Genomic DNA, 57,671 nt, shown 5'->3' with positions numbered 1-57,671 from the left:
TAATCCATTTGGCCAACTCGCGAATCTCATCCTGATCAAACTGCCCGGTATCCAGACGCTGCGTCAGGTCACCGCTGCCCTCGGCGTTAATCCGAATAAAACGGTTAATATTTCGCAGCTGCTGGACAACCCGAAGGGAGCTTCTCCTGTGCAACAGCCGAATGCTTAAAATTCCATATCCGGCAGTAATGAGTCCGGCCAGCGCTGCCCCCGTTCCGACAGAGACAAGCGGCAGCAGGACGTACATGCCCACGACCATCAAAAATGTGAATAGTACCGCAAGCCCGCTATGGAGCCGGTTTTGTCGGTAAGAAATACTGCGAAGCCGGTATACTTCCTCCAAATCTCCTTCGCACATCATGCCCCATACATCCGGACAATGAGGAAGCTGGAAGGTTACCCCTTTCCCAATTACGGGAATATGGCGATAATCCGAATAGCCTGGAAACTCTACATACAGATTGCTTCCGTTGCGAATTGTATTCGCGACCCCAGGATGGAGCTCCCCTGTAGACGGGTCGGTGAATATCAGCTCCAGTTCAGTATGTTCTGTGACCGTTACGGTGCCCCACGCGGTCGTAATACCGTCCTTAAGGTTCTCGCCATGAGTAAAGGTTCGATCCTCGAACCGGCTTCTGGATAATGCCGTACCCGGTTGGATATCGGTCTGCAAGCCCGGCTTGGCCATAAAAATATAGTTGTCCCCCGAATCCGGATAGATATGACCGGATTCGCGCTGGATTAAATCGCCGATGACGTCATTGGGGACCCGTCCGCAAAGCGTTCCCCATCGTTTCCCGTCGCAGGAGAGCGGCAGCAGGAACATCAGTGTCATTTTGTCATGGAAGGCAGAAGATCGCGGCCCAAGCGCCAAAGTAACCGGGTCGGCATACGGTCCGTACAAACATTTTTGCCCTTCCGGGGGCGCCTCCGTATATATGAGCCCCCTGCCAATCTCGGACGAATGATTTGCACGCTCACCGCAAGTTGTGTGAACTATTCTTCCACTCGTGTCCAACATGAACAGTTCTGTAAAATCGCCTGCTCTCGTATAGGTCTCTCTGAACAGCGGCTCCAGCCCGACATTCAAACCATCAAGCCTATCTCCCGCTCGTTGCAACTGCACGAGCTGTGAGGCAAGGCGTTCCAGATGTCCCCAGCAGTCATCCGCCCATGATTGGAGCAGTGCCTTACGAGTCTGGGCAATGCCTTCAAAGCTCTCTTCGACATCCTCCTTCATACCGGAATTAAGCCGATAGGACCACCATAGCGGCATCCCCGTCCTCCATCCTAACCAATCAAACATGACATCCCCCTCCATCGACCTATATCTATATGTATCTTTTTACCTGTATGAAAGTTATTTTAACATATAAAGAAAATTTATTTAACATCGATGTAAGGTTACAACAAATAAATATTTTATCAAACTGATAAAAGGATCGAATATATGTCAGGCAAAGCCAGCGTATGAAAAAAAGGGCTGTCCCGAAAGTCAATTTGTGATTTTTCTAGCCTCACTTAAAACCGAATTTCATCGAAAAAAAGGACCTCAACCTCCACTTTATAGTGGAATTTGAGGTCCTTTTCGCTTAAAAATTGGGATGTTCCCCTACCGTGCGAACACTTTTGGGACAGCCCCTCCGTCATTTTTAATGAGAGGTTTTCTTACAGATACTAACGTACTGGGTATGAGTTTGCAAATCTTAAGCGTGAAGAAGCGTTTCAAGTTCTTCCAGATTCAAATTCGTCCACCCGACATAGCTGCTGCCGTCAGCCGAACCAACCTCAACAACCGGCACATGGCGTACTCCGTATTTAACTTCCAGCACATCTCTCAGCACATCATTGCCGTCTACGCTAATATTTTCATAAGCAATATTATGATTGCTGAGCAAATCTTTTACGCCTGCACAGTAATGACAACCTGTTTTGCTCCATAGAACAACTTTTTTAGTTGCTGACATGTTCTAGCCTCCTGGATTTTGTGTAACGGTTTTCCGGAACAGTCAGTCCCAAATTTCCTCTTAATGTATCGTCTTCATATTCCGTGCGAAAAATGCCGCGCTCCTGCAAAATCGGAACAACCAGCCGCGTGAAATCCTGCAACCCGTTAGGCGTGCCCGGATGGATAATGAAGCCGTCGGCTCCCTTTTCCTCATACCATTGCTGGATCAAATCCGCAACTTTCTCCGGCGTGCCGATGAATTTGCTTCTTGACGCAACCGAATTCAGCGCTACCTGGCGAAGCGTTAGTCCCTGCTCCAGCGCAGCCTGCTTGATCTTGTCGGTCGTACTGCGGAAGCTGTTGTTGCCCAAATCGCCCAGGTCCGGGAACGGCTCATCAAGCGGATATTGGGAGAAATCATGGTGCTCAAAGAAGCGGCCCAAATAATCGATTGCATTCTCGATAGAGATGAGGCTTACCATCTCCTGATATTTGCGCTCGGCCTCCTCCTCGGTCTCACCAACAATTACTCCGATCCCCGGCATAATGACAATATTATCCTCCGAGCGGCCTTGGGCGGCTGCGCGCGCTTTGACATCCGCGTAGAACGCCTGTGCCAATTCCAACGTCTCATGTCCAGTGAACACAGCATCGGCGGACTTGGCTGCGAGATTCCGACCGGCGTCGGAGGAGCCAGCCTGGAAGACGACCGGCTGCCCTTGCCGGGATCTGGCAATGTTCAGAGGTCCCTGCACGGAGAAAAATTCCCCACTGTGGTTCAGGCGATGCAGCTTCTCGGGATCAAAGAATTGTCCGCTCTCCTTGTCGCGTACGAAAGCATCATCTTCCCACGAGTCCCACAGCCCGCGTGCGACTTCCAGGTATTCCTCAGCAATCCGATAGCGCTCGGGGTGCGCAGGATGCTCAGCTTTGCTGAAGTTGGAGGCAGACCCTTCAAGTGGGGAGGTTACGACGTTCCAGCCCGACCTGCCCCGGCTGATATGATCGATTGAGGCAAATTGGCGGGCTACTGTGAACGGTTCGCTGTAAGAAGTGGAAAGCGTGCCAACCAGACCGATTTTGGATGTAACGGCGCCGATGGCCGATAATATTGTAATGGGCTCAAATCGGTTCAGAAAATGAGGAATCGATTTCTCCGTAATATACAGACCGTCTGCGATAAACACCAAATCAAATTTACCTTCTTCAGCAGTCAAAGCCTGCTGTTTGTAATAATCGATGTTGATGCTGGCATCAGCTATCGCATCAGGGTGACGCCACGCTGACATATTGCCTCCGACACCTTGAATAATTACACCCAATTTCAACTGTTTACGGTTTGCCATCTTACTTCCTCCTCTATTGGCATTATGCTTAAACTTGCACTTGAAGGGTTAGAAGGTTGCCTGCAGCTAAAGCACTTGCTTCAGCAACGGATGATCCAGCAACTGAAGCTTGTAGCTTTTGACCAGTGTGTTGCCGCTGTAGAATTCCTTGTCTTGCGCACGTTCGAAGCCAAGTCGCTCATACAATTTTACAGCTGACTCCATCATATCGGAGGTATGCAAGTAGAGCAGCGATGCCCCAAGCTCGAGCGAACGTCTTGCGCTCTCCTTGATGAGCAGCGTCGCAACTCCCTTCCCTCTCGCCTGGGGCGATACGGAAAGGAAACGAATAATGGGACTGTCGATGTGCAAATCGGCTCTCCCGTATGCCGCTTCGGAAGATAGAAACAGTTGTACACTTCCTATAATTTCTCCGTCCAGTTCGGCAATAAGCCTTGCTTTCGGATTGCCCTCGCGCACGGATAAGCGAATGGATTCCTTATATTGCTCCCAGCTTTGCTCGGGGAGCTTTTGTTCATACTGCTGATACGCCTCCAGCACTACCCGCAGCACGGCCTCTTTATCGGCCTCTTCGGCTTCGCGAATCGTAATAGCAGAAGGTTGTGCCACGATCATCACCTCGTTGTTGTCAATGAATGAAAACGGGATACCGCAAATTTGCTGATATCCAAGCTTGTAGAACCCTTGTTGACAAGATCGGCCAATATTTCGCCGACCACACTGGAAAACTTGAACCCGTGCCCGGAAAACCCACCCGCCAGCAGCACATTCGGATACTGCGGATGCCGGTCGATTATAAAATCATCATCCGGTGTAAACTCATACTTGCACACCGCTCCTCGAAGCAGCGTGCCCGCCGCCTGCGGCATATAAGCTTCTAATGCAGCACGCAAATCGCCCTCATCTTCAGGCAGACTGCCAAATGGCTTGAGCGGCTGCCCAGGCAGCCATCCCTCTCCGGTGTCATGCCTTCCGATCTTCAGTCCCGCTCCTCCGATACTTGGAAAGCCATAATAGCCGCCATACGGACTATTCAGCGTGAAGCCGGGGAAACGGTCGGCATCAAAGGCCGAAGTAGAGGGTTCGAACCAGCCAACCACTTTCCGCACCGGACGAATCGGCAAGTCGATAAAGCCTTTCAGTGTGCTAAACCAAGCACCCGCGCTGAGGATAGCATGATCAGCATAGAATGTGCGCCCATCCTTGATCCTCACAGCCGCGAACCTCTCATTGACCTCGATATGCTCGACCTCAGCATAGGTGAGCAATTCTGCTCCCTCGGCCAGCGCGGCTTGTCTATACGATCTTACGCACTGCTCGCTGTACAGGTAACCGGCACGCGGCTCATACAACCCTTTGAAATCATCCGTTAGCTGAATAACAGGCCAACGCTTGTTGATTTCATCCGCATTCAAATATTCAATGCCAAGATCCAAGTCTTGGGCGTCTTCCACACGCTGCTGGTAGGAATAAATACTTTCTGCGGAAAGGTTCAGCACCCCCGACTGGACAAGCAGTTCTGTCCTGGTCAACTCCTCCAACTCACGCCAAAGCTCATGCGCGCGCAGCGCCATCGCAATATAGGCCGGCCCGCCATGATACGCATGTCGGATGAGACGAGGCTCTCCGTGATGGCTGCCCTCCTGATGGGGAGGATCAAAGGCATCAATAAGCAGCGTACGAAGCCCGCTTCGCGCCAGATGATAGCCGGCGCTCATTCCCATAGAACCAGCCCCTACAACAATCACATCATAGCTGCCGCCGTTGCTCATACGACGACCGTCTCTCCCTTGCGCAGCAGTTCTTCAGACTTCAGCGCATCCAGAGCAAGCTGAGCCAGAAATCTGGCGCTGTATGGCAACGCATCCTCATTTAACGTAAAGCCCGGATGATGCCATTCCTGCGTCCCGGACGTACCCATAAAAACAAACAGACCCGGCGCCTGCTGCTGATAAAATGCAAAGTCTTCCCCGGCAGAGGATGGTACAGGCTCCACAACCTCAAGCCCCGCGGAGGAAGCCGCCTGCTTGCCCAGATTGGCAAGCAACGAATCATTCAACACCGGAGGCGGGCCTTGTATCCAGTTAAGCTGCGCCGTCGTATCCAAGGCGGAGGCAACGCCGTCGATGACCTGTGCGAACCGCTCCCTCACCCGCTTGCGAACGCGCTCGTCGAATGTGCGCAACGTCCCCTCCATAACCGCCTTGTCAGGGATAACATTCCAGGAATTCCCGCTATGAATCTTTGTCACACTGACAACAGCACTATCAAGCGGACTGACATTGCGGCTGACAACCGATTGCAGCGCCGTGACGATGTGAGCCGCAGCCACAATCGGGTCAATGCCTGCATCCGGAACAGCCGCATGCGTGCCAATGCCGTCTACCTGGATTTTGAAGCCGTCAGCCGCTGCCATTAGCGGACCGGACTTGATTCCCACCGTTCCGACAGGCAAATCAGGCTTGTTGTGCAGTCCGAATACAGCCTGCACGCCCTCCAAAGCGCCGCTTCTAATGACCTGCTGCGCACCTGTTGCCTTCTCCTCGGCCGGCTGAAAGATAAGCCGTACCTTTCCTTGAAGCTCTGCTTCCCGCTCCTTGAGCAACAACGCTGCGCCAAGCAGGGAAGCGGTATGAAAATCATGTCCGCAGGCATGCATCTTGCCCTCGTATACAGAAACAAACGGCAAGCCCGTCGCTTCCTGAACAGGAAGCGCATCGATATCCGCGCGGAGCGCAATAATCGGACCATCCGTCTCCTCGCTTCCCACCTCAGCTACAAGTCCCGTTCTCAGCGAATACGGGGCAATGCGGATTCCTGCTTCCGAAAGCCACCGCCGGATTGCCGCCGTCGTCTCATACTCCTCATTGGACAATTCAGGGTGCTGATGCAGCTCGCGGCGGATATCCACCAGTCTGGGCTCAAGTTCTAGCGATGCGGCTTTCAGCTCAGCATTTCCCATCTGCAGTTTCCTCCTCTACCGTTTTTCAGCGACCTCCGCAAAGGCCTCTTTCAACAGCTTAAATGAATTTATCCGCTTGTCAAAGATTTTAATCGGCGTAGTTACGATAATTTCTTCTACTTCGTATTGCTCCTGCAGTTCCAGCAGTTTCCGGCGCACTGTTTCCTTCGAGCCCTTGACCAGCTCAGGCACCTTTTCTTCAATTGTAAAGCTTTCATTAGTCTGGTTGCCGAACTCATTGGCATGCTCGATACTGGCAACCGTTATCGTTCTGCCGCTCGCGAGATGAATTTTCACCAGCTTCTGATGACTTGCCAGCTCCTGGGCTTCCTCATCAGTGTCGGCTACGATTACCGCTACAGCCAAAATCGGTGTCGGCGCTTCGCTTCTGACTGGATTGAAACGCTCTTTATAGACGGTGAACGCCTGGCGGGCCACTTCCTGGTCCGTATTGATAAATTGCGAGAACACGTATGGATAGCCAAGCTCGGCGGCAATCTCGGCGCTGCCTACGCTTGTGCCGAGTACAAATACCGGGGCCGGAACCGCAGGCAATGGAGCTGCGCGCAGCCCATGCAGCGGATGATCCTCAGGCAAATTATGATCCAGAATAAGCTGAAGCTCCTTCAACTTTTCCAACAAATCCTGCGCTTCGGCAACGCCGCGTTGCAGCGCCCTCGTCGAGCGCGGCAGACCTCCCGGCGCCCGGCCTACCCCAAGGTCGATCCGACCCGGAGCAAGAGCAGCCAGCACATTGAAATTCTCGGCTACCTTGTATGGGCTGTAGTGCTGGAGCATAACTCCGCCGGAACCTAGACGAATATGCTTCGTATGCGCCAGCAAATACGCAAGCAGCACTTCCGGAGAAGAGCCTGCCACATGTTCCGTATCATGATGTTCAGATACCCAAAACCGGTTGTAGCCAAGCTCCTCGGCCAGTTGTGCAAGCTGCAGTGAATGACGAAGCGCCTCCTCGGCGCTCTCTCCTGCAAATATCGGGCTTTGATCCAAAATGCTCAATTTAAGTCCCATAATGCTCGCTCCCCTTCCGGCAGCATGTATGCGTGCCGACTCTGTAATAATCATGTACTTCTATTATGAATCAAATGGAATAGCTCCACTCCTGAATGCTCCGTTTGAGAAATTGCCGGGTCCGCTCTTCCTTAGGTGTGCCAAACAGCTGATGCGGCGGACCTTCCTCGACCACGACACCGTCATCCATGAACACGACATGGCTAGCGACATCCCGGGCGAAGGCCATTTCATGGGTTACAATAATCATCGTGATGCCTTCACCCGCAATTTTGCGGATAACCGCCAACACCTCGCCGACCAGCTCAGGATCGAGGGCAGAGGTTGGTTCATCGAACAAAATAATCTCCGGGTTCAGCGCCAGCGCCCGGGCAATTCCGACCCGCTGCTGCTGGCCGCCCGAAAGGCGGCTCGGATATTCATTCAGCTTGTTGCCAAGTCCCACCTTCTCCAGCGCCTGTACCGCAAGCTCGCGAGCTTTTTGCTTCGGCAATTTCTGAACGATGACCAGGCCCTCCATCACATTTTCAAGCGCTGTCTTATGCTTGAATAAATTATAGTTCTGGAACACCATAGCCGTCTTTTGGCGTAAAGTATGAATATCCTGCTTGGAAGCGCGCTTGCAATCGACCTTGAACTGGTGAATGGCAACCTCGCCGTCATTCGGCCGCTCCAGATAATTGATGCAGCGCAGCAACGTTGTCTTGCCCGAGCCGCTAGGCCCGAGAATAGCGACGACATCACCCTGTTCCACGGTCAGATCAATCCCCTTCAGCACTTCCTGCTTGCCGAAGCTCTTCTTGATGCCAGTCAGTTTAATCATGCTACCCCTCCTCGGTTGTACACATTAATGCGCTTCTCTAGTATAGAAACACCCTTTTCAATTAACACCGTAATGCCCCAATACAGAAGAGCGGCAGCAATAAAAGCCTCGAAATATTTCCAGTTGGTTGTCGCCACGATATTGGCTTTCGCGAAAATCTCAACCGCAGTCACCGTAAAGGCAAGCGATGAGCCGTGCAGCATTCCGATCAGCGAGTTTGACAGGTTCGGCAGGCTGACTGCAAAGGCTTGTGGAAGTACGATGCGCCAAAGCGCCTGCGGAGTTTTCATGCCGATTGCATAAGCAGCCTCCAGTTGGCCTTTGTCAACGGCCAAAATACCTGAACGAATGACTTCGGACAGATAAGCCCCGGCAGTAATGGAAAAAGATATCAGAACAAAAACCAAAATCGGAATCGATGCCGACGTAAATGTCCAGCCAAAAGCGCCAGATATGGCATCTATAAGCGCCGGAAGCCCAAAATAAATTAGAAACAGATGCATAAGCATCGGTGTCCCGCGAATGAAAGTAACATAAAATGCCGCAATATGCTGCAGCACAGGAATCTTGTAAATGCGAAGCAATGCAATGATAGAGCCGATTACAAAACCGACTCCCACGGATACTACTGTAATAAACAGCGTCATCGGCAATGCGGAAAGCAACGCAACAAAAGAAGTCCATATAAAGCCCGGATCAAGTTTCATGCCTGCTCTCCCCCTTTCTTAAACTGCGGCAGCAACAGGCGCGGCAGTTGACGCTTTCTTGATGGCGTACTGGCCAGCTCCGGCTGATATCTTAACATTCGACGCTCAGCAAGCTGGAACAGCCGCTCCAGAATGACGCTGACGACGAAATAAATCAATGAAAGCGAAATATACACTTCAATGAAATGCTGGGTTGTCAAGCCCAGCGTCTGTGATTTTCCAGTCATCTCCATCGCTCCCAATGTAAAAGCAAGCGATGTGTCTTTCAGATTGGCAATTACAACATTCGCAAATACCGGCAACGATATCGCTACCGCCTGTGGCAGAACAATTCGGGTAAAGGCTTCGAAACCCGACATCCCGATGGCATAAGCCGCTTCCACCTGCCCCCGATCGACCGCGCCGACTGCGGCGCGGATAGCTTCGGAGATAAATGCCCCGCTATGCAGGGCATAAGTGAAAATAACGAAGGCCAGTACAGGTACTTTGGAGACGTCAATCGATATCCCTTTCAACAGCTCAGGCAGCCCGTAATAAATCAGAAACAACTGAATCAGAATCGGCGTCCCCCGGAAAAAAGATACATAGATCACAGACAGACGCTTGAGCACCGGAATATTATACATCCGTGGAAGGGCGACAATCAGGCCGACCACGAGCCCCAACACCACTGAAGCCGCAACGATAAACAATGTGATTTGCAAATAACCCAGCAGCTTTGGAATAAAATCCAGAATGTAAACGAACTCGAATCTTCTTCCCATTACGTTCTCGCCCCCCTTCCATAAGACCTAAAGTGTGTTGCTATCGAATACTTTGCTTATTTGCTTGCTTCATTTATTCCTTTGGTAAAGTCTTGTCCCAACCATTCAATGCTCAGCTTGGCCAAGGTACCGTCTTCCTTGATGGACTTGACCGCCTCATCAATCTTGTCGGCCAACTCCTGGCTATCCTTGCGCAGTACGAACAATACATCGGATTGGATCAGCGGTTCGCCGACCGTCTTCAGCGCCTGCTTGCCATCGGCATCCAAGTAAAACCGCAGTGCAAAATCTGTTGTTATTGTCGCATCTACCCGCTTGCTCTTGATCAAATTCACAAGATCATTGGCAGCGCCGCTGGAGTAGACAATTTCAAACGGATCGTTATTCTTCTTGTTATATTCCTGCAGGAAGAACGCCTGGTTGCTTGTAGCGCTTGTGTAAACTTTTTTACCCTTCAAGTCCTGGATGGATTGAATGGTGTCATTATCCTTGTCGACTGCAACCTTCGTTAAGAAGATGCTATATGGCTCTTTGGTGAAAAGATACTTCGCTTCGCGATCGGGATTCTTTTCCATTTGATGCGCTACAAAGTCAATTTTGTTGGTTTCCAAACCGAGCAGCAAGCTGGAGAATTCCATCGTCTTCAACTCGAATTCATATTCTGGCAGACGCTTGTCAATTTCCTTGACCAGTTCTACGTCAAAGCCGGTCAACTTTCCATTCTCGTCGATAAAGCAGACATTCGGGAATTTTGTGCCTGTTCCGACAATGATTTTCTTCACCTGTTTCGCTGGCTCTGATCCGCCCGTGGAGCCTGTGTCTGTCTTGCCGCCACCAGATCCATTACTAGAGCCACACCCTGAAATCACTAAAAATAATGCCAATATTCCTGCGATAACTGATGCTTTTTTCATATCATTTCCTCCTGTGGGTTGACTCCCTTATTTATAACATATAATTCCCAGTTGAATACTAAGAATTAGAGTATAATGAACTTAATTTACCATTCATTCTTTAAATTGTCAATCAATATTTTCCGAAAATATTTGTCCGCTATTCCGTGCTTGCCGTAAGCCGTACATGCAAGATTAAGGAGGTTGCGTATGGCTTTTAAAACTCATTTTAAACCCATAAGCTTAATTGGAATTTGGCCATGTAAAAAGTCTAGCACCACGTTATGAAGATGGTCAATGCTCTAACAATCATCGTTTTCTATTCATGGATTGAATCCTTTTATCCAAACATGGATTTCGTTTCTAAATTTTCTTACTCAACTCCAGCAGCAGCCGTGTCAGTCCGGGCTGTTCCCCCTTCAAGGCGATCAGATTGGTGCGCAGCGTCTGAATACCCAGTGATTTTACGGGCACAGGAACAAGCAAGCCGGACTTCACTTCTTCCCTTACGCACAGTTTCGGAAGGAAGCCGATGCCCATCCCCGCCTGTACAAGCTTCTTGGCAGTCTCCTGATTGTCAACCTCATAATCAATGACAGGCGGACGGTCCAAAGTCTCGAACATCCGGTGCAGCCTCATCCAGTCAATAGAACCGCATTCAAAGAATACGAGCGGCTCCTGCCTGACATCTTCCATACTGACGTCGGTTTTGGTTGCAAAAGGATGTTCGGCATTTGCATACAAGCCGATCTCGTCCTCATAGAACAAAAAGGAATCGAGCAACGGATGCGTAATATTGCGTACCAATCCGATGTCAATATCCTTGTCCTGCACAAGCTTGACCACCGTTTCACTGGGCGCTGTAACGAGCTTGAACCGAAGATCCGGATAATGCTGCTTTAAAGAAGGTACGATAATTGGAAGAATATAATTAGAAACGGAGACCGTGCAGCCGATTCGAAGTTCCTGCATCGTCTTCTGATATTTGATTTGCTGTTTGCCCTTCTTGTAGGACTGCAAAATTTGCTGGGCATACGGCAGGAACAGCTTGCCTTTCTCCGTTAGCGTGAACTGCTTGCCCATCCTCTCAAACAGCTTCGCGTCCAACTCGCGCTCAAGAGATTGAATTCTTGCCGTGACCGAAGGCTGTGACAGGAAAAGCGCATCGGCTGCCTTGTTAAAGCTGTTAAAATGGATGACGTGTACAAAGGCTTCAATGTTATCAATATTCATTGCTGCTCCTCCGTTCGTTTTCATATATAGAAGAAGCTCCCGCCCTACTTTCCAGCGACAGCCCCTGTTGTAAAAAGAGAGGCGTAGCAAAACAAGATTGCTCGCCTCCGTTTGTCCGGTCGACATTCAACGGTTTAAAAGCATATTAATTTCATAGGAATAGTATTATTATTACTATACACCATTTTTAAAATATGTGAAGTATTTTTCAGCATAACCTTGCAAAAAACCTTAATAAAGCGGAACACGGCCGCCGTTTCCGATAACAGGACGCTGGGGATATGGATACGTATAGCCGCCCTGCGAGATGTCATATCCCGAATTGAAATAGGCCGGATTCGGTGCAATATGGCGATTATAGCCGGGGTAGATATCGTATGCGGCAGCATTTAGAGCCCGGGTCTGATTTTGCTTGCAGCCTGCAGGCGGTCCAATAAACACGGATTGCTTGATCGGGGCAAGCGTTTCCTCTACCTCTTTTTCATTCAGGCAGTAGGAGTGAGCCAGCACATTGGCGGGGGTCAGGCGCAAAATATCGGAGCCCAGTATAACCTCCGGGACAGGAGCGTCAAATATCGCAAGCAGATGCGTATGATCCGTTGTAGCTACCTCATAATGCCACCAGCCTTGGGGCACATTGGCCACCTGCCCAGGCCGAATGGAATAACTGAGCAATTCATTCGTAAACGGGTTAATAAGAGAGACGACCGCAGCGCCGGAAATGCAATATACGAGTTCCGAGGCATTCTGATGGTAATGCGGTTCAATAACATTGCCTTCGCTTAGAAATATATCGAGCAACGAGGTATTGCCCAGCGTATTTAACTGCTTGATCGACAATTCATTGATATAGTTTCGATCATCTTTTTTATACAGCGGATTGTTGCTCAAATCATAGTTAAACCGCACGGACGGCGATGTGTAATCCATATAAGAAGTTGCCATGCTTTTAGCCCTGCCCTTCAATTGAATTATAGGTATCAACCTATGGTTATGGGCTATTGTATGCGGCAAATCGCCGTCAAGTGAAGCGGATATCCTTTTAAGATGAGCTTGATGCTTGCTTTCTCGGGAATAATGCTTTCAGCAGCGGCGGCGTGACCAGCGTTGTGGCAATTATCATCAGGATGATTGATGTGAAATATTCGGGCAGCAGCAGACCGCTCTGCAATCCGGTGGCGGCAATGATCAGGGCAACCTCTCCCCTGGACACCATGCCGGCCCCGATCACCAGAGAAGAACGAGCCCCAAACCCGGTCAATCTGGCTCCAAGTCCGCCCCCGACAAGCTTGGTAATGATCGCTACAATTGTAATTAGAATCACGAAACCAATCTGGCTGCCAATTCCAACAAAGGTTACATTCAGTCCGATGCTGACAAAAAAGACGGGAACAAACACCGCATATGCGATCGGCTCTATCTTGCTTTCCACGGTATGCTTGTACGCGGTTTGCCCAACTGCGATTCCCGCTGCGAACGCCCCGATAATCCCCGCCATATTCAGCCATTCGGCAAAATAAGCAAACCCAAAGCATACGATCAGCGCTGTACTTGCGACAGCCTCTGTCACTCGCAGCGGTGCGAGCCACTTCATCAGCCTCGGGACAATCAGCCAGCCTGCGATTATAATAACGACGAAGAAAATAAGCTTTTTGCCGATCAGCAAGCCCAGTGAAATATCGCCGCCAGTGCCCATCAGACTCATCAACACGGCTAACAGAACGACAACCAGTACATCGTCTACTACAGCAGCACCCAGAATGGTTGTCCCTTCCCGGGAACCGAGCTGGTTCATTTCCTTCAACACTTGAACGGATATGCTTACGGATGTCGCACAGAATATAATGCCGAAGAACAAAGCGTGATGCTGGTCAAAGCCAAAGCCAATCGCACTGCTGTAACCCCCGACGAATGGTAAAATAATACCGCCTATCGCAACGGCAAATGCAGACTTCCAGTTCTGCTTCAGTTGCTCCAGATCGGTTTCAAGGCCTGCAATAAACATGAGCAGCAGCACGCCAATTTCAGCAAATTGATAGATGAAACTTCCCTCCTGCACCCAGCCGAGCACCGCCGGACCAAGTACGATCCCGATTAACAGCTTGCCCAGCACCGCTGGCTGACCGAGACGAACCGCCAAATCTCCCGCCAGCTTCGTGGACAACAAAATCAACATCAGATACCAAATAAATTCCATCCGCTCTCTCCTCTTCATTGGACATGCACGACCACAAAGCTTCTCTCACGAGCACGGAAAACACCCGAAAAAGACAAAGAGAAGCCCGCTGTGACAGGCTCCTCCAAAATGAAATCGTATTAAATTTTCCGTTCCTTCATTAATAAGCATTATAAAACATTTTGACTATCCTTGTAAATGTACATTTAGCAAACTGCCGCTTATTCCGCTTGTCCTGCAGGACCTGACCTGCTGCCTTTCCAATTGCCTCTGCCGCGGGCAAAGGTTCGATAGACCAAGAGGATGAATGCAAGCAGGAACACCAACAGCGGGAGCGGGAACAGCAGCCCGGCAAAGCTGAAATTTCCAGCATATCTGAGCATCATCACAATCTGAATCGCATACGCAAGATAAAAAAGCGCGCCTGCAAGGACAGCCGGACCAGAAGGGTCGGCACCAATAGCCAGCCATTGCGTTACTGCTGATACGGCCCCCGCAATCCATATGCTGATTGCCATCAGCTTGATCGGAGAAGTTGCGAAAATCCCTCCGGAAAAACTATTGCGCGAGCCGCCAATCAGTCCGGTCAATCCGTCAGGAAACATCCTGGAAGCGATCAATCCCCTGCCCAGCCGGTTTGAGACTTGCATCCCTTGCCGCTTGAATACGATGCCCAAATGATAGTTTTCCAGCGCTTCACCGCTCACCGCTTGATGACCGCCGGCATCCATGTACATTTCCCTTCCGCACACAACGCAGGGACCGAAAGCGCCGCCTTCCTGCCCACTGCCAACGGAAAACACGACAATCAGATTAAAGAAGGCGGACAATCGTTCATAAGCCCGCTTCATCCAGTGATAAGGCTGTACGGACAAAAAACCGCCCTTCTCTTGGAACGCCAGCCCAAGCCTCTCCAGCCCATCCGCCTCCAGCACAGTATCTGCATCAAGGAAGACCAGCACCTCCCCTTTGGCAGCATGGGCTCCGCGCCAGCATGCCCAGCTTTTGTCTGCCCAGCCTTCCGGCGATTCCCCAGCGGTCACCACGGATGCGCCCGAGGCTGCTGCAATAATGGCAGTCTCATCTTCGGCGGCGTCGACAACGACAATCATTTCCGCAGGACGCAGCGTCTGCTTCGCAAGCGAGGACAACAGCGCCCCGATTTTGTCGGGCGCATTCCGGGCGGGTATCACAACCGACATTGCGGGCAACGTCAACATATAATCCTTCCCCATGCCGCTCTGCTGCCCAATCTGCACAGGATAACGTTCCGGCGGCTTGAGAAGACGCATGGAGAGCAGCAGCATCCAGCCGCACAGCCAACCGGCGATTATCCAGAATGTTGCAATCACTATCATAATCCCCTCCTTTTGCAAAAAAGATGAATAATTGGCCTTGTTAGCATTGTACACACCTTTTTATGTCTTCAAACTTAATACGCCAATGAATCGCTCAGTCCTGCCTGCAAGCAAAGATAATCGTAAAAAAGGTTGTCCCTTATCCGCCGCATGTTACTTCACGGCTTCAAATGAACAACCCCACCATACTAATTTCCAAAATCCGTTACTTGCTTTTATAGACTGGAATCTTGTTGCTGGCAATCATTTCTCCGAACGGGCTGATAAAAGCCGGATCTTCGTTTTTATCCGACTTTCCAAGCGGGAGCTTAGGAAACAGCAGTTCCGCTGTCCGGTATGCTTCCTCCAGATGCGGATAACCGGATAGAATAAAGGTTTCAATGCCAAGGTCCGCATACTCCTTCATCCGGGCCGCCACATTGTCCGGACTGCCTACAAGAGCGGTGCCCGCTCCCCCCCGGACAAGGCCGATGCCTGCCCACAGATTAGGGCTGATTTCCAACTTGGACCGATCTCCCTTATGAAGCTCCGACATCCGTCTTTGCCCTTCGGAATCCATTCTGGCAAAAATCTGCTGGGCCGAGGCAATCGTCTCCTCATCCAGGTGGGCAATCAGTTCATCTGCAGCTTGCCATGCTTCCTCTTCCGTCTCTCGGACGATGACATGCAGCCGAATTCCAAATTTCAGCGTGCGGCCTTTTTGTGCGGCGAGCTTGCGCATGCGCTCGATTTTCTGCTCCACCTGGCTTGGCGGTTCGCCCCAGGTCAAGTAGACATCGATATGGTCAGCTGCAACGTCCATGGCCGCGTCCGATGATCCCCCAAAATAAAGCGGCGGATACGGCTTCTGAATAGTCGGATAGAGTACGGTTCCGCCTTCCACTTGGAGATGCTTGCCTGAGTAGTCCACTTGTTCTCCTGACAGTTCTCTGCGCCATATGGTTAAAAACTCGTCCGTCAGCTCATAACGTTCATCATGGTTCAGGAACAAGCCATCTCCGGCCAGTTCCACCGGGTCGCCCCCGGTAACTACGTTAATGAGCAGTCTGCCCTTGGAAAACCGGTCCAGCGTGGCCGTCATCCTTGCCGAAATCGTCGGGGTAGTGAGACCCGGTCGAACTGCGACCAGAAATTTTAATTTTTCCGTCACCGGTACAAGTGTTGAGGCTACAATCCAGGCATCTTCACAGGACTTCCCTGTCGGCAGCAATACCCCGCTGAATCCCAATTCATCAGCCGCCTGGGCGATTTGCTTGCAATAGTTGTAGCTGACCGCCCGCGCGCCTTCCCTTGTTCCCAAATATCGCCCGTCCCCATGGGTCGGGATGAACCAAAACAGCTCCATGCGATTTCCCTCTCTTCTCTCCGAGTTCCTTTTGGAACCGTATATGTCATATTATTTCACGGCTATCGGACCACTCTTGCTTGTATCCTTCAGCAGCTTCCAGATCGGATCAATTAGGCGTTCTTTGTCAAATTCGACATATTGGTTGGCAAAAGCCCGCACCGGATCACCCGCATAGAAGCGTTCATACAACTCATGCCGGGATCCTAGCGGACTGCCGACCAAATCCCAGGCAAGTTTGAGCAGTTGCACTTTCTTCTCCGCGCTAACCGATGCCCCTTCAAAGTAGAGATGCATCAGCTTAGAAATCGGCCCGTAGAAGTCCTCTATGCCGGAAGGCGCCTGAACGAATCCGCCCCCTCCCACCTGCTGCAAAATCTCGATTGCCCGCGGGTAAAACTTGGTGCCAATATTGCGGGCGGTATGGATATAAGACAGCTCTGGAACGTATACGCCCGATTCATCGTGTTTGCCCTGTGTCTCGGAAGCGATAATCAATGCTTTAATAATATCAATTTGTCCGATAAGCTCGCCCAGCTTCTCCTGAATATGAAGAAAGCCGGTCACGCCAATCGACTCCGAAATCGCCATGGAAACGCCTGTGACAAATTCCAGTTTAGCCACGAACCGGACGACATTCTGGTGAAAGGCGAGAGCATTGGCTGTTTTATTCGCCCGCAGCGCAAGCACCTTCTCCGAGTCCCCGTACAGCAGCACTCTCTCCCACGGGATCAGCACATCATCAAAGAACAGAACGGCATCCATCTCATCATATTTGGAACTAAGCGGATGGTTGTGCTCGCTGCCGTCAGCAAAGGACTCGCGACACACAATATGCAATCCGGGCGAATTCGCCGGTACGATCAGCACATGTGCGTGCTTGGCGTCCTTGGCATCGAACTTCAGGAATGAGAAGATCACAAAATCATGTGTATAAGGCGCCCCTGTCGCAATCATTTTCGCCCCTCTAACGACGATGCCTTCTTCCGTCTCCCTCACTACATGCAGGAAGCGCTCGGCGATACGGCTGTCACTCAGGTTGCTGGAACGATCGATTTGCGGATCGATAATGGCAGTTGTCAAAAATAGATCATTGTCTCTGGCATTTTCGTAATAGGAGGTAATTTTGCTTTCAAAATGCGGGTCGAGCGCTTTGAGCTGTCCCCGTGCCGCATACCAGCCTGTAATAATCGATCTGGCATAGTCCGAGAGCCGGCTCATCATGCCATGCGTTTCATTGGACCAATAGCTGAACGATTTACTTCGGCGGGCAAGCTGTTCCTGCGTATATGGAACAAGAAAGGAACTATGAGCATAACTGTCACGGCCCTCAACTTTAAATCCAACTGTATCTCTTAATCCTGGGTCATCCAACGTATCGAACAGTCCCCGAATGGTCTCCAGCGTCCCTTTGAAGGCCGAGTGTTCTGCAATGTGCTCTACCTTTTTCCCTTCGAGCCATACGCTGCGCCCGTCATTCAAACTGCGGAGAAACTTTTCTCCTCTCAAAATGTGTTGAACCTCCCTCATAAAATCAAATCAATTAATTCCGATTGATTTTATATAATTTATTTATTATCATAGCTATTAATCTACCGGATGCAACAATCAATATTTCATATTTTGCCGTATAACCAACAGAGCCTAGTCTATTTGTCTGAATACCTGAACATAATCATACGTTACGTTTTTAGGTGTAGGCGGATGTAAGAGAGAGTTTTTACCTTTGTTTTGTTGTTTATCCGACATTATTATCTCATATGATGTTTACTAGGAGGGAATCAAAATGACTGGATCCCATATGCAGGCCGATCGACGGGTTCGCCGCACTCAGCAAATGATCGTGGAAGCGTTTTTGTTTCTTTGCAAGGAAAAGGAATACAAGGACATTATTATCCGGGATATTACAGAGCGGGCTAATGTGAACCGTTCGACCTTTTACGCCCATTATGTCGATAAGGAGGAGTTGTTGCAAAAAATTGTCGAAGAGAAATTATCCGTGCTTAGCGAACTGTCACTCAGCTACACGAATACCTACCGTCCTGATTTCGATACGCCTGATCCTTATTTTGTCGCGCTTTTTGAACACCTGGCTGCCCATGAAACATTTTATCGCGTAATGTTGGGCAAAATGCCGTCGTCATTTTATACCTCCAAAATGCTAGAGGTCATTCGCGACAGCTTTTATTCGCGGAGCGCCACAATTAGCAGGGATCAAAAACTGCTCATTCCGCTCGATATTTTGCTGGACTACATCAGCTATTCGACGCAAGGCATCATTGAGAAATGGCTGTCCCAAAATATGATATACTCTCCGCACTATATGGCTCTGCAGCTTACCCGGCTATCGGTGCTTGGCGTGTATACCTCAATGGGGCTTAACGGGGAAAACAGCGGAGAGAAGTAAGGGACAAGCACAGACGGCTTTGCCGTGCTTGACGAGCAATAGCAGCTATTTATCCAATCAAAAAAATCGACCACCTGCCCGCATCACGGGCACAAGTGGTCGATTTCCTAACCATATAAACTTGAAATTTATCGAATATCGCCAACTGCCTTGAGCGTCGCCTCGATCGCGGCATCAAGGGCTGGAGTCGTACCCTGGAACGGATGCTTCGCGCCGTAGGTATGATCGCCGCCCGCTATCGAAATCCATTCAATATCCGGTCTTCGCTCGACAAGTTGTTCAGAGCCTTCGATCAGCCTGCGGTAATCCTGATCCCCCTGGATGAGCGCAAGCGGTACCCTGAGTTCCGTGATCCGCTCTGTGATATGAAAACGCGCCTTATTCTGCTCCAGATCGTCGGCAATCACCCGCTCCAGCGGCATCATCTGACCTGTTCTGGCATTCCGGGTATACGCGATTCCCCGCTCCCGTATTTCCTGCAGCCCCGTTTCACCGAAGATGTCCGTGAACCGGACCGAACCGTTCCAGGAGATGACGCCGTGAACAGTGTCCGGGTGATCGAGCGCCCACAGAATCGCTTCCCCGCCCCCGCGGCTGTGTCCAAGAAGGACAAGTCGGTCGGCAGTTGGCTGCCGTCCTTCCAACGGAAGATTTCCCGTCCGAACCCGCTCCAGCAAAGCGCCCAGATCCTCAAGATCGCCGCTGAACGTCTGACGGCCGAACTGCTCCAGCTCGTCAAATTCAGTCAGAGATTCGCCTACGCCATTGCGTGAGAGATTGAATCGAATGACATCGTATTGTGCAGAGAGCCGATCCGCTACGTACGGGAACATGCCCCAGTCCTTGAATCCTTTAAAACCATGAATAATGACAATTGTCCCTTGCGGCTGATTTGCTGATGCATAATGAATGTTGCCCCGAATAATTCTAGTCTCTGCGGAATTTGTCGCATATTGAAATGAACGTTCATCTCCCATTGCCTATCCACCCTCCATTACAGCGTAAATGACTCACCCGGCTGAACGACTTTCCCGTTCAATCCGTTCTCTGCCAGCCTGTCCACATAAAGCTGGCCGTCCTGCTTGAGCAAATCAAACGTATTGTAATGCACCGGTACTGTCAGCTCAGCCTGCAGCCATTTGGCCGCGATCAACGCATCGTCCGGTCCCATCGTGTAATTGTCTCCGATCGGCAAAAACGCCAGATCAATACGGTTCAGCTCGCCGTACATTTTCATATCGCCAAACAGGGCCGTATCGCCTGCATGGTAAATCGTCTTTCCTTCGATTGTTAGCAGCAGACCGCTTGGCATACCCATGTACATAATGTTCTTGTCCTGGTCAAGCGTTACACCCGAGCTATGGAAGGCCTGTGTCAGCTTCAGTCGTCCAAATTCAAACTCTCGCGATCCCCCAAGGTTCATCCCATGTGTCTTCACGCCCTGCCAGCTGAAATAGTTGGCCAGTTCGACCATAGACACAATTGTCGCATCGTTGTTTTTGGCAATGGCAGCCGCATCTCCGATATGGTCCTCATGCGCGTGGGTCAAGACTACATACTGTACCTTAATGTCCTCCACCTTGACTTTTGCCAGCGGATTATGAGTAATGAAAGGATCGATAATAAGCGAATGGCTTCCTGACGTAATCTGTACACTCGAATGTCCGTGAAATATAATGTCCAAGATACAGCCTCCTATAAATAACAGGATAATTCGGGATAGCCAACTTCACATTTCCCGTTATTTACTATTGTATCCAAACTGCTTCCCAGGTTCAAATCCCGTTCCTGCCGCGCAGGAAACTCCATTTATGTAATAGCCATCTTCCCGGTACACCTTGAAGGCAATTTCGAGTTCTTCTACACCTGCGGACCGGACATGCATCGTAATCGTTCTCGCCAATTCGTCACGCACATGCCTCCCACGCTCGAACCAGGCGACTTCGATAAACGGGTAGACTGCCGCCACCCCTTCTTCTCCAGTTGCCGTTACCTCAAGGCGGTCGATTGTAAAATTATCAGTCCCGCACCCGCAGACCTGGGCCATATCCTTTAGCAGCGGTTTACTAATGGTTATCAGTACATTCTTATCAATTCCGCGTACGGTTAATTGCGGCATCCAGCTTCCCTCCCTGCAATCTTGCCTTGTCTGTTACTCCTCAGTTTCCTTGTAATGCGCCAAGCAGAATGCTTCAGCCTCGGCCAGCTCATCATCCTCCAGATCATACGACAGAAAACGGTTCGTCGTCCGCTCGTACAGTTCATGTTTGATAATGCGGCCCCCCTCATCATCCACCATATATACTGCCTTTACATATATACCGTGGGGAGAATAAAGCTCGTCCTCTTCATCCAGCTCCAAATCAAGCAAAAACTCATATCGCTTTCCGCTTAAAATGCCGAACGGGTCTTTGACCAACTCAACCTGATATTCCGTAATATTCAATCTTCTCATCCTTTCAGTTGCCATCTGCTCCGCCTTGTGAGGGACGGATGCAAAGTGTTCGCGTTCTTGGATTTTAGCACTCCACTGTCAAACATGCCAGTCTATTTTAATCACTTTCATTTCAAAATAATAATTATTTCTCTATATTATCCATTTTATATTTATAAAATAGCTTATTTTTTATCTTTTCCGCTCATTTTAAGCGATTTTATTATAGGTTATTTACATATTTATAAGGTATTTGGAATGAAAATATTTTTGGTGCAAACTGTTCATTTCTATGCTACGATACGTCTTGATTTAAGGCTTGCTACATAAACTTGCAACATTGAACGAGGAAAGAAGGATTAATCGACATGACAGCCGCACAACAACAACCAGAGACTCATAAATCCGACCAAACCGGCAAGGGGTTTAATCTGTTCTACCTGACCTGGCCGATTTTTCTCGAAATATTTCTATTTATGATGATGGGCATGGCAGATACATTCATGCTGAGTGAATTATCGGACAATGCCGTATCTGGCGTCGGAGCAGCGAACCAGTACTTGCATATTGCCATTCTCATTCTTGAGGTCATCGGCAATGGGGCCTCTATTGTCGTTGCCCAATATATCGGGTCGCGGAAGTTTTTTGAAGCCTCGCGCATATCCGCGCTTGCCGTCACGCTGAACTTGATTATCGGGTTGATCATAAGTGCAGTCTTTGTCGCAGTGGGCGGACAGATGCTCACTACACTGAACCTTCAAGGAGAAATTCTGGAATACGCCAAAAGCTATCTGGCAATTGTCGGAGGCGGGATCTTCCTGCAGGCGATTATTAACTCCTTGGCGGCTATTATCCGCGTACACGGATTCACGAAGGAAGCGATGCTAGTTTCCCTTGGCATGAACATTATTCATATTATCGGAAACTATGCTTTAATTTTCGGCAACTTCGGCATGCCTCAGCTAGGTGTGCAGGGGGCCGCAATTTCTTCCGTAATCAGCCGGGCAATTGCCATTGTCGTCTTTTTCTGGCTGCTGTATCGCATTATGGCGGTGCGAATTGAGTTCAAGCATTATTTTTCGTTATCCAAAGCTCATATTTCCCAGATTCTGAAGATAGGTGTTCCATCAGCCCTGGAACAGGTTATGTATCAGTCCTGTCAAATTATGTTCCTGTTCTATGCCACTTTTCTTGGTGAAGCATCGATGGCTGCCAGACAGTACGCTGCCAATATTTCGATGTTCATCTACCTGTTTGCCTTGGCCATTGGCGTTGGAACTTCGATCATTGTCGGCCGGATGGTTGGAGCGGGACACCCTCAGGTTGCCTACCTACGGGTATGGAATAGCGTCCGTTCTGCCAGTATTGCAACGCTTGTCATGATCGCCTTCATCGTTATACTCCGGGAACCGCTAATGTCCATCTTCACGAATGACCCGGAAGTCATCCGGCTTGGGGCCAATGTCCTGTTGCTCAGCATAGTGCTGGAGACTGGACGCACGATTAACATTATTATCGTCAATTCGCTCAGAGCATCCGGCGATGCCAAATTCCCGCTGTGGATCGGCATGTTCACAATGGTCGGCATGAGCGTGCCGCTAGGCTACCTGTTCGTCTTCAAGCTCGATATGGGGCTGGCTGGCATTTGGTTCGCCATTGCCGCCGATGAATGGCTGCGGGCCGTGATTATGGCCCTTCGCTGGCGCAGTCGCTCCTGGGAGAAGCACGCGCTGGTCAGAGCGGATTCGGGCGAAGCTGTCGTTACCTCTCATTAATTTAACTTTCAAAAAGGAGGCAGCCATATGCAGGTATGCAATCGCCTGATGTGGCTGCTTTTTTCTACCCCAACTCGTGCCCGGTCAATAGAATATAGGCGACAAGGAAAATGTTCAGGCTGACAATAATCGCTGTCGACATCCATGCCGCAAGCTGCACCGGACGGGAGTTCACAAACGACCCCATCTTGCGCTTGCTGCCCGTGAACATTACCAGCGGAATCACGGCAAAGGGAAGCTGCAGGCTCAGTACAACCTGGCTCCACAGCAACAGTTCTCCAAGCCCCTTGGACCCGGCAATCCACGTCACAATAAAAGCAGGAACAACAGCTATAAGTCGCGTGATTATCCTTCTAAGCCATGGCGCAAGGCGAATATGAATAAACCCCTCCATTACAATCTGCCCTGCGAGCGTCCCTGTTATAGTCGAGTTTTGACCTGAAGCAAGCAGCGCTACAGCAAACAACGTGCTGGCAATGCCAACTCCCAGGGTTGGACTGAGCAAATGATAGGCCCCCTCAATCTCGGACACATCCAAACCCTTGCCATAGAAGGCGGCTGCACCCACAATCAAAATGGCGGAGTTGATTATAAAAGCAACCGTGAGCGAGCCCAAGGAATCCAGCATTGAAAATTTAACCGCCTCGCGGCGACCGGTCTTGCTTCGATCATATTGGCGCGTCTGGACGATGGATGAGTGCAAATACAAATTATGCGGCATAACAGTCGCCCCTAGAATACCTAGAGCAACAAACAGCATCTCGGGATTCGTCACGATTTGCCAAGTTGGAATATAGCCAGCCAGCAGTTCAGACCACTGCGGCTTTGATGCAATAACTTCAAAAACGAAAATACCGAATATTGTGGTCATCAGCACAATCACGATGGATTCCAAAAGCCGGAACCCTTTCTTTTGCAACAACAGCAAGAGCATCACATCTACTGTCGTAACGGCAATACCAAGCAGCAACGGCATGCCAACAAGCAGATTGAGCGCAATCGCAGACCCGATTACCTCTGCCAAATCGGTCGCCATAATCGCCAACTCGGCAAGCAGCCATAATATAATGGCCCAATGCTTTTTGAGTCCATCCCCAGTTGCCTGAGCCAAATCTCTCCCTGTAGCAATACCGAGCTTGGCAGCCAGTCCCTGGAGCAGCATGGCAATCAGGCTGGAGATGAGAACAACCGACAGCAGTAAATAGCCGTATCGGCTGCCTCCGGCTATGGACGTCGCCCAGTTACCAGGGTCAACATAACCGACGGCGATCAATGCGCCTGGCCCGGAGAACGCAAAAAACTTCCTCCAGAAACCGGAACCCGCAGGAATCGAAACCGTGTTGTTAACCTCCTCCAGACTGCTCCCTTCCCCTTGCTTCAGCCAGCCTGAGGGCTGTTTTGACGATGATGTGTCCATCCCTGTTCCTTCTTTCATTCAAACATGCCGATTATGTAGGCGGCCAACCTGATCTTTGCAGGCAGCCAGAGCTTGCAAAGATCAGTATTATTTCATAGAGGGAACCATATTCTTGGCACTGGACAGCAGGTCTGAAACGGTCACGAATTCATAGCCCAATTTGTTGAGCTCGGGCAAAATTTTCTGCAGCGCTTTGACCGTCTGACTTTGGCCGCTTACGTAATCGTGTAGCAATATAATATCCCCGTTACGAACATTCTTCAATACTTTATTTACAATATAGCCGACCCCGGGTCGGGACCAGTCCCGTGTATCCTGATGCCAAGACCACATAATGGTCTTTAAACCTTCCTGTTTAGCAACTCGCAAAACCGCCTCGTCAAACATGCCGCCGGGAGGCCGGAACAAACTAGGCTTATGTCCTGTTACGGAATATACAATCTCTTGAGTTTTGGCAATCTCATTGTGAATGCGCTCGGCTGTAAAAGACCGATTGAAAAAATGGTGGGTGTAGGTATGATTGGCGATTTCATGCCCCTCCTCCATCTCTCTCCTCAACAGATTCGGATGCTTCCCCGCTTTGTTGCCAATCACAAAAAAAGTAGCTTTTGCGTGATACTGCTTTAGCAAATCCAGAATATAAGGCGTATCTTTCGGATCAGGGCCGTCATCGAAGGTCAGGGCGATCACTTTCTTTTTTCCCGGAACCTCCCATACTACCTCTCCCCTCGCTTCATAATAATCCCGGTTTTTTCTGGGAGCGGCCCACGCTTCCGCATTGCAAGCCAACCCAAGCAGCATAATGGCAACCATAATCTTTATGCTTCTCATATATACTCCTCTCATAAAGCAAATCTAAAACGGAAGCGTTCATCGCAACATGAATATTCGGTGATTGTTAAAAAGGAGCCCCTGATTTAGCAGGAAAGCTCCTTTTAATCGTCAATGTTTTAAAATCCTTTATATTGCGGCTCCTCGTTTTCGAGCTGTTGGACTCTGGAAGAGACCTGGTCAACAATTTGCTGTGTTTGTTGCGCAGCGTTGGTGAACAACGTTTTAGCTTCCTGGTTTTGAGTAGCCAGAGCAAATTGCTCCAGGCTCGCTTGAGCGCTTTTCAAAGATGCAACACAGGTTTTAACTTGGCTTGCTACAGTCATCGTTCATCCCTCTTTATTTTTGTATTTGCCAAACAATTAATGGCGACCTACCTATCTTTCCACCCTTTGGGCGGAGAAAAACAGGAAATTAATTCAACTTTCATCCAGGTTTGCAAGTCGCAGCATTCATAAATTTTGCCGATGGTGGAATAATGACAGCAAATCCAACAACATCTATTACGTGCGAGGAACTGACATGGCGAATAATAAATTGAAAAAACTGACTCCCGTACAACAGGAATACCAGCGCATGGCGCTAGCCAAACAACCTGCGCGCAAGACGTTGCAAAACTCGCTGCGCGCTTTTTTGACCGGCGGGCTTATCTGTGTACTGGGTCAAGCAATCACAAAGGCCTTTGTTCATTGGGGAGGCATGGACGAGGTTAAGGCCGGCAACCCTACTGTAGCGGTCCTGATTTTAATCTCGGTGATTTTGACGAGTCTGGGCCTATATGACAAGATCGGCCAATGGGCCGGAGCAGGGTCCGCCGTGCCGGTTACAGGCTTCGCCAATTCAATGGCCTCGGCAGCTATTGAGCATCGAAGCGAGGGACTTGTGCTGGGCACGGGCGCAATGATGTTTGAACTGGCCGGAGCGGTTATTGTGTTCGGAACGGTCGCTGCCTTTGTCGTTGGGAACATTCATATGATCGTCAAACTAGCCATGGGAGGTGGGTGAAGATGCAGCAGGGTCATCAGACATGGGTATTCAATAACAAACCCGTTATCGCCTCGACAGCAGCGGTTGTCGGGCCATTTGAAGGCCGCGGGCCGCTTGCCAATGACTTTGATCTAATTCACGGCGACTCTTTATTGAATCAGGAAAGCTGGGAGAAAGCGGAGAAAGTATTATTTGAGGACGCTGCCCGGCTAGCGATCGAACAAGCAGGACTGTTGAAAGAACAGATTGACTTTTTTATCGGCGGCGATCTGATGAATCAGATTATAAGCACCAGTTATGCTGCGCGTACGCTGAGCATTCCATACCTGGGCGTATTCGGAGCTTGCTCAACATCGATGGAGAGCCTTGCTTTGGCCGCATATCTTGTCAATACACGGGGCGGGAAGCATGTGCTTGCCGGTACGTGCAGCCATAATTCCACAGCCGAGAAGCAGTTCCGCTATCCAACCGAATATGGCTCGCAGAAGCCGCCTTACGCCCAGTATACGGTTACAGGAGCAGGGGCTGCTGTCGTTGCCAGTAAAGGCAAAGGGCCGGTCATTACATCCGCTACAATGGGACGGGTTATCGATATGGGGATTAAAGATCCGTTCAATATGGGAGCAGCCATGGCTCCGGCTGCCGTCGATACAATTACCGCGCATTTCCGGGATTTGCGGATCGGGCCGGAGGAGTACGATATGATTGTCACTGGCGATCTGGCCCAAGTCGGACACGGGCTGGCGAATGACTTGTTCGAGAAGCACGGAATCCCGATACATAAGACCGATTTCCAGGACTGCGGCATGATGATCTATGATTACAATACACAAATGGTACAGGCTGGCGGCAGCGGCTGCGCCTGCAGTGCGGTCGTAACTTACGGCCACCTGATGAAACGAATGAACCGCGGAGAAATTCGCAAACTGCTTGTCGTGGCAACAGGAGCGCTGATGTCTCCGCTTGCCATGCAGCAAGGCGAGAGCATTCCGGCAATCGCTCATGCCGTTTCTATCCATTACGATGGCGAAGCCATGCAAGGAGGTTGACAGCTTGTGCCGATGTGGGTAAATATCATATTGCGGTCCTTAAGCGCTCTGATCATTTTGTTTTTGATGACAAGAGTGCTTGGAAAAAAACAGATTTCACAGTTATCCTTCTTCGAATATGTACTCGGAATCACGTTAGGCGAACTGGCGGGATTCATTTCCACTGATATTGAAGCCCATTATATCCACGGGTTCATTGCCTTGCTGGTCTGGTTCATAGTCCCCTTCACTGTCGAGTTGCTGACGCTCAAAAGCAAATTGCTTCGTCACTGGTTTGAAGGCAAAGGGCGCATTATTATCAAGAACGGCAAGATCATGGAGGATAACCTGAAGAAGGAGCGGCTGACCGCCGATGAGCTGCTGGAACAGCTCCGGGGCAAAAGCGTCTTTAATATGGCGGATGTGGAATTTGCCGTTATGGAGACGAACGGTGAGCTCAGCGTATTGCTGAAAAAAGACAAGCAACCGCTGACCGCCAGCCAGCTTGGCGTCAAGCTGGTTAATGAGGTCGAGCCACAGACAATCATTATCGACGGCAACATTATGGATGAGCCGCTCTCAACACTCGGGCTTAACCGTGGCTGGCTAAATACAGAGCTTGAGAAAATCGGAATTACCGTGGAAAATGTATTTATCGGCCAGGTGGACGCCTATCAGCAGCTTTATGTTGATTTGTACGATGACAAGCTTCAGGTTCCGGCTCCACAGAGCAAAGCGCTGCTGCTGGCTAATATGAAGAAGCTGCAGGCTGATCTGGAGCTGTTCGCTCTATCGACAAGGGATAAGAATGCCAAACGCATGTATGCAGCCAACGCCGCCAGGCTCGATGAACTGATCGCGGGGTTGAAGCCAGCGCTTCAAGGCTAGATTATTTACATGAAGAAACCTCCGTTTTCCTGCACAAAAAGGGACTTCCCTTCTGCGCCAACACGGAGGTCTCTTTGTCTGCCTGCAAGTCAAGCATTAAACTAGCCTTTAAATGGAATGGACAGGGTCCCTTTTACGGCAAGTTTGACTTTAAATAATGACCCGGACAGCGGATACTGCTCCAGCTTTTCCTGAGAGAGGCCGACCCGGGCTGTTGTAATATAAAGCTCATCAAGATGCTCCCCTCCAAAAGCGCAGGATGTCACAAGCGGAGCAGGCAGACGAATCTCCTGCAGCAGTTCCCCCGTTTGCGGGTTGAACCGCGCAACTTTGAAGCCTCCCCAATGCGCAATCCACAGCATGCCTTCCGCATCGATACTCATGCCGTCTGGCGTCCCCGCCTCTTTCGGAATTTCAATTACCGTTCTTTTGCCGCTCACTGTTCCGCTCTCCAGGTCATAATCAAAAGCGGCGACAGTTTGTGTATTGGAATCAATATAATAGAGGAACTGATTGTCCAGGCTCCAGGCAAGACCGTTCGAAGTAGAAACTCCTTCTTCGAGCCGATCCACACGGCCGTCCAGGTCAAACCGGTACAACGCCCCTGCTTTCGGTTCCCCAATTGTGGACATGGTGCCTGCGAGCAGCCTGCCTGCGGCATCGCATTTGCCATCATTGAATCGATTCCCGGTAAGATCACGCTCCGTGTCGGACCATTCTATCCATTCCCTGCTTGCCGGATCATAAGTGAAGATTCCGTTTTCCAGTGCCGCGATAAAACCGCCCTGTTCACGCGGAACGACAGCGCCTATGCGCTGTCCCGCGTCATGCTCCTCAAGCTGACCCGAAGAAGGGTTGTGGCTAAAGAAACGCTTCCCCTCAATATCAACCCAATAGACGGCGCCAGACCTCGCATCCCATACCGGGCCTTCCCCCAACTCCGCCTTGATATTAGAAATAACCTCCAGATTCCCCAAGTTGTCCATATTAACAACCACCTTATTTTCATTTTATAATGAAGCGTTGCGTCTATAACATCTCTAACTCCTGTCCATTTCGCGACTTCCACTCCTAAATCCTGCTTCTAATTTTCCTATTTAGATCAAGCTTTTTTCTTATGAATACGTATGCATTCACAATTTCGCAATCTTTTCGTTACAATTTGTCGAACAATTCATGAAATGATTGTTACGGTCAGTTCAAATCAGCAGAAATCTGTTATCTTTATTTCAAGCGCCTCCAAATACTATTAGACCGGGCGTGCGTTTAAGACAGGGAACAAGATGTTAATAAAATTGGAGGGGACATAACGACTTGAGACGCAACAGACGGCCAGAGAAACCGCGCCCCGCTATGCTGTTGATGGCATGTGATTAAAATCACATGCAACTGGGGAGGCAGATGGTACCATAATTGAAAATCGAAATGCGCTAACACGCAATCCCCGCCCAGCTCTTGGCAAGCGGCCGTGTTTGCGTGAAAATATAAGTCAGCCATTAAGCATGCAACTTATTGATGCTTGTATTTGCAGCAAAGCCGTATTTCAAGCAACACCAAGTTTATAAGGAGATGAGAAACGTTGAAAAAGTCTCGGTTGGCCAAAAGAATCTTTGCTGCCGTCCCGCTGCTCTTGATGACTGTGTTGCTGTCAGCCTGCAGCGAGAAGTACATCGTGCTTGACCCTAAGGGGCCGATTGGGCAGTCGCAGAAAGACCTGATTATTATCACGACCCTGTTATGCGCCGTAATTATCGTTCCTGTACTTATTCTTGCGGGATTTATCGTTTGGCGTTACCGCGACAAACCGGGACGCAAGGACGACTACAAACCTAAATGGTCGCATGATACCAGACTGGAAGTAACCTGGTGGGCCATCCCGATCATTATCATTGCGATCCTTGCTACCGTAACTGTTCGTTATACTTACGCACTAGAGCCTTCCCGCCCTATTGAGTCCGCTGAAAAGACCGTCACGATTCAGGTCGCTTCACTGGATTGGAAATGGCTGTTCCTCTATCCGGAGGAAGGCATTGCAACCGTGAACTACATCAAGTTCCCTGACAATGTTCCGGTCCGCTTCGAGCTCACTTCGGATGCGCCGATGAACTCATTCTGGATTCCACAGCTTGGCGGTCAGATTTATACGATGTCCGGCATGGCGATGACACTTCATCTTCAAGCGGATCAGACCGGGAAATATTTTGGCAGCAGCGCTAACTTCAGCGGAAAAGATTTCGCTCAAATGAGATTTGTCGCTGAGGCTTCTACGAAAGATGAGTTTGACGCTTGGGTCAAAGAAGTGAAAGCAACTGGCAATGCCCTAACGACTGACGGCTATGAACAGCTTCAGAAGCCGAGTGTTGAAGAGCAGCAGCAATTCTCTTCCTTCCCCGAAGGCCTGTTCCAAAAAATTGTAACCAAGTATGTGCCTGAAGGCAGTCAAGGCCATCATCACGGAGGCGGCGCTGTCTCCAGCAATGAACAAAAGCAGAAACCTGTCCAACCTGAAACCAGTGAGGATGCTGATTCTTCGCATAATGCGGCACAGTCAACACACGCCGGCCATTAGAGCGTGATATTCGAACGGAGGAGAAGTCCATTATGTGGGAAAATATCAAGACATTCGCGTCTGAATTTTTCGTCACCGGCGACCCGCTGATTTACGGCGCTGATGTGGCAATTGTACTAACACTTGTGGCTATTGTTTTCACATTGTCCTACTTCAAAAAATGGAAATGGCTGTGGAAAGATTGGATCACGACTGTAGACCATAAAAAAATCGGGATTATGTACATCCTGTGTTCAATTCTAATGCTGTTCCGCGGCGGTGTCGATGCGCTGCTGATGAGAACCCAATTGGCGATGCCAGATATGCAATTCCTGAATGCTGAACACTATAACGCAATTTTCACTACACACGGCGTCATTATGATTTTGTTTATGGCGATGCCATTCATGTTCGGTCTGTTCAACATTATGGTGCCGCTGCAAATCGGCGCCCGGGACGTTGCATTCCCGTTCCTGAACTCTCTCAGCTTCTGGCTGTTCTTCTGGGGCGCGATGCTGTTCAATATGTCCTTCGTCATCGGGGGTTCTCCTGATGCTGGCTGGCTGGCTTATCCGCCGCTATCAGGGATCGATCACAGCCCTGGCGTCGGACAGAACTTCTATATCTGGGGTATTCAGATCTCCGGTATCGGTAGCTTGATGACAGGTATCAACTTCGTCGTCACGATTCTGAAGATGCGTGCGCCGGGCATGAAGCTGATGAAAATGCCGATGTTCACCTGGTCGGTATTGTCAAGCTCTCTGACCATCATGCTGGCTTTCCCAATTCTGACTGTAACACTGGCCATGCTGTTCATTGACCGTTTCGCAGGCGGACACTTCTTTACGCTTGACGGCGGCGGCAACCCGATGATGTATATCAACTTGATCTGGATGTGGGGTCACCCTGAGGTTTACATTGTGGTTCTGCCGGCATTCGGTGTTTTCTCGGAGATTTTCGCCACCTTCTCCAAGAAGAAGCTATTTGGCTACACCTCTATGGTGCTGGCAATGATGAGTATCGCAGTCTTCTCGTTCTTTACCTGGGCTCATCACTTCTTCACCATGGGCTCCGGAGCGAATGTCAATGCATTCTTCGCAGTGACAACGATGCTGATTGCTATCCCGACAGGGGTTAAAATATTCAACTGGCTGTTTACGATGTACAAAGGTAAAATTACATTTGAAACTCCGATGATGTGGGCAATTTCATTTATCCCGGTTTTTGTTATTGGAGGTATGACCGGGGTAATGCTGTCTGTAGCTCCTGCCGACTTCCAGTTCCACAACAGCTACTTCCTGGTCGCGCACTTCCACCAGGTGCTGATCGGCGGTGTCGTATTCGGATTCTTCGCAGGGCTGTACTACTGGTGGCCAAAAATGTTCGGCTTCCGTCTCAACGAACGAATTGGCAAATGGGCCTTCTGGTTCTGGAATATCGGATTCTATGTATGCTTTATGCCGCAATACGGACTTGGTCTAATGGGCATGACCCGCCGTGTCAACGAGTACGATTGGGGACAAGGCTGGGATATGGGCTGGATGCCGCTCAACATCGTATCTACCACAGGCGCATTCCTGATGGGTATCGGCTTCCTCTTCCAGGTATGGCAAATTGCGTACAGCATTAAAACTCACAAGCGTGATGTTAATGGCGATCCGTGGAACGGCCGCACACTGGAATGGTCTACGCCTTCTCCTGCGCCTGTATACAACTTTGCCACATTGCCAAAAATTCAAGAGGTCGACTCCTGGTGGGAAGAGAAAGAGCGCATCAAGGCTGGTAAGCCAACGCCTCAGCCTCCGCTCGAACCGATTCATATGCCAGACAACTCTGCAATTCCGTTTATTCAATCACTGTGCTGGTTTGTTGCAGGCTTTGGTTTTGTATTCGGCTGGATGTTCTTCGCCATCCCGGGTCTGATCGGGGTTGCCGTAACAATGATTGTGCGTTCGTTCCAAAAGGACGACGGCTATTATATCTCTGTAGATGAAATCAAGAAAACCGAGGCTTCGATAAGGGGGGCAGGCTGATGGCACATCATGCGGCTGCACAGACGGCTCACCATCATTCACATGAGGAAGAGCACGAATCATTAAAAACAATGGGTTTCTGGATGTTCCTGATTACAGACGTCATTCTGTTCTCAGTTTTGTTCGCAACATTTATCATACTTCGAGGGAACTTTAACGGCGGCCCCGGTCCGCACGAATTGTTCCAAATGCCTGGCGTCATTGCCGAAACATTTATCTTGCTGACGAGCAGCTTTACCTGCGGGCTGGCAGTGCTGTCCATGAATGCTGGCAAAATAAAAGGATTGATTGGCTGGCTTGCTGTAACCGGCATTCTCGGTATTGCGTTTCTTACGCTTGAAATTACCGAGTTTGTTCACATGGTTAATGAGGGTGCTACCATCTCCACAAGCGCATTCCTTACCGCTTTCTATACACTGGTAGGAACGCACGGTCTTCACGTCACCATCGGAATTGTCTGGATGACCGGTCTGATCATTCAGCTCAAGCGCAACGGCTTGAACGTGAAGACTAAACGCAAAGTCAACAATATCAGCTTGTACTGGCATTTCCTTGATATTATCTGGATTTTCGTCTTCTCGTTTGTTTACTTGATGGGGGTGATGTAGGTGGCAAACGTCAATGCAAACCAGCATGGTTCCCATGATCATCACGGTGAATCACACGGTTCAGTCAAGTCCTATGCAATCGGCTTTATCCTGTCGATTGTGCTGACGATCATCCCACTGGTTGTCGTGCTGCAAGGCTGGATGACCGGCAACGCAGCAATCGCGGTAATTATGATTACAGCGATCATGCAGTTTTTGGTTCAGATGCTTTTCTTTATGCACTTGAGGGAAGAAAAAAAGCCACGCTACAATTTGCTGGCGCTCCTGCTCGCTCTGGTTATTGTCGTTACCGTTGTAGCCGGGTCAATCTGGATTATGGTTTACAATACAGTGGCTCATTGATGAAGCTATTGCCTATATAAATAAAAACGCGGCGCCGAAAATTAATTTTCGTGCCGCGTTTTTATTTGCTCCTTTTTCTGCAAAGCTGCCAATCGATGACGCCAATCTCCCCCTTATCGAGCTTGAGCGTATCAAGACTCCTCCTGCTAACACCCTACTTCCGTCTAAAAACAACAGGGCTGAAGTGATCGCCCTTGGCGTAATCACTTCAGCCCTGTTCATTGCCATATTCCTTTGATTCGTCAAGTTTGCTTCTTCGAACTGGATGCACGGTTATTGACCAGATGAATAGCGGTGCGTATAACGTAAATTTGAACGCTCCCCACCAAGAAGCCAATGCCGATCATCAATTGAAGGTTTTGGTCACTGAAATAGTGAAGATTGAGCAAACATAAAACAACACCAATACCCAACGTCAGCCAGGCCATGACGGTCATCAGAAATACTAACGGCTTTACATTGCGTTCCTCTGTCGCGTTATCGCGGTTCGAATGTGTCAAATTGTTAATCATAACTACCACTCCCTAATGAAAGCGATCCATTTATAGTCACAATTATGACACATTATCGAACTTTTTTCAACGATTTTGAAAAAATTGTATTCACATTTTGTACATTTTTATTCGAGGAAGTCTTTCAACTGCTTGCTCCGACTTGGATGTCTTAGTTTGCGCAATGCTTTGGCCTCAATCTGCCGAATCCGTTCACGTGTTACGCCAAAGTATTTGCCCACTTCCTCCAAAGTCCGTGGTTGTCCATCATCGAGCCCGAATCGCAGCCGCAACACATTCTCCTCCCGCTCAGTGAGCGTATCCAGCACATTCTCAAGCTGTTCCTTGAGCAGTTCGTAAGCTGCCGAATCGGCCGGAGCCATTGCTTCCTGATCCTCGATAAAATCGCCCAGCTTGGAGTCATTCTCTTCTCCAACCGGAGACTCTAACGAAACCGGCTCTTGGGCAATTTTCATAATCTCTCTAACCTTATCCGGCGAAAGCTCCATTTCCTTGGCAATTTCCTCCGGTGACGGCTCGCGTCCAAGCTCTTGCAACAATTGCCGGGATACCCGGATGAATTTGTTGATGGTCTCTACCATGTGTACCGGAATCCGGATCGTGCGGGCTTGGTCGGCAATTGCCCGCGTAATCGCCTGGCGAATCCACCAAGTTGCATAGGTACTGAACTTAAAGCCTTTTGTATAGTCAAATTTCTCTACCGCTTTAATAAGACCCATATTCCCTTCCTGGATCAAATCCAGAAACAGCATTCCTCGGCCTGCATAACGCCTTGCAATGCTGACTACCAGACGAAGGTTGGCCTCTGCAAGCCTGCGTTTGGCAAATTCGTCACCTTGCTCTGCACGTTTGGCAAGTTCAATCTCTTCGTCGGCGGACAGCAGCCCCACTCTGCCGATCTCCTTCAAATACATGCGTACCGGATCATTGATATTCATGCCGGGAGGCAGTGACAAATCATCTGCATACCCATCGTCATTTTCCTGATTCGGATTCGTCATTAAAGAAAGCTTCTCGTCCATCTCATCATCCACCTTAATACCAAGATCCGCAAACCTTACCCCTCTTTGTGTCACAGCTACCGCCAAACATTAATTCCATAAAAAGTAACAAAAGACGATCGGTACCAAATGTCATTACGTTGACAAAACTTTTCTTTTGTGTTAATATTGGAATGTAATGTTTTGGTCATTCGTATCATTATATCATATTATATTTCTTTTTTCAAGATCATATGTATACTCTACCTTCTTATCGGAAGGTATTTTCGTATCTGTTAATGCTCTTGTAATAACTTCTTGATTTTACGCATAAATGGCTTTACCGTCCTTGGGCGACAAAAACCTCGTTCGCAGTGACATATAAGCCATCTATAGGAAATTTTATAAAAGTTTGTGTTGTAAAAAAACGGTTTTAGGTTATATGCCTAAACCGTCTTTTTTGTTGCTCTTTGCCATGTCCGAAACGAAGAGCCGCAAGTACAGCAGTGAAGCTTTAAATTCGTCATCCCTCTCTGCCGCCAGGCTGGACAGTATTTCTTTTATTTCTTATTTTTAACTTTTTATTCTATTTTTAATTCCGTTTCACTCCTTTACTCCACTATCTTTTCATTTATCCGATTCTAATTATAGAAAAAATTCTTATTGCAACCATTATTAGACTCCCTTATACTGATAAATATTTACAAACGGAAGAAATTCAGGGGGTCATCTATGCTGCAAGCCTATTGGTACATCACAAAAATGAGACTGCTCACCAACCTCGCCTATCGCTTCGAGGTATTCGCATCGGTCGGCACCAATCTGATTTTGATGCTGGCATCGGTTTTTCTATGGAAAGCCGCTTACGGAGGCGATACAGGCCAAGTCCAGGCACTTACGCTTCAGGATTTAACCTCGTACACTATCCTGTCCATTATGCTAGCTTCCGTGTTTGTCTGCGATGTGCAAGACACAATCTATTACAAGATTAGAGAAGGGCAAATTGTTACCGACTTTTACAGGCCAATTCCGCTGCTTGCCTGTTACTTGGCCGATGACATCGGAAGTATGCTCAGTTCTATGATCAACAAAGTCATTCCCTTGTTTGTATTCGCCGCGCTGTTGTTTGGCGTTCCATGGCCTGCTTCCCCTCTGGGCTTCCTGTTATTCATCCCCAGTTGCTTGCTAAGCTACGCGATTTTGTGGCTTCTGAGCGCACTGGTCGGACTGATTGCCTTCTGGGTGATGGAGCTCGGCAATATGGGCATGGTCAAGGACAGCATCGTCCGGGTATTGTCCGGCAGCATTGTACCGCTGTGGTTTTTTCCCGAAAGCATTCAGACAATATCCAAGTTTCTCCCCTTCCAGTATACCTATCAGACGCCGCTGGGCATCTATATTGGAAATATTGGAGTACGCGAGGCACTGACGGCAATGGGGATCCAGCTTATTTGGGTTGTGTTCTTGTATTTGCTGCTTGCAGCCGGTTGGAGACGCTCCAAATCAAAGACTTTAATTCAAGGAGGCTGAATTCCGCAAGATGGTAACCACTATACGCCATTATTTCTCCGTTGCCGCCTGCTTCGCGCGTCTTGCTGTTCAGCGGCAGCTTGAATACCCGCTCTTCTTGTTCAGTTGGCTGCTGATGATTCCGATTCAGTACTTCTCAGGCATCTGGATGCTGAAAATTATCGTCGACCGCTTCCAGCCGCTGAATGGCTGGGACTTCCCGGAATTGGCTTTTCTGTACGGGCTCGGGCTGCTGAGCCATGGCATGCTTGTCGTCTTCTTCATCAATACGTGGCAAATTGACAATATGGTCATTCAAGGTACTTTCGACCGTCTGCTGCTGCGGCCGATGAGTGTCTTTTTCCAGTTAGTTGCAAGCTACGTGAATTTTATTGGACTGATTGATTGTATTCCCGGTCTCATTATTTTCCTCTATGGCTGTCAACTTGTCGGATTCGAATGGACGCTCGGAAATATCATCAAGCTGCTGCTTGTCCTTATTGGCGGCGTGCTGATTCGCGCATCACTATTCATCAGCCTCGGCACAATTGCCTTCTGGACGAAACGAAATGCCTCCATGGTAGGCTTTACACTCTCCATGCTGGAGAGAGGAACGATGTACCCGCTCGGCATCTATCCTTACGTGCTGCAGGTCATTTTTACATTTATCATTCCTATCGGGTTCATTAGCTTTTATCCGGCGGCCGAGTTTCTTGGGAAAGGCAGTGAGAGCTTCCAACTTCCGCTGAATTTCGCGCTGGCTACCCCTGCTGTCGGACTTGCCTGCTTCATGCTATCGCAATGGATTTTCCGCAGAGGGATGAGAAGTTATGAAAGTGCAGGCTCATAAATAAAGCGAGGTGCAAGTAATATGGAAGCCGTTATTGAAGTTCATGATCTGGTGAAAGAATATACCATTGCCAAAAAAGGAAGCGGACTGCGTGGAGCGCTCAAAGGCCTGCTGTTCCCCGAGAAGAAAACCGTCCGCGGTGTGGACGGCATCAGCTTCTCTATCGCCCCAGGGGAAATCGTCGGCTATATCGGCCCCAATGGTGCTGGTAAAAGCACCACCATCAAGATGTTGACTGGTATTCTGCATCCAACATCCGGCTCAATCAAAGTATGCGGCATCTCCCCGCAAGCCGATCGAAAATCGGTCGTACGCAAGTTGGGGGTCGTATTCGGGCAGCGGACTCAACTTTATTGGGATTTGCGGCTTGGCGAGTCATTCGAACTGCTGAGGCGCATTTATCAAGTCGACAAGACCTCTTTCGAAGAAAATATGTCCATACTCAGCGATGTTCTCAAGCTGGAAGAGTTTATCCATACGCCGGTGCGTCAACTTTCACTTGGGCAGCGGATGCGGGGCGATATCGCGGCGGCAATGCTGCATTCTCCGTCCGTCTTGTTTCTCGATGAGCCGACAATCGGTCTGGATGCCGACGCCAAGCATGCAATCCGCCATTTTATCAAGGAAATTAATCGCAAGCGAGGGGTAACGGTCATCCTGACAACCCATGATTTGGACGATGTAGAACAACTGTGCACTAGGCTGGTTGTTGTCAACCACGGCAAAGTGGTCGAGGATGGCCCGATGGCTTCATTGATCCGCAAGCTGGCTCCCCATCGACTGCTCGTCGTAGAGCTTCAGCAGCCTTTTGACGATTTAGAGCATCCCGCAGCGGAAATTATCAAGCAGGATGGACTGAAAGTCTGGTACCAGTTTGAGAAAAGCCGGATTTCTGCCGCGCAGCTCATCTCGGAGCTATCGCAGAAGCTGCCGATTCAGGACCTGAGCGTCAAGGAACCGGATATCGAGGATGCGATTCGCGAAGTGTATAAGATGACTTAAGAGGCTGGCAGCACAGTTAAGCTCCAGCCTCCTTCGCTTAAATATGCCGGTACTGTTGCTCAATCCGCAGCAACTCTTCCCGCGTAACGGGCTGTGGAGGAAGCGGATGACGTCTTCTGATCGACGGGAGCTGTGCCGTCACAACTGCGCACAGAAAGGTCAGTGCGGCAATTATGGCGGATATACCCGAAATGTACAAGGCCGTCGCTGCAACCACAAGCAGCAAACCTGCAAATGAGAGCCAATGAACAGCCAGGCTAAGCCTCCCGAGATGCCATGGAGGCGCTGCTTCCCTCCAGCGCAACCTCCTGGATAAATGCAACCCAATCGGAATCGCGAATGCGGCGCTTGTGCAAATCAATGTTAGTCCCGTTAGCAGCCACAGCCAGGCGTTGCCCTCTCCATGATGCCAGGGCTGGACGGCTACAAGCACGGCAAAAGCGGCGAAGGCCCCAATCGTCAGCAAAATAATAAGCCGCTCCGGCGTCTGGCTGTGCGGGGGAATTTTGGCGAACCAGCGTCCCGCTACTGATTTGCGATCGCGCGAGAAGACAAACCACAGGCGCGAGCTGGTGTGGAGCACACTTAATCCACTGCCCCACAGCGCCGCAAACATGCCCGCAGAAATGGCCGACATTGCCCAATCGTTCCAAGCGCCCCAGCGACCTGACAACAGCGTCATGAAGAAATTGTTATACAAAGGCCCCCCGGTACTGCTTGTGGTCAGGACCATGATCGTCATCAGCACATAGCCGAAAATAAAACCGTAAACCGGCGCAAGATAAACACTCCAGGGAACGTGAAGCTGAGGTTGCCTTGCTTCTTCCATTGTATAAGCAGCAGCATCCGAACCAATAAAGAGCCTGAACATGAACAGCAGGGACACCAGCATATGTCCCCAGCCAACCTCCCCCGTCCCGCCCGGATCAAACGAGAACAAATACTCGGCAGGCTGCAGACGGGGGCCAATGAAAAGGAATAGCCCTCCGGCAATCGCCATTACGATGCTAACCTGAACCCATACGCCCAGCCTCATAAAAACTCTGACAATCGTTCGACCCTGCAGGACAACGAGCGCTTGTGTAAAAAGCAGCAATCCGGCGCAAAGCAGAAAGGAAATCCTCCCCTCTGAGAAACCAAGGTAACCTGCTGCCGAACTGTGAAGAAGCTGGGCGGCAAATCCCGTAAACAAAATAAACAAGCCCAGATCGGAAAGCCCTCTGAGCCAGGCCGCACCCCAGGACCATGCTTTTCCCCCTCTGGCCCGCGCCCAGTGATAACAGCCGCCCGATGTCGGGTTCGCAGAAGCCAGTTCCGCATTCGCTGCGCCCACAAGAAATGCTAAGACTGCCGCTAATGGCAGCGCGACACTAAACCCCCACGCTCCGGTCAACGAAAATACAGGGCCAAAATAAATAGCGGCCCCGGCGAGTATGGACATCGATGTGAACGATGCGCTAAAGGTGCCAAAGCCGCTCCAGTTGCGCCGCAGTTGCTGGGCATAGCCCAGTGCATTAAGCGCATGCTTATCCTGGATATATTGCAAATACGGAGTCACAGAGCTTCTGCTCTGCGTACCTTTGCCCGCTTGCCGCTGCGCGGCAACGGCAAGGAACAGGCCAATCCCGCACACAGCAGCAAACAGCAATACGCCGCCGAGTATATTGAACATATCCCCCACCCCCTAACGCTATATGTATGGGGGGCGAGGACTTTTCATCACTAAATCAAAGAATTCCATTAGTTGTTTACCAGCATGACGCCAAGCGGCCCCTGCTCGTTGACAATATCCTGCAGCTCGTAGACTGAAATCGGAAAATATTGAAAACCGTAGACATAAGCTGTAATTTCATAAAGCTGAAAATAGATGACAAGAGACCGATCAGCAATGTAAAAATCCTGATCCGGGCGAATGCCCTCAAACGGCTGCAGCAGCTCAATCCCGCGCGCTTTGATTTGTGCGGCTATAATGGAATCCAGCCTTTTCTTATAATCACTGCCGGGCTTGAACAGTTCGGACAGCGTGTACTGCTTTCCTGTCTTCAGGTCAAAAGTGAGCGAAAACTGCAGCGTCAACCCGTGCGCGCCGCCCGTATACGCATAATTGTACAAGGATAGGCTCAAGACGTTTTTCTCATTGGTCTTGACCTCAAACCAACCGAACATCTCCGCTCGCGGGTCGTCGAGAGAGCCCTGACTCTTAATCAGCTTGTGGGCTTCGGCACGAATAGCCTCATTGATCGTGTTTTGCACTTGGCGGTCAGAAACACCCTGCACAACGGGAATCCAGAGCTCAATCTTCGGATATGTGAGACGAGTGGGCTGAATTACAGCTGGAGTTGCAAATGTGAATGCCATACAATAGACACCTGCCTAACGGTTAGGATGGTTCATTGTATGCTTTTGCTGCCTGCCTCCATGCCAGATCAAGCGACAACTCATGCCACTTTATTCCGCCATGCTGTGATGAGGATTCTCCACGGTATGCAAAGCCAAGCTGTTCGTAAAAAGCGATCAGATGCTGCTCGCACATTAAAATAATCGCTTCCAGCCCTTCCTGCCTGCATGTTTGAATCAGACGAATCATCAGTTCACGCCCGATCCCTAATCTTTGGTACGAGGCGTCAACAGCTACCGTCAGCACACAAAACCGCATCCCGGACTCGTCATCCTGATGGGCGCCCTTCATTTCTTCATCCGAACAATCCAGCGCAGATGTACGGATGCCGTTGGCGATTCCGGCAAGAGCCCCATTCTCCTCGTCCCAAGCTGACCAGAAATAGTCCGGGAACCTCTCCTGTCTGTAGTGAAACGCTTCCAGCGTTGCGGCCGCCTCTGCCGGATAGCTGGCGCTTTCAAGTTGATAAGCCTGCTGCAGCTCATGTTTACGGATCGGACGATATACGATCCTCATAACTGGAGCTTCTCCGCAGTTGTCAGCCGGCGTCCGCGTACATCCAGTACAAGCCTGCCCTGATTCAAGCCGATAATACGGTCAGAGAATTTCTCTGCCAGCTCGCTTTGGTGAATGACGGCAACCACGGTTAGCCCCTGCTGGCACAGAGCTTTCAGATCGCGCAAAATCTGCTCCGAGGTGTGCGGGTCAAGTCCTGAGATCGGCTCGTCGGCCAGCAAAACCTTAGCTCCATGAACGAGCGCTCTGGCGATTGCAACCCGCTGCCGTTCTCCGCCGCTGAGCTGTTCCGCCTTCTGCTTGGCCTTATCCAGCAGCCCCAGCTTCTCCAGCGTATCCATAGCGCCCATATAATCGTCATTGCGAACCATGCCGGTCAACATCCGCCAGGCGGGCGTCTGATATTTGGTGCCCACAAGCACATTTTTCAGCGCCGTCCTGCTCGGAGACAAAATCGGCTTCTCTTCGAGGAACGCAAACTCTCTGCGGATTTTGCTCTGCCCGGTAAAAAAATTGGCAAGGACATCCACGCCCTCGACCGTATATTTTCCCGTCGTCCACTTCTCTCGCAGCGCAAGACATTTCAGCAGCATGCTCTTGCCGCTTCCGCTGGCGCCGACAATGCTGACGAACTCGCCTTTATGCGCAACAAAGCTGATATCAGAGAGCACTGTGGGTCCTCCGGGGATTTGCTTGGTCAAATGATCAATCTTTATCATGGCATGTGCTCCTAACATTTTCATTCTATAAATCTAGTTTACGGTAAATAAAAAATACTTTCCATACGAACGAATGTTTGCTATAATAAAAAACAAGAACGAACGTTCCAATCCCAGTTTACAAGGAGGATGATCACCATGCAAAACTGCGAACATTATCGGTTTGTCGAGAAACACCGTCCGTTTAGAGATTTGACTTTCAAGTTTTATTCTGATGGAAGACTCACAATTATTGATAACGGTGCAGGGGAGGTGATCACACCGCGAGAGCTGAAGGGCGCCAGCCACGATTTCTATGTACGCAAGCGCATTGCTTTCATCAAGAGTGACCTGGAAGCCAAACGCCTTAAATATGCATAATCTGATTTCGATGACCAATTCCATATTTTCATATTGAAAGCAGAGAAGCGATGAGAAGACGCTCCCCTGCTGCTCAAGTTCTATTATGCTGTGTTTAACCCTTGTATAGGCCCCATTTAAGGCTGCTTGCTAATTCCGTTCAGATTCGGCGGGATTTGAGCGGCTTTTTGGCCTTTCACCGTTCTCGCTTCTTCTTTCATTCGGGATTCATTGTTCTGGTTCTCTGTTTTTTCACTTCGATTAATGGGCATCGGATTCACCTCCGCCCTCATTATGCGAATTCCAACATTCTTTTATACGTTTGACGCTGGCTCCGGGTTCAGGTAGATTGTAAAAGAGAACATTCTGAAGAAGGATTCAAAAGGAGATAGTCACATGCGACAGACGCTAATCTTTGATTTAGATGATACTTTAATTCATTGCAATAAATACTTTTTTAACGTACTGGAACGGTTTGTTTCTTTGATGCACGCATGGTTTGAAGGCTATGGCGTTACCGAAGAGGACATCCGTCAAAAACAAGTGGAAATTGATATTCAGAGCGTCAGTCAGCTCGGCTTTCTGATCGATCATTTTCCGCAATCGCTGGTTTCAACGTATGACTATTATACGGACAAGTACGGTAGAGCCGCTTCTGCCGTTGAGAAGGATACATTGTGGAAGCTTGGGGTCAGTGTGTTTGACTATGAGGCGGAGCCTTATCCCCATATGGAGGAAACGCTGGACGCTCTTGCAAAGCAAGGCCATACCTTGCACTTGTATACCGGGGGCGAGCCGATTATACAACAGCGCAAAGTGGAACGACTCGCGTTGGAGCGGTATTTTGGCTCTCGCATCTACGTCCGGCATCACAAAAATAATGAGGCGTTGGAGCAAATTTTAACAGAGGGGCAATTCGATCGTGCCCACACGTGGATGATCGGCAATTCCATTCGGACGGATGTGATGCCTGCTTTGACAGCAGGCATTCACGCCATCCATGTTGAGGCGCTGTCTGAATGGGCCTATAATGTCGTACCCGTTGATGTTCAGCCCCGAGGCGCTTTCCTGCTGCTGAAGCAGCTTCGTGAGGTTCCTTCCGCGATTGAACAATACAGGAAAGCGGCTTACTCCTCATAGCGAGGGGAAGCGCTGCGGGGCAGAGTATTCTTGGGATAGCGGCAAGCGAGCACGATCGTTTCCCCACAATTCCTTTGCCCCGCTGAGCCTTGTCAAGACAAGGATTTTGACCTGAATTCAAAACCGACTTTTCCCTCTTCCTCTTTCCAGAACAGCGCGGCCTCGAATGTTTTCTCGCCTTTTTTAAATCCTTTAATAAAGTTTGTTTTCCCTTTCTCCAGGAACCTCTTTATTTGCGTTTCGGTTATCGCTTTACCCAACACTTTTTTCGAGAAAGAGAAATTGCATCCCGGCTTGGCAGAACAACTGTAAGCATACCCCGTATCCAAAACTTGTGCTTTGCATTTCGGACACGGACCAAGTCCTAGGCTATCGGACCCTTTATTCATTTTTTTAGGCTGCACCGTAGTTTCTAGACTTTTCGCCGTAAACGCCCACTTGCTTGAATTTTGAATCGCTTCGTCAATAATTTTCTGTGACAGCTTGCGTGCCTGTTCCATAAACGACTGCGGGGAGGCTTTTCCTTGCCCGACCTCATGAAGTCGTTGCTCCCACTTGGCTGTCATTTCAGCAGATGCCAGTATACTGTCGCCCAAAGCATCAACCAACATCATCCCCTTACTGGTCGCATACACCATATTTTTCTTTACCTCAATGTATTTGCGATCCTTCAGGACGGATATAATCCCCGCACGCGTAGCCTCTGTGCCCAAACCTTCAGTCTTCTCAAGAATTTTCTCCAGTTCAGCATCCTCAAGGTGTTTCCCGGCCGTTTTCATTAAAGTAATCAGCTGACCCTCTGTATACCGTTTGGGAGCTTGCGTCTTTCCTTCTTTTACAAGCAATTCTTCAACTGTACCGGTGTCGCCTTGCTCCAGCGGAGGCAACACATCCATCTCGGCGTCCTCCTTGGAGTCCTGATCATACAGAACTTTCCGCCAGCCCTCCTGCACGATAAGTTTCCCCTTGGTCAGAAAAGTTTCCTTCTCGCCTACAATAGTAATTAACCGTGAATAATCGATAATTGCTTTATCATAGTGCGCTGCAATCAGCCGCTTAACAATTAACTGGTATAAATTGCGTTCATCCGGTTTCAATCGACTTAGCTGCGGAACCACTTCAGTAGGAATAATGGCATAGTGATCGCTTACCTTCGCGGCATTAACGAATCTTTTGTTATTGGCTATAGATTGAATGGGCAAAGGAAAATATTGCTTGAACGTATCTTGATGACTAAGCTTCGACAGGATGTCAGGGAATTGCTTTGCTTCTTCAGGCGTAACATAGGCAGAATCCGATCTTGGATAGGAGATATATCCTTCCAGATAAAGCTGTTGCAACGCATTCAGACAATTCTGGGGAGAATATTTGTATATTTGGTTGGCTAATGCCTGCAAAGAAGACAAGGTAAAGAGTTGAGGCGGTTGAAATTCTTTTCGCTCCGTCTCAATTTCCTTTACTGCGGCGAGTTTATGTTCACAATTGCTTCTGACATTCTCGGCTTCATCCCGACTTGAAAATCTTGACTGCTCCCCGTGAAACCATGTGCCTTCATACAGAGTATCTTTCATGAAAAATTTAGCTTTTAATTCCCAGAACAGTTCAGGCTTGAAATTTAGAATTTCTTTTTCTCGGGCCGCGATAAGAGCCAATGTGGGGCTTTGAACGCGACCTGTCGAGAACACTTCCCGAATACCCCTGCGTTGAAACAGCAGCGAGTATACTCTTGAACCATTCATTCCTACAAGCCAGTCCGCGCAGGAACGGCTGACAGCTTCATAATATAAAGAACGGGTTTCCTGTTCATCTTTTAAATTCAAAAAGCCTTGCTCAACAGCCTTGGGCGTCAAAGAGGATATCCAAAGCCGTTTCATTGGTTTGTTCACACCGCTAAGTTGAACCGCTATGCGGACAATATACTCCCCTTCCCTCCCGGCATCTCCAGCGTGAACGATTTCATCGACATCCGAACGTTTCAATAACGACTTAATTACTTGAAATTGCTTGGCTTTTGAAGGAGTGACGCGATGTTTGAATTTATCCGGCAATATTGGCAAAGAGCCCAAGCTCCACTTCTTGAGGCCGGGATCGTATTCCTCGGGCGGGACCAGTTCACAAACATGTCCAACTGCCCATGTTATAAGCGCCCCCTTGGGAAAGGTGTCATTTGGTAATATTTCAATATATCCTTGTTGCTTTTTATTTTTAAAAGGGGAGGCCAGCTTCGCCCCTTGATCTGGTTTCTCCGCAATAATTAGTTTCAATGTGCCACAGACCTCTCTTACAGGAACTTTACAGTCATTATATCAGCAAAATGCTGCTCGCGGAAACGAAGAGGGTTGCTATGTTTTTCATGATCAACAATTCAACAACATTTGGAAATCTTTTTGAGTACAGAAGCATCATGTCCGAACTTGCACATCGCCTCACAGTCGCATCGCAAATCTTTAAATAATATGTATGCAATCGATAATGAACCAGCCGTTTGAAATGAAGGTCTCAATAACTGAGCCTTAATTTCCTTTTCCCTGTTTTCGGGAGCAACCAAATAAAAATGACTTACCTCTTCTTCAATAGATAACGATAAATCATTTAGTCTTAAAATTCCAGAGTAGATGGAAGTGCTCTTCTCAACCTCAAATCCTCCGATGATTTTATTCTCATCGTCTATCCACAAAATATCAATCAGGGAAACGGTATCGTAAACGGCTGGCGGCAGATGCGGCAATTGCAATTCTTTCATCGAGAATTCACCTATTCGAACGCCATTCCACTGCCGCTTATGATCATTTCTGGCTACCCACACTTTATACCCTAATGATTGTCCCAATTTTGCCAAGTAATACTGCATCTCGGAATGTGTATGCTCCTCATGCTCATCTGCAGCAACTTCTTTATGCCGCTTCGCATTTGCTTTGGTTTGTTTCTCCAACAACGATTCAATATATTGGTCGGCATTTTGTTCAATAATTAATCGATTATTGCCAATCTCGAACAATAAGCCTGCAAATGCTCCCAAATCTTTCGATAATGCATTTTTCTGTCGATTATTTTCCTGAATAATTATATCTCTCATTTGAAGATAAGCTTCCCAGGAGCCCAATTTTATCTTCTGCTGGAATAAGAGATTAAAACCGTTAACAATAGCTGTATTAAAAGGCGGGAACAACGTAGGTTGGAGAAAATACAAGATGTTGGCAACAGCCGGCCCTAGCCCTTTGATCTTTAGACTGTCCAATAGACGGATTTCATTAACGATTTGGGCTTCATTTGATGCTTCAAGGCAGCTTTTTAAAAAGCGGCCAAATGCCCGTTTGTTGGATTCATTTTCATATATATCGGGAATTCTAAGTTTAGGCTTCCAGAAAAAAGCATGGGCAGCCCCTTCAAATACTTGTTTTTGCTCGGATATAGCCGTAATTACCGTTTCTAAACTCGATCCTTTGAAATCATTTCCAAAATTTTCATTCTCTATTTCAAATATGACCTTTGATAAGCTTTTTCGGATCGTACGAAATGCTTTGAGGCGATCATCGTTATTTAGAAACCATGTATGATACACAGATTCTCCGTCGTTTTTATAACGATGTATAGTAGTGTCCATGACAGAGGCCAACCCCTTTAAATTGTAATCATATCCTTGCTTACAAGCGTAGAGCTACTGCTTAAACCTTGTCAACCCAAAAATTAGAAATGCCCAGCTTGGTCGCACAAAGTTGAGATTTTAACTTCACAGTTTCTTCACATCGATTGACAGCTTAACTTCACAGCTTCTTCACATCGAATGGGTAAGATGAACTCATGAACATTACTTTTGTACAAGCGGAGGTTATTATGAAACGAAAGAATTTTTTCAAACTGCTTATTCTGACTGGGGCTTTAGCAGCGATCCTGTCGGCTTGTTCTTCAAATAAAGACATGGAAGGCATGGACCATTCCAAAGTGGATCAACCCGCAAAACAAGAGAGCGGTGCTGTAGAAGGACAACCGCCTACCGGGAATATGGAAGTATTGACAGGAAGCGAAATTAACTTGACGGCAAAAGCCGCTACTCTGGATACAGGCTCCGGCAATAGCATTCCGGTTTGGACCTTTAACAACTCAGTCCCTGGCCCTCAAATACGTGTCAAAAAAGGCGAGGTCTTAAAAGTAAACCTTAAAAATGAACTCCCTGAACCGGTCACTATTCATTGGCACGGCATACCCGTTCCTAACGAAATGGACGGTATACCTGGTGTAACACAGAATGCCGTACAACCGGGAGAAACATTCACCTATGAGTTTAAAGTGGATGATCCGGGCACTTACTGGTACCACTCGCATCAAGACGGTGTAAATCAAGTAGACCGCGGTTTGTACGGTTCAATTATTGTGGAGGACGATATTAAAACAGATCGCGATTACACACTCGTATTAGATGAATGGAATAGTGCAGGAAATATGGACATGCCAGGAGTAGATACGTCGAGTTCAGATAGTTCCGACGTGGATCATTCCAACATGGATATGGGCGAATCTGCAAATTCCGGTACCCAATCATCCGTCCCTGCTGGACATGATATGAATAGTATGTATGATCTGTTTACGATCAACGGTAAAGTCGGTGAACAATTTAATAAATTGCTTGTGAAAAAAGATGAAAAAGTGCGTATTCGATTAATCAATGCAGGATTTATGTCCCACAAGCTGCATATCCACGGCCAGGAATTTAAAGTGATCTCAACCGACGGGCAGCTTATTAACAACCCGGCTTTAATTAAGGATCAACTCATTGACATTGCGCCAGGCGAAAGATACGATATCGAATTTACAGCTAACAATCCCGGCGAGTGGTATATTGAAGAGCATGGAACTGCAGATGCCGTCAAAGGAATGAAAGCTTTGATCCAATACGAAGGGTCCGATGGCCCGAAAGATCAACCGAATGAATCAGCAGAGCTTCCAACACTGGATATTGCCAAGTATGGTCAAGCTTCACAAGCGAAATTCTCGCTGAATCAGAAGTATGACCTGGAATATACAATGAACCTGAACACCAAAGAGCAAAAAGGCGAACAAATATATACGATTAACGACGAAGTGTATCCTAATACCGAGGCGATTAAAGTCAAAAAAGGTGATCTGGTCAAAGTAAAACTTGTGAACAATTCCAAAGAAGATGAGCATCCTATGCACCTTCATGGACACTTTTTCCAAGTTCTGAGCAAGAATGGCCAGCCGCTGGAAGGTTCGCCAATCATTAAAGACACTTTGAATCTCAAACCAGGAGAAGAGTATGTTGTTGCATTTGAAGCCGACAATCCTGGGGACTGGATGTTCCATTGTCATGACCTGCATCACGCTTCATCGGGTATGGTCACTCATTTGTTGTATACGGATTTCAAATCCAATTTCGTGCCAGATCCTAATGCAGGCAACAAACCGGAATAACTGCAATAAAGAAGGGATTCTACCTCCATAGCGAGGTATGAATCCCTTCTTCATTTACCTTAACTGCACGCCCGGATGCGCTCCTGTACAGCTTCAGACTGTATATATGCTGTAATCTGCTCCTTCTCCCCAGCAGTGAACTGATATTCGCAGTCACAGCCTTCATCTAACGGAATGATTTGCGCGATCTGGCCGTTATGCGTGCAAATGACCAAAATCGTCAAGTCAATCAAATCTTGCGGTGCTTCATCCGCACTTGTGTTTTTAAGCTCAAACCTCAGCTCGACATCGATCCACTGATGATCCCGCTTTTCCAGACGCGGTGTAAACGACGCAAATTCCAGAAAGGTTACCCGATCCGAACCATACTTTATCACGTTTGTTCCCTCTTTCCCTCTATCTATGCAGTACCATTCAATCTATATGATGATCTTAACAGACATGACGGCAAGCGTAAACCACTTTGCCGCCCTCTGACAAGCGCTTCGTTTCGCGGTTTCTGCCCTTCACTGGTTTCTCCTGTTGGTCAAGCATTGATTTTCAGGTTGGGCTTAAAAAAGCTTCATCTGATTATAGGCTATTTCTCTTCTGGCGAGAAATGCCATTAATCAAATGAAGCTTGCGCATTTGAATATTAAACCATTAAAAGATCAAGGCAGTACCGAAGAACCCGTCAAGTACTTATCCACCTCACGCGCTGCTTCACGGCCTTCGTTAATCGCCCATACGACGAGACTCTGACCGCGGCGCATATCGCCAGCCGCAAACACTTTGTCCACATTAGTCGTATATTTGCCGTAACGCGCTTTTACATTGGACCAGCGATCCTGTTCCAGACTCAATTGATCTATCAAGGTCTTCTCCGGGCCTTCAAAGCCGACTGCAATCAGCACAAGATCAGCCTTCCATACTTGCTCGGTGCCTGGAATTTCCTTATAGATTTTTCTTCCGGTCTCATCGACGGTCCGTTCAATTTGAATCGTATGCAGCTCTTTAATGTTGCCGTTATCGTCTCCGACGAACTTCTTCGTCAGTACGGAGAACGCACGAGGATCGGAACCGAAAATCGCTTTCGCCTCTTCATGCGCATAATCGAGCGTATACACATTCGGGAACTGCGGCCAAGGGTTGTTCACCGTATCGCGCTCCAGCGGAGCCTTTGCGTGCGTACCGAATTGCGTGACGGATTTGCAACCATGGCGCAATGCCGTAGCGACGCAGTCCGATCCGGTATCGCCGCCGCCGATAACAATGACGTTCTTGTCCTTTGCCGATATATAGTTGCCGTCCTCCAAATTGGAATCCAGATAGCTCTTGATTGTACCGTTCAGATAGTCCATTGCCGGATGAATGCCCTTCAGCTCGCGACCATCAATCTGAACATCACGCGCCTTTGTTGCGCCCCCGCACAGTACAACAGCGTCAAAGTCGCTGACAAGCTGTTCGGCAGAGACATCCTTGCCGATCTCTGTATTCGTTACGAAATCGATGCCTTCGGCTTCCATGATGTCTACACGGCGCTGAACAACATGCTTCTCCAGCTTCATCGTCGGAATTCCGTATACGAGCAACCCGCCAATCCGGTCGGCTCTCTCGAACACGGTCACGTTGTGACCCGCTTTATTCAGCTGTGCCGCACAGGCGAGTCCGGCTGGCCCGGAGCCCACGACCGCGACCCGTTTGCCTGTACGTACCTTCGGAGGCTGCGGCACAACCCAGCCCTCTTCGAAGCCTCTTTCAATGATGGCATGCTCAATAGTCTTGATTGTGACCGAATCGCCGATCAAGCCAACAGTGCATGACCCCTCGCATGGGGCAGGACATACGCGGCCCGTAAATTCCGGAAAATTATTCGTTTTGTGCAAACGGTCGAGCGCTTCGCGCCACAACCCGCGATAAATAAGATTATTCCACTCAGGAATGAGATTGTTAACAGGACAGCCTGATGTACCTCCAGGCAGCTCAATGCCGGTATGGCAATAAGGGGTCCCGCAATCCATACAGCGTGCGCCCTGTGTGCGCAACTGCTCGCTGGACATATGCTTGTGGAATTCCTGCCAATCCTGAACACGCTCTGCCGGGTCGCGGTCAATTGGCAGCTCGCGTTTATATTCCATAAATCCTGTAGGTGTAGACATGATCGCGTTCCCCCATCCGTTATTCCGGTGAGTCCAGTCCCGCTGTCGATCTGGAAGCCATACAGATGCCGTCGCCTATCCAGACTCTATCGCTCGTACTCACCAGACAATTGTAATCACACTATATCTGCAAAGGTTATCTATTTCAACAGCCAGCATTTTGGCTGTAAAATCGAGAAAGTGTTATATAACATCCTAGCATCTAAGCGATATCTACACCCATGGATTATCCGTATAATCATTTGCACTAAGTGACATATTGTTCGTTAATCACTGGCGACGCTGATAGGTCTGAAAGTAGTAGGAATACGGATTATCCTCGTGCTTAATCCCTTTCACCGAATCAATCAATTCCCATTCATTCTTTGCAAATTCCGGAAAAAACGAATCGCCTTCAAATTCCTCGTCAATCTCCGTCAATAATATCCGGTCGGCATAAGGCAGCAGTTGCCGGTAGATTTCCTCGCCGCCGATGACGAACAAATCCGCTCCGCTGTATCTGTCAAGCGCTTCCGCAACAGAGTGGACAATTTCGCATCCCTCGGGAACATAATCGGCGCTGCGGGTCATGACGACATTGAGCCTGTTTTTAAGCGGACGGCTTCCGAAGGACTCGAAAGTCTTGCGGCCCATCAGCACCGTATTGCCAGTCGTCGTGCGGCGAAAAAAAGCCATATCCTCCGGCAGCTTCCACGGCAGCTTATTCTCGATGCCAATCGTCCGATTCTTTGCCATAGCAGATATCAATATAATAGCCACGTTTATTTGCATCTCCAATCCCTGTCATTCACTCTGCCTCAGGCCGCTTGCAACAATTGTACGGTCCTTGCATCCCTTGCATCCTGCAGCATTGCCATTCCTTACCCTTTTACGAGCAAGCTACACGGAAACTGCAGCCTTGATCGTCGGATGATGCTGATAGCCGACAATTTCGAAATCTTCATATTTGTAATCAAAAATCGAATCCGGCTTGCGCTTGATGACAAGTTTCGGCAGAGGAAACGGTTCTCTGGTTAACTGGAGCTCAACCTGCTCGAAATGGTCTTTATAAATATGAACATCCCCACCGGAATAAATGAATTCCCCCGGCTCCAGATCGCATTGCTGGGCAATCATATGTGTCAGCATTGCATATTGCGCGATATTAAAGGGCAGCCCCAGGAATGAGTCCGAGGAGCGCATCGTCATCATGCAGGAGAGCTTCCCTCCCGCAACATAGAATTGGAATACGAAATGACAAGGAGGCAGCTTCATATTGTCAATCTCTGCTACGTTCCATGCGCTGACAAGATGTCTGCGAGAGTCAGGGTTTCGGCGGATACTGTCTACCACCTGGGCAATCTGATCGATAACTCTGCCGTCCGGCGCTTGCCATGCGCGCCACTGCGAGCCGTATACCGGACCGAGATCGCCGTTCTCATCCGCCCACTCGTTCCAGATGCGCACACCATTTTCCTGCAAGTAACGGACATTGGTATCCCCGCTTAAAAACCAAAGCAGCTCATGTATAATCGATTTCACATGAACCCGCTTGGTCGTCACTAACGGGAAGCCTTGGGACAGATCAAAGCGAAGCTGGCGGCCAAAAATCGACTTCGTCCCCGTCCCTGTCCGGTCCTCCTTAAATACACCATGATCCATAATGTCCTGCAATAAATCCAAATAAGATTTCAAAACCACACCTCACCTCTAGTGTAACTCCTACTGCTATCATATCACTTTTTCCGCTCACACGGTACAGTCAGACTTGCAGGACCCTTGCTTATAAGGCAAAAAGCAGGCAAGGAGCCTGGTTGCGCTTACTGCTGGCCAATTGATTAGATCGGGCTTTGCCGCTGGTTCCGGCGCTGTTTCCTCAGCTGATAGCGCCCCGGCGCACCACTGTGCACCCGCCGCTCCTCTTCCGTCTCCGGGACGGCCTCCGGCACGCGCACCGGCTTCCCTTGCTCATCCAATGCGACAAAGGTAAGAAATGCCGTGACCGTCAATTTCCTCTCGCCTGACAAAGGATTCTCCGAATGGACATTGACGACGACTTCCATAGAGCTGTTATGGGTCCAGGTCACAAAGGCAACCAGCTCAATAACCTCGCCAAGCCGGATCGGCGCAACAAAATCCAGACTGTCGCTGGAGGCCGTAACCACTGCTGCTCTGGCATGACGCATGCTGGCAATTGCCGCTATTTTATCGATATACTCCATTACCTTTCCGCCAAACATCGTCCCGTGATGATTGGTATCGGAGGGAAAGATAAGTTGTGTCATGACAGAACGCGAAGACTGGCATGACTTTTGGGCATTCTCCTCCATTTTAAATGGCTCCTCTCATAAAGGGAAACTCCTGAAGTTTTATATCAAGCGCAAACAGCTTTGCCTTCCTCATGCCGGGGCAAAGCTTCGTTTCACGGTGAAATAAAAGAGGTCCCTGAACGCTTCTGTTGCGCGTCCAAGGCCCTCTTTGCTGTTTAATTCATATTGTATGATATGAAATTATCTTACGATTGTGTGAATCGGATGTCCGAGAATAACTTCAGCGGCTTCCATCGCAATCTCACCCAAAGTAGGATGGCCATGAATGGTCAGGGCGATATCTTCCACAGTTGCGCCCATCTCAATAGCAAGACCCATTTCGGCGATCAGATTGGAAGCTTCAATACCAGCGATTTGCGCGCCCAGCACAAGGCCGTTGTCTGCATCAGAAACAATTTTAACAAAGCCTTCTTTAGCATTCAACGACAATGCGCGTCCGTTGATGCTGAACGGGAAGCGCCCAACTTTAACATTATGGCCTTTGTCTTTTGCTTCCTTCTCGTTGTATCCTACGCTAGCGCACTCCGGATCGGAGAAGACAACCAGCGGGATGCATTTGTAATCGACTTTGCTCGGTTGTCCGGCAATGGCTTCAGCTGCCACTTTTGCTTCGTAGGAAGCTTTGTGGGCCAAGGCCGGTCCAGCAACGATATCGCCGATTGCATAGATATGCGGAATGCTGGTGCGGCATTGATCATCAACTTCAATGTATCCGCGCTCGTTCATTTTCAGGTTGATCAGATCGAGACCCAGCTCCCCATCTGTATTTGGACGGCGTCCAACCGTTACGAGCAGGTAATCTGCAGTAACTTGCTTGTCTTCGCCGTTTACGGAGTAAGTAACGGTAACCTCATTATCTGTTTGCTCAGCGCTTTTTGCTTGAGCGCCTGTAACGATTTCCACGCCTTGGCTTTTCAGCTTTTTGGTTACCAGTTTGGACATTTCTGCGTCGAATCCGGCCAGAATGGAGTCTGTACCTTCAATGACAGTTACTTTGGAGCCAAACTTGGAGTACATTTGACCCAGCTCGATTCCGATGTAGCCGCCGCCGATAACAACGAGGCTTTTCGGAATTTCGGACAGAGCCAGTGCGCCTGTCGAAGACAAAATGCGTCCGCCAAACGGGAATGCTTTCAGCTCGATTGGACGAGATCCGGTCGCGATGATGCAATTTTTGAAGCGGTAGCGCGGAGCTTCCTGATCGTTAAACACGCGCGCTTCATTTTCATTGATGAACATCACTTCACCATTGAAATACTGCACTTTGTTTCCTTTAAACAGCGCGCCAACACCGCCTGTAAGCTGCTTGACGACATTGCCTTTAAACTCTTGAACTTTGCTAAAATCAACCGAAACGTTTTCAGCTTTAATCCCGAGCGCTTCCCCGTGGGAAACTGCCTCGTATTGATGCGCAGCAGAGATCAGCGCCTTGGAAGGGATACAGCCGACGTTCAAACAAACGCCGCCTACATATTCCTTGTCTACAACCAGAACAGACTGCCCAAGCTGTGCAGCACGAATAGCTGCGGTGTAACCACCAGGTCCTGCACCAATTACCAATGTGTCAATATCCAGTGAAGCGTCTCCTACTACCATACCCTTTACACCTCCATTACAAGCAGCTCAGGGTCAGCGAGCAACTGCTTGATGTAGTTCAAAAAGTTTTGAGCTGTAGCGCCGTCAATGAGACGGTGGTCGAAGCTTAAGGAAAGAGCCATAACAGGTGCTGCGACGATCTGACCATTCTTAACGACGGCCTTCTCGGAAATGCGTCCGGTTCCCAAAATAGCAACCTCAGGGAAATTGATAACCGGAGTAAAGAACATACCGCCAGCGGAGCCGATGTTCGTAATGGTCATTGTGCTGCCCTTCAACTCATGAGGAGCAAGCTTGCCATCCCGGCCGCGTGTAGCCAGGTCCTTGATTTCGCTGCCGATCATCCAGATGCTCTTGCGATCAGCATCTTGAACGACAGGCACGATCAGTCCATTTTCCGTATCCGCTGCAATACCAATGTTGTAATATTTGCGCAGTACGATTTCCTGGTTCGCCTCATCCAATGTCGCATTCAAGATCGGGAACTCGCGCAGTCCAGCAACGAGCGCCTTGACGATGAATGGCAGGTAAGTCAGCTTGACGCCCTTCTTCTCTGCCAGCGGCTTCGCTTTCGTACGAAGCTCAACAAGTTGAGTAACGTCTACTTCGTCCATCAGGGTAACATGCGGAGCGGTGTATACGGACTTGGACATTGCGCCCGCGATTACTTTGCGAATGCCTTTGAACGGTACACGCTCTTCCGGACGATCGCCTGTTTGGACTGCCGCCGGAGCTGTTTTGGATTCTACTTTTGCTGCTGGCGCAGCTTCTACAGCTGTAGATGTTCCTCCGCCTGCTGCGATTTGGTCCACATCTTCACGGGTAATGCGGTTGTTCTTGCCGGAGCCAGTAACGCCAGCCAGCGCTACACTTTTCTCACGGGCATATTTGCGCACGCTTGGAGTAGCCAGAATCAGGCCAGCAGCTTCAGCAGGCGCGCTTTGTGCTGCTGCAGGCGCAGATGCTGCCGGAGCAGCTTCAGCCTTTTCCTCAGCTTTCGCTGCCGGAGCGGCCTCTTCCTGCTGAGCCGGAGCAGCCTGCTCAGGAATATCGCCTTCTGCATCGATAATCGCTACAATTTCGCCGACATGACATACTTGTCCGTCTTTAACGAGAACTTCTTGCACTTTGCCGTTAACCGGACAAGGCACCTCTACGATCGCCTTGTCATTTTGTACTTCCATGATGATATCTTCGTCTGTTACAGTGTCGCCTGCTTTGATGTGCACTTTTATAATTTCGCCTTCGTGCAAACCTTCGCCAAGCTCAGGAAAACGATACTCAAATTTTGCCACCTTGGGTTCCCTCCTTACTGATCAATTAAAACTCCAGAACTTTGTTCACTGCTGTAATGATGCGGGCCGGAGAAGGCAACCAGGCATCTTCAATTTGAGCAAACGGATATACGGTATCCGGGCCTGCTACGCGAAGCACAGGAGCTTCCAGATGCAGAATTGCTTTTTCATTGATTTGAGCAATAATTTCCGCGGCAGCGCCGGAAGTTTTTTGCGCTTCCTGAACAACGATTGCGCGGTTTGTTTTTTGAATGGAAGCCACGATTGTATCGATATCCAGCGGCAGCAATGTGCGAAGGTCAATAACCTCTGCCTTGATGCCTTTGGTTTTTTCCAATTCGTCAGCAGCTTTAACTGCAGAATGCACCATCATGCCGTAAGCGATAATCGTTACATCGCTTCCTTCGCGAACGATATTTGCTTTGCCGATTGGCACCGTGTAATCCTCTTCGGGCACGTCTGCACGGAAAGCATGGTACAAGTTCAAATGCTCCATGAAGAATACAGGATCATTATCCCGAATTGCCGAGATCAGCAAACCTTTTGCATCGTATGGATTGGATGGAACAATAACTTTAATACCCGGAGTCTGGATCGCCAGACCTTCAAGAGAATCAGTATGCAATTCAGCCGCTTTAACACCGCCCCCAAACGGTGTTCTGAACACGATTGGAGAGTTGTAGCGACCACCGGAACGGTAGCGCATGCGAGCAGCTTGAACGAACATTTGGTCGAGCGCTTCATATATGAAACCGACGAACTGGATTTCCGCAACCGGACGGAATCCTTGTATTCCCATACCTACAGCAAGACCGGCAATCGCGGACTCGGCAAGCGGCGTATCAAATACGCGGTCTTCACCGAACTCACCTTGCAAACCTTCCGTAGCGCGGAATACACCGCCGACTTTACCTACGTCTTCCCCGAAAACAAGGACATTCGGGTCTTTCTTCAGTTCCACGCGCATTGCGTCGCGGATTGCTTCTTTCATATTCATTTGAGCCATGTTGACGGTTCCCCCTTATTCAAAATCGGCCTTTTGTTCTTCTAAAT

General features: G+C 49.1%; 57 protein-coding genes and 1 pseudogene (2 of these 58 cut by a window edge). 15 read left to right on the top strand and 43 right to left on the bottom strand.

The features are described from left to right. From JFN88_RS21190 to JFN88_RS21110, 17 genes are all read right to left on the bottom strand, one after another. Positions 1–1,306: the 5' portion of a methyl-accepting chemotaxis protein gene (locus tag JFN88_RS21190; protein WP_199021250.1), read on the bottom strand. It extends 899 nt beyond the left edge of the window; the window shows 1,306 of its 2,205 coding nt (coding positions 1–1,306); the start codon lies at positions 1,304–1,306; the stop codon falls past the left edge of the window. 400 nt (positions 1,307–1,706) lie between these two features. Continuing rightward, positions 1,707–1,967 carry a glutaredoxin family protein gene (locus tag JFN88_RS21185; protein ID WP_199021249.1) on the bottom strand — a complete coding sequence of 87 codons (261 nt, stop codon included), beginning with the start codon at positions 1,965–1,967 and terminating at the stop codon, positions 1,707–1,709. Beyond that, on the bottom strand, positions 1,954–3,294 hold the full coding sequence (locus JFN88_RS21180) for an LLM class flavin-dependent oxidoreductase (RefSeq protein WP_199021248.1): 1,341 nt from the start codon (positions 3,292–3,294) through the stop codon (positions 1,954–1,956). Before JFN88_RS21180 ends, JFN88_RS21185 begins: the two co-directional genes overlap by 14 nt. A 66-nt stretch (positions 3,295–3,360) precedes the next feature. Further along, the gene (locus tag JFN88_RS21175; protein ID WP_199021247.1) at positions 3,361–3,909 is read right to left on the bottom strand and encodes a GNAT family N-acetyltransferase; all 549 of its coding nucleotides are present in this window, start codon (positions 3,907–3,909) and stop codon (positions 3,361–3,363) included. Further along, the gene (gene solA / locus JFN88_RS21170) at positions 3,909–5,066 is read right to left on the bottom strand and encodes an N-methyl-L-tryptophan oxidase (protein ID WP_199021246.1); all 1,158 of its coding nucleotides are present in this window, start codon (positions 5,064–5,066) and stop codon (positions 3,909–3,911) included. The genes JFN88_RS21175 and solA overlap by 1 nt, the downstream gene beginning before the upstream one ends. After that, entirely contained in the window at positions 5,063–6,256 is a 1,194-nt protein-coding gene (locus tag JFN88_RS21165; RefSeq protein ID WP_199021245.1) for an amidohydrolase, read from the bottom strand. The genes solA and JFN88_RS21165 overlap by 4 nt, the downstream gene beginning before the upstream one ends. A 15-nt stretch (positions 6,257–6,271) precedes the next feature. Continuing rightward, a complete protein-coding gene (locus JFN88_RS21160; protein ID WP_199021244.1) occupies positions 6,272–7,288 on the bottom strand; it encodes an LLM class flavin-dependent oxidoreductase in 1,017 nt (338 codons plus the stop codon). 70 nt (positions 7,289–7,358) lie between these two features. Further along, positions 7,359–8,111, bottom strand: coding sequence for an amino acid ABC transporter ATP-binding protein (locus tag JFN88_RS21155; RefSeq protein WP_199021243.1), 753 nt, complete (start codon positions 8,109–8,111; stop codon positions 7,359–7,361). Next, positions 8,108–8,818 (bottom strand): amino acid ABC transporter permease, encoded by a 711-nt coding sequence (locus JFN88_RS21150; RefSeq protein WP_199021242.1) that lies wholly within the window; start codon positions 8,816–8,818, stop codon positions 8,108–8,110. The genes JFN88_RS21155 and JFN88_RS21150 overlap by 4 nt, the downstream gene beginning before the upstream one ends. After that, entirely contained in the window at positions 8,815–9,582 is a 768-nt protein-coding gene (locus JFN88_RS21145) for an amino acid ABC transporter permease (RefSeq protein ID WP_199021241.1), read from the bottom strand. The genes JFN88_RS21150 and JFN88_RS21145 overlap by 4 nt, the downstream gene beginning before the upstream one ends. A gap of 56 nt (positions 9,583–9,638) precedes the next feature. Beyond that, positions 9,639–10,496, bottom strand: a complete 858-nt coding sequence (locus JFN88_RS21140) for a transporter substrate-binding domain-containing protein (protein ID WP_199021240.1) — start codon at positions 10,494–10,496, stop codon at positions 9,639–9,641. 342 nt (positions 10,497–10,838) lie between these two features. After that, positions 10,839–11,708, bottom strand: coding sequence for a LysR substrate-binding domain-containing protein (locus JFN88_RS21135; RefSeq protein ID WP_199021239.1), 870 nt, complete (start codon positions 11,706–11,708; stop codon positions 10,839–10,841). Positions 11,709–11,939: 231 nt separating this feature from the next. Then, positions 11,940–12,653, bottom strand: coding sequence for a cupin domain-containing protein (locus JFN88_RS21130; RefSeq protein ID WP_199021238.1), 714 nt, complete (start codon positions 12,651–12,653; stop codon positions 11,940–11,942). A gap of 97 nt (positions 12,654–12,750) precedes the next feature. After that, on the bottom strand, positions 12,751–13,905 hold the full coding sequence (locus JFN88_RS21125; protein WP_199021237.1) for a cation:proton antiporter: 1,155 nt from the start codon (positions 13,903–13,905) through the stop codon (positions 12,751–12,753). A gap of 200 nt (positions 13,906–14,105) precedes the next feature. Further along, on the bottom strand, positions 14,106–15,242 hold the full coding sequence (locus tag JFN88_RS21120; protein ID WP_199021236.1) for a glycosyltransferase family 2 protein: 1,137 nt from the start codon (positions 15,240–15,242) through the stop codon (positions 14,106–14,108). A 205-nt stretch (positions 15,243–15,447) separates the two neighbouring features. After that, on the bottom strand, positions 15,448–16,587 hold the full coding sequence (gene ssuD, locus JFN88_RS21115; protein WP_199021235.1) for an FMNH2-dependent alkanesulfonate monooxygenase: 1,140 nt from the start codon (positions 16,585–16,587) through the stop codon (positions 15,448–15,450). A 51-nt stretch (positions 16,588–16,638) separates the two neighbouring features. Then, positions 16,639–18,096, bottom strand: a complete 1,458-nt coding sequence (locus JFN88_RS21110; protein WP_233168110.1) for a 4-hydroxyphenylacetate 3-hydroxylase family protein — start codon at positions 18,094–18,096, stop codon at positions 16,639–16,641. A gap of 277 nt (positions 18,097–18,373) precedes the next feature. On the opposite strand from JFN88_RS21110, the gene JFN88_RS21105 reads away from it, so the two are divergent. Continuing rightward, the gene (locus tag JFN88_RS21105; RefSeq protein ID WP_233168108.1) at positions 18,374–18,994 is read left to right on the top strand and encodes a TetR/AcrR family transcriptional regulator; all 621 of its coding nucleotides are present in this window, start codon (positions 18,374–18,376) and stop codon (positions 18,992–18,994) included. Positions 18,995–19,122: 128 nt separating this feature from the next. On the opposite strand, the gene JFN88_RS21100 is transcribed toward JFN88_RS21105, so the two are convergent. From JFN88_RS21100 to JFN88_RS21085, 4 genes are read right to left on the bottom strand one after another with little or no spacing between them, the layout of a single operon-like run. Next, positions 19,123–19,971, bottom strand: a complete 849-nt coding sequence (locus JFN88_RS21100; RefSeq protein ID WP_199021233.1) for an alpha/beta fold hydrolase — start codon at positions 19,969–19,971, stop codon at positions 19,123–19,125. Positions 19,972–19,988: 17 nt separating this feature from the next. Next, positions 19,989–20,681 (bottom strand): metal-dependent hydrolase, encoded by a 693-nt coding sequence (locus JFN88_RS21095; protein WP_199021352.1) that lies wholly within the window; start codon positions 20,679–20,681, stop codon positions 19,989–19,991. A 54-nt stretch (positions 20,682–20,735) separates the two neighbouring features. Then, positions 20,736–21,113 (bottom strand): DUF1904 family protein, encoded by a 378-nt coding sequence (locus JFN88_RS21090; RefSeq protein WP_199021232.1) that lies wholly within the window; start codon positions 21,111–21,113, stop codon positions 20,736–20,738. 33 nt (positions 21,114–21,146) lie between these two features. Continuing rightward, the gene (locus JFN88_RS21085) at positions 21,147–21,464 is read right to left on the bottom strand and encodes a DUF6509 family protein (RefSeq protein WP_233168103.1); all 318 of its coding nucleotides are present in this window, start codon (positions 21,462–21,464) and stop codon (positions 21,147–21,149) included. A 332-nt stretch (positions 21,465–21,796) separates the two neighbouring features. Between JFN88_RS21085 and JFN88_RS21080 the strand changes: the two genes are divergently transcribed. After that, positions 21,797–23,203: an MATE family efflux transporter gene (locus JFN88_RS21080; RefSeq protein ID WP_199021231.1), complete on the top strand. Its 1,407-nt coding sequence runs from the start codon at positions 21,797–21,799 to the stop codon at positions 23,201–23,203. 64 nt (positions 23,204–23,267) lie between these two features. On the opposite strand, the gene JFN88_RS21075 is transcribed toward JFN88_RS21080, so the two are convergent. From JFN88_RS21075 to JFN88_RS21065, 3 genes are all read right to left on the bottom strand, one after another. Then, the gene (locus JFN88_RS21075) at positions 23,268–24,620 is read right to left on the bottom strand and encodes an Nramp family divalent metal transporter (protein ID WP_199021230.1); all 1,353 of its coding nucleotides are present in this window, start codon (positions 24,618–24,620) and stop codon (positions 23,268–23,270) included. Positions 24,621–24,707: 87 nt separating this feature from the next. Next, the gene (locus JFN88_RS21070) at positions 24,708–25,451 is read right to left on the bottom strand and encodes a polysaccharide deacetylase family protein (protein ID WP_199021229.1); all 744 of its coding nucleotides are present in this window, start codon (positions 25,449–25,451) and stop codon (positions 24,708–24,710) included. A 119-nt stretch (positions 25,452–25,570) separates the two neighbouring features. Then, a complete protein-coding gene (locus tag JFN88_RS21065) occupies positions 25,571–25,777 on the bottom strand; it encodes a DUF1657 domain-containing protein (RefSeq protein WP_199021228.1) in 207 nt (68 codons plus the stop codon). A 196-nt stretch (positions 25,778–25,973) separates the two neighbouring features. Here JFN88_RS21065 and spoVAC point away from each other — a divergent pair, with 196 nt between their 5' ends. From spoVAC to JFN88_RS21050, 3 genes are read left to right on the top strand one after another with little or no spacing between them, the layout of a single operon-like run. Continuing rightward, complete coding sequence (spoVAC, locus tag JFN88_RS21060; RefSeq protein WP_199021227.1) at positions 25,974–26,456, top strand: stage V sporulation protein AC; 483 nt, start codon at positions 25,974–25,976, stop codon at positions 26,454–26,456. A 2-nt stretch (positions 26,457–26,458) separates the two neighbouring features. Then, the gene (spoVAD, locus tag JFN88_RS21055; RefSeq protein ID WP_199021226.1) at positions 26,459–27,487 is read left to right on the top strand and encodes a stage V sporulation protein AD; all 1,029 of its coding nucleotides are present in this window, start codon (positions 26,459–26,461) and stop codon (positions 27,485–27,487) included. A 12-nt stretch (positions 27,488–27,499) separates the two neighbouring features. Continuing rightward, positions 27,500–28,354, top strand: coding sequence for a DUF421 domain-containing protein (locus JFN88_RS21050; protein ID WP_199021350.1), 855 nt, complete (start codon positions 27,500–27,502; stop codon positions 28,352–28,354). 101 nt (positions 28,355–28,455) lie between these two features. On the opposite strand, the gene JFN88_RS21045 is transcribed toward JFN88_RS21050, so the two are convergent. Then, positions 28,456–29,340: an SMP-30/gluconolactonase/LRE family protein gene (locus JFN88_RS21045; protein ID WP_233168101.1), complete on the bottom strand. Its 885-nt coding sequence runs from the start codon at positions 29,338–29,340 to the stop codon at positions 28,456–28,458. Between the two features lie 647 nt (positions 29,341–29,987). Between JFN88_RS21045 and cyoA the strand changes: the two genes are divergently transcribed. From cyoA to cyoD, 4 genes are read left to right on the top strand one after another with little or no spacing between them, the layout of a single operon-like run. Then, entirely contained in the window at positions 29,988–30,923 is a 936-nt protein-coding gene (gene cyoA, locus JFN88_RS21040; protein ID WP_199021348.1) for a ubiquinol oxidase subunit II, read from the top strand. Between the two features lie 32 nt (positions 30,924–30,955). Next, positions 30,956–32,935, top strand: coding sequence for a cbb3-type cytochrome c oxidase subunit I (locus JFN88_RS21035; protein ID WP_199021225.1), 1,980 nt, complete (start codon positions 30,956–30,958; stop codon positions 32,933–32,935). Beyond that, entirely contained in the window at positions 32,935–33,543 is a 609-nt protein-coding gene (gene cyoC, locus JFN88_RS21030; protein WP_199021224.1) for a cytochrome o ubiquinol oxidase subunit III, read from the top strand. Before JFN88_RS21035 ends, cyoC begins: the two co-directional genes overlap by 1 nt. Beyond that, positions 33,544–33,885: a cytochrome o ubiquinol oxidase subunit IV gene (cyoD, locus tag JFN88_RS21025; RefSeq protein ID WP_199021223.1), complete on the top strand. Its 342-nt coding sequence runs from the start codon at positions 33,544–33,546 to the stop codon at positions 33,883–33,885. 242 nt (positions 33,886–34,127) lie between these two features. Here the strand turns inward: cyoD and JFN88_RS21020 are convergent, their stop codons facing one another. Next, on the bottom strand, positions 34,128–34,397 hold the full coding sequence (locus JFN88_RS21020; RefSeq protein ID WP_199021222.1) for a hypothetical protein: 270 nt from the start codon (positions 34,395–34,397) through the stop codon (positions 34,128–34,130). Positions 34,398–34,504: 107 nt separating this feature from the next. Beyond that, positions 34,505–35,440, bottom strand: a pseudogene (rpoD, locus tag JFN88_RS21015) (RNA polymerase sigma factor RpoD); the annotation flags it as partial. 669 nt (positions 35,441–36,109) lie between these two features. Between rpoD and JFN88_RS21010 the strand changes: the two are divergent. Genes JFN88_RS21010 through JFN88_RS21000 form a run of 3 tightly spaced genes read left to right on the top strand, consistent with a single transcriptional unit; the run spans position 36,110 to position 38,738 of the window. Beyond that, positions 36,110–36,907, top strand: coding sequence for an ABC transporter permease (locus JFN88_RS21010; RefSeq protein WP_199021220.1), 798 nt, complete (start codon positions 36,110–36,112; stop codon positions 36,905–36,907). A gap of 10 nt (positions 36,908–36,917) precedes the next feature. After that, positions 36,918–37,736, top strand: coding sequence for an ABC transporter permease (locus tag JFN88_RS21005; RefSeq protein ID WP_199021219.1), 819 nt, complete (start codon positions 36,918–36,920; stop codon positions 37,734–37,736). Between the two features lie 21 nt (positions 37,737–37,757). Further along, positions 37,758–38,738, top strand: a complete 981-nt coding sequence (locus JFN88_RS21000; protein ID WP_199021218.1) for an ABC transporter ATP-binding protein — start codon at positions 37,758–37,760, stop codon at positions 38,736–38,738. Between the two features lie 37 nt (positions 38,739–38,775). Here JFN88_RS21000 and JFN88_RS20995 read toward each other — a convergent pair whose 3' ends face one another. From JFN88_RS20995 to JFN88_RS20980, 4 genes are all read right to left on the bottom strand, one after another. After that, a complete protein-coding gene (locus JFN88_RS20995; RefSeq protein ID WP_199021217.1) occupies positions 38,776–40,410 on the bottom strand; it encodes an APC family permease in 1,635 nt (544 codons plus the stop codon). 68 nt (positions 40,411–40,478) lie between these two features. Beyond that, a complete protein-coding gene (locus JFN88_RS20990) occupies positions 40,479–41,096 on the bottom strand; it encodes a DUF3298 and DUF4163 domain-containing protein (RefSeq protein WP_199021216.1) in 618 nt (205 codons plus the stop codon). Between the two features lie 22 nt (positions 41,097–41,118). Then, positions 41,119–41,652, bottom strand: a complete 534-nt coding sequence (locus JFN88_RS20985; RefSeq protein WP_199021215.1) for a GNAT family N-acetyltransferase — start codon at positions 41,650–41,652, stop codon at positions 41,119–41,121. Continuing rightward, entirely contained in the window at positions 41,649–42,371 is a 723-nt protein-coding gene (locus JFN88_RS20980; protein WP_199021214.1) for a phosphonate ABC transporter ATP-binding protein, read from the bottom strand. Before JFN88_RS20980 ends, JFN88_RS20985 begins: the two co-directional genes overlap by 4 nt. Positions 42,372–42,509: 138 nt before the next feature. Here JFN88_RS20980 and JFN88_RS20975 point away from each other — a divergent pair, with 138 nt between their 5' ends. After that, positions 42,510–42,731, top strand: a complete 222-nt coding sequence (locus JFN88_RS20975) for a hypothetical protein (RefSeq protein WP_199021213.1) — start codon at positions 42,510–42,512, stop codon at positions 42,729–42,731. A 116-nt stretch (positions 42,732–42,847) separates the two neighbouring features. On the opposite strand, the gene JFN88_RS24885 is transcribed toward JFN88_RS20975, so the two are convergent. Next, positions 42,848–42,982, bottom strand: coding sequence for a hypothetical protein (locus JFN88_RS24885; protein WP_269846580.1), 135 nt, complete (start codon positions 42,980–42,982; stop codon positions 42,848–42,850). 124 nt (positions 42,983–43,106) lie between these two features. Here JFN88_RS24885 and JFN88_RS20970 point away from each other — a divergent pair, with 124 nt between their 5' ends. Next, positions 43,107–43,850, top strand: coding sequence for an HAD family hydrolase (locus tag JFN88_RS20970; RefSeq protein ID WP_199021212.1), 744 nt, complete (start codon positions 43,107–43,109; stop codon positions 43,848–43,850). A 92-nt stretch (positions 43,851–43,942) separates the two neighbouring features. Here JFN88_RS20970 and JFN88_RS20965 read toward each other — a convergent pair whose 3' ends face one another. Next, complete coding sequence (locus JFN88_RS20965; RefSeq protein WP_199021211.1) at positions 43,943–46,114, bottom strand: DNA topoisomerase III; 2,172 nt, start codon at positions 46,112–46,114, stop codon at positions 43,943–43,945. Between the two features lie 101 nt (positions 46,115–46,215). Further along, positions 46,216–47,454, bottom strand: a complete 1,239-nt coding sequence (locus tag JFN88_RS20960; RefSeq protein ID WP_199021210.1) for a type II restriction enzyme NmeDI-related protein — start codon at positions 47,452–47,454, stop codon at positions 46,216–46,218. A gap of 230 nt (positions 47,455–47,684) precedes the next feature. Between JFN88_RS20960 and JFN88_RS20955 the strand changes: the two genes are divergently transcribed. Next, a complete protein-coding gene (locus tag JFN88_RS20955; RefSeq protein WP_199021209.1) occupies positions 47,685–49,280 on the top strand; it encodes a multicopper oxidase family protein in 1,596 nt (531 codons plus the stop codon). A gap of 59 nt (positions 49,281–49,339) precedes the next feature. On the opposite strand, the gene JFN88_RS20950 is transcribed toward JFN88_RS20955, so the two are convergent. The 9 genes from JFN88_RS20950 to pdhA all read right to left on the bottom strand — a co-directional run. After that, positions 49,340–49,657 (bottom strand): hypothetical protein, encoded by a 318-nt coding sequence (locus tag JFN88_RS20950; protein WP_199021208.1) that lies wholly within the window; start codon positions 49,655–49,657, stop codon positions 49,340–49,342. Between the two features lie 273 nt (positions 49,658–49,930). Next, on the bottom strand, positions 49,931–51,418 hold the full coding sequence (locus tag JFN88_RS20945) for a glutamate synthase subunit beta (protein WP_199021207.1): 1,488 nt from the start codon (positions 51,416–51,418) through the stop codon (positions 49,931–49,933). 270 nt (positions 51,419–51,688) lie between these two features. After that, positions 51,689–52,177: a dihydrofolate reductase gene (locus JFN88_RS20940; RefSeq protein WP_332908518.1), complete on the bottom strand. Its 489-nt coding sequence runs from the start codon at positions 52,175–52,177 to the stop codon at positions 51,689–51,691. Between the two features lie 120 nt (positions 52,178–52,297). After that, the gene (locus JFN88_RS20935; RefSeq protein ID WP_199021205.1) at positions 52,298–53,092 is read right to left on the bottom strand and encodes a thymidylate synthase; all 795 of its coding nucleotides are present in this window, start codon (positions 53,090–53,092) and stop codon (positions 52,298–52,300) included. Between the two features lie 143 nt (positions 53,093–53,235). Next, positions 53,236–53,727, bottom strand: coding sequence for an acyl-CoA thioesterase (locus tag JFN88_RS20930; RefSeq protein WP_199021204.1), 492 nt, complete (start codon positions 53,725–53,727; stop codon positions 53,236–53,238). A 180-nt stretch (positions 53,728–53,907) separates the two neighbouring features. Beyond that, a complete protein-coding gene (gene lpdA, locus JFN88_RS20925; RefSeq protein WP_199021203.1) occupies positions 53,908–55,323 on the bottom strand; it encodes a dihydrolipoyl dehydrogenase in 1,416 nt (471 codons plus the stop codon). Between the two features lie 5 nt (positions 55,324–55,328). Then, a complete protein-coding gene (locus JFN88_RS20920) occupies positions 55,329–56,618 on the bottom strand; it encodes a dihydrolipoamide acetyltransferase family protein (protein WP_199021202.1) in 1,290 nt (429 codons plus the stop codon). Between the two features lie 25 nt (positions 56,619–56,643). Further along, the gene (locus JFN88_RS20915; RefSeq protein WP_199021201.1) at positions 56,644–57,624 is read right to left on the bottom strand and encodes an alpha-ketoacid dehydrogenase subunit beta; all 981 of its coding nucleotides are present in this window, start codon (positions 57,622–57,624) and stop codon (positions 56,644–56,646) included. A gap of 15 nt (positions 57,625–57,639) precedes the next feature. Beyond that, positions 57,640–57,671 carry the 3' portion of a pyruvate dehydrogenase (acetyl-transferring) E1 component subunit alpha gene (gene pdhA, locus JFN88_RS20910; RefSeq protein WP_199021200.1) on the bottom strand. 1,036 nt of this gene lie beyond the right edge of the window, so the window shows 32 of its 1,068 coding nt (coding positions 1,037–1,068); its start codon lies beyond the right edge, outside the window; it ends in the stop codon at positions 57,640–57,642.

Source organism: Paenibacillus roseus, from assembly GCF_016424485.1.
GTDB classification, from domain to species: domain Bacteria; phylum Bacillota; class Bacilli; order Paenibacillales; family Paenibacillaceae; genus Paenibacillus_D; species Paenibacillus_D roseus.
Note: the sequence above shows the minus strand (reverse complement) of the source record. Positions and strands in the feature narration are given on the sequence as shown.

Bases quoted from the DNA above. Each gene is read 5' to 3' on its own strand.
- JFN88_RS20960 (WP_199021210.1), bottom strand. From the start codon at position 47,454: ATGGACACTACTATACATCGTTATAAAAACGACGGAGAATCTGTGTAT.
- JFN88_RS21065 (WP_199021228.1), bottom strand. From the start codon at position 25,777: ATGACTGTAGCAAGCCAAGTTAAAACCTGTGTTGCATCTTTGAAAAGC.
- JFN88_RS21020 (WP_199021222.1), bottom strand. From the start codon at position 34,397: ATGATTAACAATTTGACACATTCGAACCGCGATAACGCGACAGAGGAA.
- JFN88_RS21070 (WP_199021229.1), bottom strand. From the start codon at position 25,451: ATGAGAAGCATAAAGATTATGGTTGCCATTATGCTGCTTGGGTTGGCT.
- JFN88_RS21045 (WP_233168101.1), bottom strand. From the start codon at position 29,340: ATGGACAACTTGGGGAATCTGGAGGTTATTTCTAATATCAAGGCGGAG.
- JFN88_RS21105 (WP_233168108.1), top strand. From the start codon at position 18,374: ATGACTGGATCCCATATGCAGGCCGATCGACGGGTTCGCCGCACTCAG.
- JFN88_RS21185 (WP_199021249.1), bottom strand. From the start codon at position 1,967: ATGTCAGCAACTAAAAAAGTTGTTCTATGGAGCAAAACAGGTTGTCAT.
- JFN88_RS21050 (WP_199021350.1), top strand. From the start codon at position 27,500: ATGTGGGTAAATATCATATTGCGGTCCTTAAGCGCTCTGATCATTTTG.
- JFN88_RS21175 (WP_199021247.1), bottom strand. From the start codon at position 3,909: ATGATCGTGGCACAACCTTCTGCTATTACGATTCGCGAAGCCGAAGAG.
- JFN88_RS20980 (WP_199021214.1), bottom strand. From the start codon at position 42,371: ATGATAAAGATTGATCATTTGACCAAGCAAATCCCCGGAGGACCCACA.
- cyoC (WP_199021224.1), top strand. From the start codon at position 32,935: ATGGCACATCATGCGGCTGCACAGACGGCTCACCATCATTCACATGAG.
- JFN88_RS20915 (WP_199021201.1), bottom strand. From the start codon at position 57,624: ATGGCTCAAATGAATATGAAAGAAGCAATCCGCGACGCAATGCGCGTG.
- cyoA (WP_199021348.1), top strand. From the start codon at position 29,988: ATGACTGTGTTGCTGTCAGCCTGCAGCGAGAAGTACATCGTGCTTGAC.
- JFN88_RS21100 (WP_199021233.1), bottom strand. From the start codon at position 19,971: ATGGGAGATGAACGTTCATTTCAATATGCGACAAATTCCGCAGAGACT.
- JFN88_RS21130 (WP_199021238.1), bottom strand. From the start codon at position 12,653: ATGGCAACTTCTTATATGGATTACACATCGCCGTCCGTGCGGTTTAAC.
- JFN88_RS20995 (WP_199021217.1), bottom strand. From the start codon at position 40,410: ATGTTCAATATACTCGGCGGCGTATTGCTGTTTGCTGCTGTGTGCGGG.
- JFN88_RS21005 (WP_199021219.1), top strand. From the start codon at position 36,918: ATGGTAACCACTATACGCCATTATTTCTCCGTTGCCGCCTGCTTCGCG.
- JFN88_RS21135 (WP_199021239.1), bottom strand. From the start codon at position 11,708: ATGAATATTGATAACATTGAAGCCTTTGTACACGTCATCCATTTTAAC.
- JFN88_RS21085 (WP_233168103.1), bottom strand. From the start codon at position 21,464: ATGGCAACTGAAAGGATGAGAAGATTGAATATTACGGAATATCAGGTT.
- JFN88_RS21120 (WP_199021236.1), bottom strand. From the start codon at position 15,242: ATGATAGTGATTGCAACATTCTGGATAATCGCCGGTTGGCTGTGCGGC.
- JFN88_RS21145 (WP_199021241.1), bottom strand. From the start codon at position 9,582: ATGGGAAGAAGATTCGAGTTCGTTTACATTCTGGATTTTATTCCAAAG.
- lpdA (WP_199021203.1), bottom strand. From the start codon at position 55,323: ATGGTAGTAGGAGACGCTTCACTGGATATTGACACATTGGTAATTGGT.
- JFN88_RS20985 (WP_199021215.1), bottom strand. From the start codon at position 41,652: ATGAGGATCGTATATCGTCCGATCCGTAAACATGAGCTGCAGCAGGCT.
- JFN88_RS21140 (WP_199021240.1), bottom strand. From the start codon at position 10,496: ATGAAAAAAGCATCAGTTATCGCAGGAATATTGGCATTATTTTTAGTG.
- JFN88_RS20975 (WP_199021213.1), top strand. From the start codon at position 42,510: ATGCAAAACTGCGAACATTATCGGTTTGTCGAGAAACACCGTCCGTTT.
- JFN88_RS21180 (WP_199021248.1), bottom strand. From the start codon at position 3,294: ATGGCAAACCGTAAACAGTTGAAATTGGGTGTAATTATTCAAGGTGTC.
- JFN88_RS20930 (WP_199021204.1), bottom strand. From the start codon at position 53,727: ATGGAGGAGAATGCCCAAAAGTCATGCCAGTCTTCGCGTTCTGTCATG.
- JFN88_RS21125 (WP_199021237.1), bottom strand. From the start codon at position 13,905: ATGGAATTTATTTGGTATCTGATGTTGATTTTGTTGTCCACGAAGCTG.
- JFN88_RS21080 (WP_199021231.1), top strand. From the start codon at position 21,797: ATGACAGCCGCACAACAACAACCAGAGACTCATAAATCCGACCAAACC.
- JFN88_RS20990 (WP_199021216.1), bottom strand. From the start codon at position 41,096: ATGGCATTCACATTTGCAACTCCAGCTGTAATTCAGCCCACTCGTCTC.
- JFN88_RS21010 (WP_199021220.1), top strand. From the start codon at position 36,110: ATGCTGCAAGCCTATTGGTACATCACAAAAATGAGACTGCTCACCAAC.
- JFN88_RS20955 (WP_199021209.1), top strand. From the start codon at position 47,685: ATGAAACGAAAGAATTTTTTCAAACTGCTTATTCTGACTGGGGCTTTA.
- JFN88_RS21075 (WP_199021230.1), bottom strand. From the start codon at position 24,620: ATGGACACATCATCGTCAAAACAGCCCTCAGGCTGGCTGAAGCAAGGG.
- ssuD (WP_199021235.1), bottom strand. From the start codon at position 16,587: ATGGAGCTGTTTTGGTTCATCCCGACCCATGGGGACGGGCGATATTTG.
- JFN88_RS20945 (WP_199021207.1), bottom strand. From the start codon at position 51,418: ATGTCTACACCTACAGGATTTATGGAATATAAACGCGAGCTGCCAATT.
- JFN88_RS21160 (WP_199021244.1), bottom strand. From the start codon at position 7,288: ATGGGACTTAAATTGAGCATTTTGGATCAAAGCCCGATATTTGCAGGA.
- JFN88_RS21000 (WP_199021218.1), top strand. From the start codon at position 37,758: ATGGAAGCCGTTATTGAAGTTCATGATCTGGTGAAAGAATATACCATT.
- JFN88_RS21090 (WP_199021232.1), bottom strand. From the start codon at position 21,113: ATGCCGCAATTAACCGTACGCGGAATTGATAAGAATGTACTGATAACC.
- JFN88_RS24885 (WP_269846580.1), bottom strand. From the start codon at position 42,982: ATGCCCATTAATCGAAGTGAAAAAACAGAGAACCAGAACAATGAATCC.
- solA (WP_199021246.1), bottom strand. From the start codon at position 5,066: ATGAGCAACGGCGGCAGCTATGATGTGATTGTTGTAGGGGCTGGTTCT.
- JFN88_RS20970 (WP_199021212.1), top strand. From the start codon at position 43,107: ATGCGACAGACGCTAATCTTTGATTTAGATGATACTTTAATTCATTGC.
- JFN88_RS21035 (WP_199021225.1), top strand. From the start codon at position 30,956: ATGTGGGAAAATATCAAGACATTCGCGTCTGAATTTTTCGTCACCGGC.
- spoVAC (WP_199021227.1), top strand. From the start codon at position 25,974: ATGGCGAATAATAAATTGAAAAAACTGACTCCCGTACAACAGGAATAC.
- JFN88_RS21155 (WP_199021243.1), bottom strand. From the start codon at position 8,111: ATGATTAAACTGACTGGCATCAAGAAGAGCTTCGGCAAGCAGGAAGTG.
- JFN88_RS21165 (WP_199021245.1), bottom strand. From the start codon at position 6,256: ATGGGAAATGCTGAGCTGAAAGCCGCATCGCTAGAACTTGAGCCCAGA.
- JFN88_RS21150 (WP_199021242.1), bottom strand. From the start codon at position 8,818: ATGAAACTTGATCCGGGCTTTATATGGACTTCTTTTGTTGCGTTGCTT.
- spoVAD (WP_199021226.1), top strand. From the start codon at position 26,459: ATGCAGCAGGGTCATCAGACATGGGTATTCAATAACAAACCCGTTATC.